A 57,671-nucleotide genomic window follows, 5' to 3' on the forward strand; every position below is an offset into this window, starting at 1 on the left:
CAGCTTGCGGGTTGTCAGCAATTGTATCGTAAATTTGGCTCATCGCTAAGGCAACAACTTCGACATCATACTTGAGTTCCTCGGGTCGGCCAACTAGCTTGGGAAACACAGTATTGTTCCACTCTTGCCAGTCGAACTTTTTACCATTGCCATTGCCGTTGCGCTTGTTCAACTGAGCTTGAATATCCAATCCCAGTTTTTCGCGAATTGCGTGGCCAACCTTTGTCGAAATACGGCTATCGCGACGCTGAATTGTCACACCGTACTTCTTATGAATTGTATTGCGAATCTGTTTGACTAGCTCGCCAGCAAGTTGCTCCGGGCTGAGGTTAGGTTGAGGTTTTGATTTGGCTCCATTGTTACTGCTAACTGTTTGACTGTTCTGTTTTTCAGGTGGCTTAGATTTAGCAGGCACTGGTGAATGAGAGCGAATGGGAGTGGCGGCGGTTTGCTTTTTACTTGTGACCATGATTGACAATTTAACTTGCATAACATCAATTTATTAGTGCCGTTAGGCACAATTACCCCCTCCAATTGAGGGGGAAAACTTCGCTCATTAGCAGGACGCTAATTTTTAATTATGTTAGTTAAAGTTTTATGTTAAACATCCTCTATTTAGATGTATAAATTCATGAAATATTTCACGATCTCGTCTAATTTAAGAGCGACTCAAACTCCAATATTTGCCCTCGAATATTACAGTGCAGATCGCCAAAAAATATTGTCATCATTTCATCAGTACGCCAGTGAGTGTGGTTTACCTGTTTATTATTGGAATCCTGGCTATGCAACTCTTCAACAGGTGCGGTGTTTGGATAAACATCTCCCGAATTTAGGTTGTCATTCAGATATGACAAGCGTTTCAGATATTTCCCAGATGTATAATAGTGAATGCGTCTTATGTAAAACTGAGCTATCTGTCGAGAGTGATGTGCTGCAATTTCTGCTGGAAAATGACTGTCCCGGTATCTTTTTGTTAGAGGATATTTTGGAATCAGCCAGTACCGACCAGCCTCTTATCCGCCGTTATTCTCAATTGGCTAACGCATTCTTTGAGCTGAAAGGGCGTTCAGCCGAGCAATATTGGGTACTGCTGGGCGAGTACATCCAACTGCCATCAAAGCTAAGGCCATTAATTCCTCTACTCAAATGCCCGTTACCAGATCGTTTTGAAGTCGAAGTTCTTGTAGATAATTTTTGCGATCGCAATTGTTCCCTTGATTTTGGTTCAGATGCGGTAGCTGCTAAAAAACGGCTGGCTGTTTCTAGTCTAGGGCTGCCAACTGCTGAAATTGAATTAGTGTTAGATCGATCGCTCTCTGTGACCGCTTCAGTTGTCCAAATCGCACAGTTGGTATTGGAGCATAAAATATCGCAACTTCGAGACCAGGGGTTGGAGTTCATTGCTTCTCCAGACGTGCCTCATGCTGGCGGTTTAGATTTATTAGACGCTTATTTGAGCGAAGTCGTAAAGCTGTCAGAAGCTGATGCCAAGAAATATCACCTCAGACCTCCCAAAGGAATGCTGCTGTGGGGGCCGCCGGGGACGGGCAAAAGTTTGAGTGCAAAGCTAGCTGCTAAGAAGCTAGGTTATGCGCTTTTAGCAGCAAGTTGGGGCAATATTATAGGTTCCTCTAATCCAGATCGCGCTCTCAACAAAATGCTGGATACAGCAGATAATTTGGGCGGCTGCGTGTTGTTCTTTGACGATTTTGACAAGGGTTTTTCTGGCTGGGAATCAAATGCTGATGGCGGTGTAGCTAGGCGGCTGTCGCAGAAATTGCTCACCTGGATGCAGGAACATGAGAGCCCCGTGTTAATGTTAGCTACTGTTAACCGCTTAGAAATGCTGCCGGCTGAACTTATCCGCAGATTTGACGACGGCGGAATCTGGTTTGTGGATTTGCCACACAGCGGCGCTCGCTATGAGATTTTCAATTTGCACTTAGCTAAGTATTTCCCAGAGCAGTTTGGGGAAGGAAAAGAGAATCTTTGGAGCGACAGGCAGTGGTATTCATTACTATCTGATTATGCCGGAGCAACGAGTGCTGAAATTGCGATCGCAGTAAAGCGCTGTGCTGAACGAGCCTATTGTGAAGGGCGACCGGGTAAAATTGAATTGGCCGATTTGCGTTATCAGAGAACTCAGTTTGTGCTGTCGTCTGAGCGTTCTTCTGAAGATATCCAGGGGATTCGCAACAAAGCGTCCTTTGCTCGGCCTGCTTCTGGGAGGGATGGGTCTAAATTTGCGGCGGGAGAGCAAGAGTTATTCGAGTATCGGCCATCTGCTTACGATAAAACTTGAGTGCATGATAAATCGCAATAGCATCGGTTCGTTTTTTCCCTACTCCCACTCCCCAATCTTTCCCCGTTAATCTCTTACCCTCCCCAACTTTCCATCACTTTAATTTCTACCTCGCAAGGAATCGGAGAGAGAAATTTATTCCCGGCTCTCACCATACCTTTTTTAAGCAAGGCTTTAACTGGCCTCACTTCTTCAAGAGGACACTCTATTAAAATTTCATCGTGAACCACACAAATCAGTTTAGCATCCGTGCAGCTTAGAGGTGAAAAAATGAGAGCAAGAGCGAGTTTAGTAATGTCAGCGCTCATCCCTTGAATTGGGTTATTTAGCATTTCGTTAAGCAGTGGTTTAGTATCTTTTGACCATAATCTCCTTCTGCCTAAGACTGTCCGACTCTCTCGAATATCTCGGCTCCAGGCGCTCCGAACTTTGCCGTGAAATTGTTTGATACCTGTATAGGATTCAAAGAACTTCTTACGAAAGTGTGAAGCTTGTTGCAGCGTTAAAGTGACTCCATGCTCTGCTTGAGCCATAGTCTTAAATTTCGTAACTCCCATGCCATAAATTAAACCGAAGTTAATAATTTTGCCGAGCTGTCTGTCTTCGACAGTAATTTTAGATAAAGGTTTTGCTAGCACCAAGGAAGCTGTGAGAGAGTGCAAATCTTCCCCTTTGGAGTAAGCTTTCACCATCGTGCGATCGCCCGAAACCTTCGCCATGATCCGCAGTTCAATCTGGCTGTAATCGGCTTTGAGCAGGACGTAACCGGGTGCAGCTTTAAAACACTGTCGGGTTTCCTTATCTCTGGGGATATTCGTTAAATTTGGCTCTCGACAACTAAACCGTCCTGATCTAGCACCAATCTGAAACCAATTGGGATGAATGCGCCCTGTAATCGGGTGAATGCGTTCAGGTAAACCCAGAGTAAAAGTATCGATACGAGCCGATAAACTGCGATATTCTAACAGTGCTTGAATAACGGGATACTCGCCTTGCAAAGGAATTAAATGTTGAGAGCTAGTGGAAGTAACAGGAATACCTTTCTCTTGCAAAGCCGCTAAGACTTGCTTGGGAGAGCGAGGATTAATTGTATCCGTAAATTCGGGCAGCAGAGAGATTTGTTGATTAGGGTTAGGTCGATGGAGTTGTGAATTAATTTGTTTTAAAAGAGAGTCGCGTTCATGACAGAGCTTCACTCCCAAAACTTTCCACTGTTCTCTATCTAAAAGCATTCCGTTGAGTTCCATAGAAGCCACCGCAGGCAGACAAGCAAACTCTAGTAAAGCAGTTTTCCAAAGCTTAGAAGCTTTCAGTTTTTGTTGCAGAGCAGCAGCCAGCGGGAATAAGATTGCAGCATCGGTAGCAGCATATTGGAGTTGAGCGAGTGTTAAGTTTGCCGACCAATCGCTAACTTGCTGCGTTTTGTCTAGCTTTACTTTCAACAAATTCTCAGTGACAGCATCTAGGGACAAATGGCGTTTTAGTCCAGCCGTCAGCACTCGGTAAGCCAAATAGGTATCGAAAAAGGGTTTGGATGGTTCCAGTCCGGCAAAAGCGAGCATTTGCCATTCAAATTTGAGGTTGTGACCTACCTTCAGTGCAGGACTCGCTAAGAGCAAGCGTAATGGTTCGAGGGAACTCGGTTCAATGGCCCATAAATCTACAATGATTACTGGATGGTCAGGAATGGCAAGTTGTAACAATCTAATTTTGGCTTTGTAGGGGTCAAGCCCTGTCGTTTCGCAGTCTATACCGATAATTTTTGCTTGTTGGAATGGTTGAAGAGCTGTTTCAAGATTGAAAGCAGTATCGATCAGTTGATAAGGAGTTTTAAGTGTAACTTGCAAATGAGCTATTTTAAGTTTGTCTGGACTCAAAACAGTTGGGATAGCGGTTGATTGTTTCTGCTCTTTTAGTGGATTAGGTTTCATAATTAGTTCCGTTTATAAAAAAGTGAAAGAATATCGTTGTGTCAATAATGCACAAAATTTAACTATTTTTAAGGAGTTTTCGACATTAGGTAGCTTGAGGATGATGGGTTTTATTTGGGAAGTATACGAGTTATAAGTCTGTTTTTTGTAAATCAATTTAAGTCCTGAACTTTAGGAATAAGGTAAGAGACATAAAGGATGGCGGTTGGTCTAAAAAAACCAGCCAACCCTGGTTTTGATTGAAAATAGTGGCCAACTTTAGAGCTGGCAACAGTTGTTTTGACTATCCCAAGTGCGGCCTAAAAGGTCGCAGCTAGGACTTACGCATTGACAAAACAACCAAACAGTGCATTGATAAATAATTGTCGTCTCCTTTCTAAGTATGGAACAATGAGAAAAATAACTAAACCCTCTACGGCACAATGCAACGCCGACCTTTACACCTTATTTTTGTTGTCAGAACCCAAACTGGGAGGATGTAGCAGATTATCAGAGATATTGGGAGATGTTTCTCACGATTCTATCAATCGGTTTTTGTTAAGAGAAAGGTATGAGCCGAAAGACTTATTCAGTCAGATAGAGAAAATAATCAACTTGACAGGAGGGATACTAAGTGTAGACGATACAGTCATAGAAAAGATTTACTGTTACCCTAAAAATGCCGACTTGATTAGTTATTTTTGGTCAGGCAAAGCTCATAAAACTATTATTGGTTTAAATTTAATCACCCTATATTACAGCGATATTAATGGTAAATCAGCGCCAATAAATTACAGAATATATGACAAAAAGGAGGGAAAAACCAAAAACGATTACTTTAGAGAAATGGTGAGCGAAATAATAAGCTGGGGAGTCAAGCCAAGAATAGTAACAGGAGATAGTTGGTATTCAGGAGTGGAAAACTTAAAATTTCTAAAAAACCAGAAATTGGGTTTTCTATTCGGAATTGAAAAAAATAGGACTGTCTCAAATGAGCCACATAATTATTGCCAGGTAAGCACTCTGGTCATTCCTGAATCAGGATTAAGAACTCATTTGAAAGAATTTGGATTTGTAAAAGTGTTTAGGAAAAGCTTTAAAGAAGAGGCCTCTAGACACTACATTTTGTATTTGCCAGACGAGTCAAAGATTCAGGAGATAACAAGAGATGAATTTCTCACAATTCATGATACTCATTGGGAAATTGAAACCTTTCATAGAGCCATCAAACAAGTATGTGGAATTTGTCGTTTCATGGTGAGAGACACCTCGGCAATCAAGACTCATATATTTTGTTCACTTCAAGCATTTGTAAAATTGGAGTTTATGCGGTCTGAAAAAATAATTAGTAACTGGTATGAAGTCCAAAGAAATCTATTCACTTCAGTTATACGTGAGCATATTTTGGCAAACCGATTCAGTGATGGCATTGTCTAGAATACATAGATGATGTTTTTTGTCAATGCGTAAGTCCTAGCAGCCTGGTTTGCCATCTGGAATCTTTTTACAAACGGCTGCGTTAGCGTCTGTACGATTAGCTTTTGAAAAAGATTTTTAGAGGGAGGTGAGTTGGAAAATATTGCTTGAATTGAAATTTTAAAATTATGACATATAATGTAGTTGTCACAATAATTAGGTTTGGCAATTGAATCGCCCTATCCAGCTTCTTCGAGTTCGAGATCGACAGGTAGTTAATGCTATCCTGACATCCGTTACTGAGAAGCATTTAGAAGATGCGACAACCCTGTGGCAACCAACGCTTCGAGGGAGTGGAGAAGAAGATGAATACTGGAATTGGGTTAGTAAAAGCTATAGAACTCAGTTTTTACCAGGAGATGAACTATATGCCATTGAGTGTGATGGCATAACTCAGGGTTTAATGACTATCGATATTTTAAAAAAACGCTGCTATATTGAGTCTCAATTGAGACGAAGATTGGTGTACGTCAAAGCCTTAGCAACGGCTCCCTGGAATCGACCAGCTATTAGCAATCCTCCCACTTATAAAGGAGTAGGTGGAACTCTAATAGATTTTGCGATTGCTCGTAGTGAGGAACTAGAATACCAAGGAAGGATAGGCTTCCACGCACTGCCTGGTGCGCTAGTATTTTATAGAAAGTTGAAAGTGGGGCTGCTAGACTGCGGTCCAGATCCTGAAGAACCCGACAATCTTAATTACTTTGAAACATTAAGGAAAGACAAATGAGTAACTCAATCCCCTCCCAGCCCCAATCCACAATAGATGATACAACCAGTTATCCGCGCTTGATGGAACTGATAGAAGCAGAAGATGCAGCTAATGGAGAAGTTGGCTGCGGTCGGAATTTGGGTAATAAACCTTCACTTTATCTAAAAACCTGCGGTATCAATATCTCTGATGAAAAGCTAAGAAATTTGTTAAGGGAGTATTTAGGTCATTTATTGATGGAGCTAGATTTTGACTCAATCATCAACCAGGTGAGTCATTTCGTAGAGTCATTAGTCGTGCAGGAACACACTCAATTAGAGCAGACAAGACCAGCATTAATGCTCTTAGAATCAGTTTTTGAGCAAATTCCTGCGAAAGAACTCAAACAATGTATTGAGTCAGAATTGGGGGAGTTTTGTTCGGAAACTGCGATCGAGCAAATTGTTCAGTACACTGGTCAAGTGATTTACTATTCACTTCTCCAACCTCGACATAAGTGGCCCAAACCTATTTGGGTACTAAGTGCTCTTGAGAAGGTGTATATTGCTCAGGCATCTAGTTTAGATGCAGCAATTGCCCAAGTTAAAGCACAATATTCCCACGAAACCGGAGAGCTGCAAGTAATAAAAGTCGGAGGTGTTCTCGCACCAAACCAAGTGATTTGCTTGGACTTAATGAACAAATTTTAAATAAAAAATGGGGAAGGAATTTGGTAGCTTTAAACGTACCCCAAGCTGCGTCATATCCCCTCTCTTAAGCATGGGTATTCTTTAGCTTTTAGTTCCTACTCTCTCTTAAAAGACATTTTTACAGGTTTCATAGCATTGCCCAGTGCTGAGAGCCGTTAGGTAACTTTGATAGAGCTGCCCCCTCCATGTGGAGGGGGTAATTTTTACTGAACAAAATCGCTCATAGGAATGAAGTTGCAGGAACTCGATGCGATTTAAATTGGAATTGTTCACCACATGAACTCATAAAAACCATGCATAATTCATCGATTGAACCTAATTCTGGCTATAACAACTCCGGTTACGAATCGGAACCCGATTTGACTGTTGGTTACTCGTCATCTAAAGAAGTTCGTCAAGGTAATTTTGACAACGCTTACCAAGAAAATGTGTATGACTTGTCCAACCTAGCAGATACTCCTTGGACAGATTCAGCAGTCCGCCCGAATCCACAGCTTGAGCTGGAGCTTGATTAAAGAAAAAAGCGAAGATGGAGAAATGCAGTCCAGGACGCACTATCAACCTAAAAAACCCAGTTTCTCGTTCTCATGTTCAACCTAGAATGACGGAATTACATAGAAAGAGCGGGTTTTTGGGTAATTCCTAAAAGGGAGAGGAAAAGAGGGAAAGAGAAAGAGAGGGAGAGAGGGAGAGAGGGGGAGAGGGAGATTTAGCTGATGGCTAATTTCTGCAATACTGCTCTATTTTTCGTAATGTTTTAAAAACCGTTTAAAGTTTTTCCAAATTAGAAAGAATAGAGCAGCTTTTTTTACCGGATTTGAGTTAACATCCATAGGATTCCCATGAACAGTCCAAAGCAGTTAAAAAAATTAAGCCAGGTAGGCTCGGCTTTAATAGCTGCCAGTACACTCTGCCTAATTTTTGCTTTCATCTGCATTACTTTCTTAAGCTTTCCATCACTTGCTAGCGCCAGTTCCTTACCTACTAAAATTTGGGAAAAAGAGCAATCTAGAGTTTTGCAGCCAGATTGGAGCCAGATTACCTTTAGTTCCCTGCCCGCAGTTGCTAGTTCTGGAAGTTCTGGCGATCGAAGCTGGCAAGCCGGCACTTCTGTTGACAACATCTTGAAGCTGGGGGACATCAACGATGTAAAACCTGAAATTCTGTCTTTGCAAGCAATTGAACAATTGGCACTAGGGGATATCAATTTAGAAAATATCAGCTTGTCAGCATTTCCCTTAGCTGGTAAGCAAACTGTCGGTCACTTGGCTGAAATTGTTCCGAATCTAGGCCAATTTCAATTGAGCGATGTTCCTCCAATTGCTTCTTTATCTTCTCAAATAGCCGCAGTGAACCCTAACATCAACCAATTACCAATTGGTCAAGCTGTAAAACAAGTACCGCAACTAGCGCAGGCAAAACTTAACCAAATTGACCTATCTGAGTTTGCGATCGCCCAAATCCCCAATCTTAATAGCGTAAATTTAGAACAGTTCTCTGGCTGGTCAGAGGAACTCATCAGCAATATTCCGCTGCTGAGTCAAGTCCCGCTTTCTACTTTTCCGGTTCCTATTGCGTCTATTGGCAGCACAATCATGCGAATTGACATGATTTACAGTCGGTACGAGAGCAAGCGCAATAACACAATTTCTGGTTCTGATGTAGAAGGATTTGCGGTAGCCTGCGAGAAAGATTGCGCTTATATCGAACTCGACGACATGGAAAACGTCGGTCGCCGCGCCACAGGGCCGCTAGAAGGCAAGCAGTGGATTAGCGGCAAATATCAGGAAGTGCGAGGTGGTTCTGGCTGTTTGACCGGTTGGGAACCGACGGGCCGGCATCTTTTTGGGGAAGTGTTTAAAGTAGTGGTAATGGAACCGTCAGAAACCAGCGATACTGTTGACACGGCTCTGTACTTCAGGTTTAGTTTGCCCTGCGGCAAATCGCCTTACATTATTGGTCCGGTTCCGTTTCTCAGTTACAGCGTTAATTCGCCTATGTTTGTCGGTCGATTAGAGGGCGGTTCTTCTAACAGTATTTCGCGTTCAAAAGGCGTCGCATCTGAAACAAAACCTTCAAAGCCGCTGAGTTCAAATCAAACTAAAGAAAACCCTTTACCAACTCAGCCTCTACCTGAATCCAAGCGAGAGTGCGCGCGCCCCGCAACTTACGTTAACGGTGTGGATGTAGCTTCATTAGGGGAGGCGTTAGCAAAGCTTTCCGAAGGAATCGCCAATTTGGAAAATGCAGCCAGTGGCGATTACGAAGCTATTGGCGAGATGGTTTGTACCGAAGGATCTCGCGACTGCGGGCGGGCGATCGGTCGCTATCAGTTGATGAGTTACCGGGAAGACGTGCAGCGTGCTGTCAGCTCAATTCCAGGGGGGGCTAACTTTATCCTGAACGTCAACAAAGGCCAAAAACCTACAAGAGAGGAACTCTTCCAATATTTTCCTCCTGCTGTTCAGGATAAAGTCTTGCAAAATTCTCTAGCTGAGAACTTAGTCAGCAGCCAACAGGAAATTGACCCTAAAACTGGGCAGGTGTTCAAGGGCGATCGCTTAATTGAGCGAGTAGCACAGAAACACTTTGGGGGTTCGGGCAGTAAAATTGATGCCAGCTATTCCAACATTTTAGGTGGCTACTCTCTCAAACAGTACGGGGAAAAAGTTCGAGAGCTTTATAACCACAATACCAGCGACAATTGCCAAGCTAATTCTGGTGACAGCAATGGCATCAGCAACTCGGTAGGCATCGGCCTTACTTTAAATGCTAGTTGGAGTATTAAGGTGGCGCTGTTCATTAGCTCTTTTTTGGGGGGAATGTGGTTTTTAATTCGACTTTTTCACAAGCGAAAGCAGCTAATTTTTTTGATACTAATCGGTTTGGGGATAGCAATTACTCTTGGCACGGCTGCGCTCTCCCATTGAACCAGGGGAAAGAGGAGGTGGAAAAGCAAGTTATTAACAAGTCTAACAACTTTCTCTACCACCAGGACGTTTTTAATTGTTGAAGCCATTGATTTTATGGCATTAATATCAATTTCGGTTGTATCGAAATGATTAAACCACAGAGGGTACAGAGGACACAAAGAAAGAGAAGAGAGAGATAATAATTCCGATGTCAACTGATTAGATATGACTTCTAAGCTGTTCAGGATAGAAATTGTAGAGTCGTTTTGTATTCCCCGAAGTCAGTCATAAAAATTGACTGTAAGATTTAGACATACAACAGCTTAGTTCAGCAAAACAAGCTCTATTTTAGAGTCTTTGTTTTCTGATTTGTTGTCCTTTTTTTCTTGTATTTTGTATAATTGGAGTAACAAATGGTTAAACAAAATAGAGTTAAGCAACAAACAGCAGGCACCCAAAAGATTGTCAACCCCCCGGTTTGGTTAAATCAACTTGGTTACTGGTTTCGCATTGGTTTGACAGTTTTTACCGCCCTGTCGCTATTATTGGGGACAGTTGCTTGCACGAATTCTAGTTCAGCAACAACCGCACCAGCTTCTTGGCAACAAGCTTTGCGAGTCACTCCAAAAGAAACTTTAACCCTAATCGTAAAGGAACACAGCAGCCTTCCAGAACTCAAAGTAGTGGCTGGGCAAAGTGCAGCGGCGGAAGCGATTAAGAGAATGCGAGTGTGGCAAGTTAATGGCTCGGTAGGACGGCTGAACCTTTATGATTTCAATAATTCCGCTCTGTGCGGCACAAAAGGCTGCCTTTATGTTGGCTACTTAATTCCTAATGATTCAAGTCAAATGCCAACAGAAGTATTTGCAGCTTATCTCGATCCCCATAAACCGCCGAAAACTCCTTTGTTTGAGGCTGACAGTTCCTCGCACGAGGGTTTGCCTTGTCTAGGAGTGAATCAGCTTTCCAAAGAAGGCCGCCGCCAGCTTCAATTTTGCTACGACGGCCTTACCTATCAACTTGCTGACAGCCAGCTTTTCAGTAGTTAGTGTTTAGTAGTCTGCGGGTTCATCGAAGTCAAAATCTTCTTCTGAATCAACCTCAACTTCAACCTCAGCAGCCTCGGAAAATTCATCTAATTCCTCTAATTCTGAGTCTGTTCCTCCTTCAACTTGTGCAATTTTGCGAGGGGGTGACAATTTACCTCGATTTTTGCGGTTAGTTACGCTTTCTGGCAATGCCTGGACTTCAGGTTCCGCACCAGCAGCTATAGCTGGCAACCCGGCATCGCTAGCCTCAATGAAACCAGCAATGTTATTGTGCAGTCCCCAAATCAATTTTTTTTGTGGTTTTTGACCGAGAAATAGCTTGTGAAAATTAGCATCAGTTGGCTGAGTAATGCTGTGAGTTTTGCAGCAAAACGATTTATTTTTGCCTTCCCCTTCTTTAAGAGCTCTAAACTCGACATTCAACACTCCCAAAGAGCGCCACTTGTCATTTTTACCGCTGTAATCTCTCCCAAAGCAATCAGCAAATGCCCGTTCCAAATTGCGGTAAAATTCTTCTCTAGCGCTCTTAAAGCTCCAGAGGGCTACATTCTTGAAGCGGACGACAATCGGTACCTGATGCAGGGGTTGGTTTTTGGCATTTAGAAAGATGAGAGCGTGTTCGGAACACACTTCCTGCGTCTTTTTATCGAGGGAATCGCGATATTCGTCGTAAAGCCCAATAAAAGTACCTGCTAATTCTCCATTTTCTTCAATATCTTTGTAGCGGATGTACTCAGGCACAAAAGCTAATACCAACATTCTCGCTTTTGGGAGCAGCAAGCCTGTCACTTCTTCGCTTAGTTCGACCGTTGTCAATTCCTCAACATTAGGTATTACGTGCCATTCCGCTTTGACAAGCTGGTCGTTCGGGAGCAAAATACCTGCTGGGTTATCGTTAATCACGATTCCATAGGGCAAAGAGGGCTTGCGAGTTTGGTTGTAATCACTGTTGAATAGCTCCGGATCTATCTCGTAATAATCAGCACTCTTGTTCTTTTGCGTGTGGGACTTTCCACTAGAATTCTGTACTGTCTTACTGGGAGATTTCGCGTTATTGCTTCTTACCATTGTTTACCTATTTTTGTCATGGTTTCCCCCTTGAGGCGATAGCCGCTAGCTGAAACATTTAGTTTTTTAAGAGCTCAAAAAAATGAACAATTTGCAATTCTTGCCTAAAATTAACAAAGCTACCTTGGTACCAATGGCAGTTCAAGCTCCTAAACGTTCGTTAACTAGCATAGATTTTGGCGGCTTGTTGGGTCAGTTTATGAAGCCAGAGGGACTGGCAATGTTAGGGCTAATGGCAGGCTTACTTATTGCTTCCAAATTAGTTGGAAATGGGAAGGGTAAAATTACCTCCGGGCGGCTGTGCGGGACGGCTGAAAAATTGGCAGCCACAGGCTCTGCCCTCAAGCAAATGAAAGAAAAAAAACGGCAGCCCGTTACTTTGTGGAGCGGTACGCCGACTTATTGGTTTAAAGGTTGTCAGGGATTGAGTGCTCGATTGCAAACGCTATTAGGTGCATCTCCTACAGTTTGGTTTCCCCACGCAGAACGCGGCACTTTAGTCATTGGCGCTCCGGGTTCTGGCAAAACATTCAGCGTCATTGACCGGATGGTTGAAAGTGCATTTCAGCAAGGCTTTCCTGCCATTATTTACGACAAAAAAGGAGACCAAATGAAACTGCTTGCACCCCTTGCAGTGCGCTACGGCTATGATGTGCAAGTGTTTGCGCCAGGGGAAGCTTACAGCGGCACTATCAATCCTCTGGATTTTATGAGAGATGCACAAGATGCAGTAATGGCAGCAGAAATTGGACAAGTTATTGCTCGAAATGCTAGTCTGGGGGAGAGTAAAGGCAATGAGTTTTTTGAGAAAGCAGGCGAGTTGATGGCGAAGGGTTTAGTGCAGTTGGCAAAAAGCAGTCCTTACCCGGATTTAGCTTTTGTGTACGCAATTATTCAACTGCCCGATTTGGTCAAGCGCATCGACCACGCCGTTCACCGACCTGACGGTCATCCCCTCAAAATGGACAGGTGGATTGCCTCTAGTTTTTCGCAGTTATTAAGTTCAAAAGATGCTGAAAAAACAGTGGCGGGCATCAAGGCCACCGCAGAGGCTACCTACTCCAGTTTCATTCAAAAAGATTTGTTGCGGGCATTTATTGGTCGCAGCACCATTCCGATTGCTTTAGAAGGCAAAAAGTGCATTATTTTTAAATTAGATGACCAAAGACGCACTGTAGTGGGGCCGCTGTTAGCTGCTGCTATTCACTTATGTGTGGTGTCTAATTTGAGTCGGGTACGTTCTGACCCATTTTTGTACTGCTTAGACGAGTTTCCGTCTCTCAAGTTCGACAGAATGGATCAGTGGGCTAACGAATATCGTTCTGCTGGCGGCGTACCGATTGTTGGCATTCAATCACTCAATCAACTCTATAATCTCTATGGGGATAAAAAAGGGGCTGCGATCGCCAGTGCTCTGTCAACTCATGTCCTCTTCAACCCCGGCGATTTTGAGACAGCCGAGAAATATTCTAAGCGGTACGGGGAAGTGGAAGTGCTGGTAAAAAATCGATCGACCGGCAGCTCGACGGGGCAGCAAACGAGCCGTTCTGTCAACTGGAGCGAACAGTTGCAAAAGAAACCGCTGATTAGTCCTGACGAAATTCTGAGGTTTCCTCAAGGCAAATGCGTCATCACTTCACCGGCCTACGCAACGGGGGCGGAAGCTTTATTTCCCTACCCTCTCAAGATTCCGGTGCGGCCCGGCGACATAAAGCGAGCTAAAGAGTCTGAACAACTGTGGGACAGCAGCATCAGACCGCAGCTTGAAAGGCGGGCGAAAGCTTTGTCAGTAGAGCAGCAGACGGGTAAACTGCTCAATATAGATGAAGAGCTGGATCAGCGGATTCGATTCGCTTACCAATTGCTGCCACATCCGAACGATCCAGAAGAACCCGTGACTGTGGCTGATGTTAAGTCGCCTGTTAATGCTGCTGGTGCGAACAGTGCGGCTGGGAAAATAGCGGTTGGCAATATTCGGAAAAAACTCAAAACTCTGTCCTTTGGTGGCGATAGATGATGGAGCAAACTAAACAATTTTTGGCTGACATTTTGATTGTTGACGATATTCCCGCTAACATTCAACTACTTTCTCAATTGCTAATTGAAAAGGGTTACAAAGTCAGGAAGTTGATTAGTGGACAGCGAGCTTTAAAAGCAGTAGAGTTGCAAGCGCCCGACTTGATTTTGCTAGACATAAAAATGCCCGGTATGGATGGTTATGAAGTCTGTCGTCAACTTAAAGCATCTGAAGCTACTTGTGATATCCCTATAATTTTCATCAGCGCTTTAGATGACGTATTTGACAAAGTAAAAGGGTTTGAGGCGGGCGGTGCTGACTACATTATAAAACCTTTTGAGCCTGTTGAAGTGTTAGCGCGGGTATCTGCCCAACTTAAAATTCAGCGGCTGCAGCAGCAACTTCGCTGCGCTAACGTGCAATTGGCTACACAAAATGTTCAGCTCAGCCAGGAAATTCAAGAAAGACAGCAAGCAGAAGCCAATTTAAGAATGCTGTTGCACGCTGTTTCGCACGATTTGCGATCGCCTCTATCGGGAATGTCGCTGCTGCTGCGAAGTCGCCTCAATGATGCTGGCAACAACATTGTTATTGATAGGCGGACTATGGAGGTTATGGTGCAAAGTTGTTCGCGCCAACTCCAGTTGATTGAGTCACTAACAGCAACACAACAGTTTGATGTGAAAAGTGCTTCTTTAGCCATGAAGCCGCTGTCGCTGCCCACTTTAGTCCAAAATATTCTTATTGAAAGATTACCAATTCTCAACCAGCATCGAGTCAAGGTTAAGCAGCTTTTTGCAGCCGATTTGCCTTTAGTCAATGCTGATGCCCAGCAGCTCTGGCGGGTGTTTGGCAATCTGATCGACAATGCTGTTAAATACAATCAGTCTGGGTTTATTTTGACGGTAGAAGCTAAAAAGGAAGGTGAGATGGTTCGCTGTACGGTTGCAGATAATGGGGCCGGAATTTCGCCCGAACAATGTGCAAGATTATTCGAGCCTTATACGAGGGGAGTTGGAGTTAGTTTAAGACAAGGATTGGGATTGGGACTTTTCATTTGCAGGCAAATTGTTGAGGCTCACGGCGGAGAGATTGGCGTTGATAGCGAATTGGGAAAAGGAGCGAGGTTTTGGTTGACATTGCCAAAGTTTGAAGATTGACAAGCTGTTATAATTTGCTACGCGATAGCTACGCCTCAAAAACCACTTTTTTTAGAACAATTAGAAGCTGCATTCCAACGGCTAAACCAGCCCCAAACGCAGTGCTTTAACGGCAGCCTGGGTGCGATCGCTCGCTTCAAATTTAGCTATAATCATCTCTACATGACCTTTGGCGGTGTGGACGCTCATTCCTAGTTGAGCAGCGATTTGTTTATTGCTTTTACCCTCAACTAGCTGCTGCAAAACCTGCATTTCCCGTTCTGTCAGCTTGATGTCGTCATTCGCATAGCTATCGGGCAGTGGCGTTTTGAGATTTTGCAGCACGCAGTCGGCAATCTTAGGGTCTAGGTAACTGCCACCTTCTTGCACAGTCGTAATCGCTGCTAGAAGTTGTTCTGCGTTAGTACCTTTAACGCAGTAGCCGTGAGCGCCGCTTGACAAAGCCGCCATTACCTGAGTTGGATTGCTGTGGTGGGTGAGCATCAGGATGCGAGTATGCGGCAGTGCGGCTCTGATTTGCTGCGCGGCTGCAATACCGTCGATTCCGGGTAAGTCAATGTCCATCAGCACGATGTCTGGTTGGTGTTGCAGTGCAGCACTGACGGCTTCGTTGCCGTTAACAGCTTGTGCGACAACTGTTAAATGGGGTTGGTTATTGAGGATATGCTGTAGACCGAGCTGCATCATCGGGTCATCTTCAACTATCAGGATGGTTTTTAGTTGGCTTGTTTTTGGTTGGGTGGCGGTAGTTGCAGTCACGATTAAGATTCCTACTACATTTTATCCATAGTCTATTGTTTTTCCTCATGTTAAAGAGTGTCATCCTCCTATGGAGAGAAGAAAAGTATTGATTTTTGGGCAATTTCTTCGGAAGGTGGATGTCTCTCGATAGGAGGATGGTAATAAAGTCGGTTCTCCCGAGTTTTAGGTGATCATAAAAATTCTAGTGATGCGGCCCGAAAAGCCCGGGCGAGAGGCTCACACTACCGTTCCCACCACAAATCCAGAAGAGCTATACACAGTCTGAACAGATTAGATCGACACTTCGTTGACTTCATCCAAATTGATTTCATCCAAATTGACTTCATCCAAATTAATAGCTGTTGCTACTTCCTTCGGTTGAGGTGTTAGATGACCATTGAGCTTGATAACTGTTTGTTCTCTCTCTCGTTCAATGGTAGTCAAAAGCCAATTTTGAGTTTGTCGGTGTTGCTTGCTGTCCCAGGCAAACAGAACTTTTTCTGCTTGTTGAGTCGGGTGCAGTGCCAAAATAATCAGTTGCAGCTTGTGAGGCTCGATCTCGAAAAATTCGGCAGCTACCCATAACTTAACTCGGTCTTGCCAAGTCAGTACAGGATGGCGAATCGCCCACTCAAATAGTTTGGGCGTTCCTTTGACTAGACCCACATTTGCACGGACTTGTATCACTTTAAATGGAGGAGAAGGGGAAGAATTTTCTTCTGTCACTCCCCTTTTTGCTCGGTCTAGTTTTGTTTGAATTGGAATGTCAACAAACAGTTTTCGCTGCGGTAAAAACAGTGATGGCGATAGTTCTTTGAGCTGGAAAACCCACTGCTGGAACTGGGGGTGACTGTTGAGAATTGGCTCGACAGGTAATCCCATTAAAATTTGCTTGACAAGCAGTTGCAAGCGTTCTTGAAGATAGGAAGGAACAAGAGGCGGCTCTTGTAGTGGGCTAGTATGAATAGTTTGATTGAGGTCTGATAGAGTAAGGAGGTACATTGCTCAGAGCATAAAAGACTGAGCAATAGCGGCGATCGCCACAGAAAAAGTCCGGGAGTGCGGAATAGGATTAAAAATTTATAGCCCACATCCTGCACCCTCAACTGTCACAGAGCATGAAGCATTGTTGAGAATATTCATACCTCGCGTTCGATTGGATAGTCTTTAAGCAAAAATACTCCTGTCAGGCGATCGCCTGACACTGCCTCGCCTTTTATTGTAGAATCATGGAAAAAAAATTACCAATTTCCTAGTTGAAAGCCACCTCAAATTTATGTTTTTTTACTTTAAAAAAACATTTTTGCCACTAACTGAAGTTTTATTCAAGCAAGGTCTTTCAACTAAATAAGTAGTACCCGCTTACAAGCAGGTGGAAAAAAACGCACAGTTTTAAGTACATGGACAGAAATATTTACACAGATATAATTTTGTAAGGCTCACAGGAAGAGAATTTCAGATTCTATTTTGTGTAATTAATTCTGTCCAACTACTTAATCCAATCTTGTGTGAGATTAGAGACGATTAGCTGTTTCCCAAGCACTCACCATCTGTAAAGGGAAGCCCGGGGAGGTAACAATTGCTGACTTGCGCTATCAAAGGACTCAGTTTGTGCTGTCTTTTGAACGGAGTTCTGAGGACATTCAAGCAATTGGCACTCAAGCATCGTTTGTTTTACCAACATCAGGAACAGACCGGTCTAGATTTGCTGTGACCCGGCAGGAATTGTTTGAGTACCGTCCCCCCGCTTACGATCCAATTTGACGGCCGGCTGCTCGGTTTTTTCCAAAAACTGTGCCACAGATTTGATGACATCTGTTGCGGTTTTGGGTACGAGAACCAAATCTCCAGATGCCAGCATATCTAGTAGGGCACCGGGTTTTCCCTTGCCTCCGTACAAGTGACCCATAGAAGCTGCAAGCTTTTCAAGTTGTTCTGGTGTCTGTCGCGCAACTCGCGCTCGAAAAACAATGCCTGAAGGCGATCTCTGTTTCCGTCCCATGCTCGACCTTATATCTGTGCTACAGTTTTAACAAGCAGTAAGCCAATACTAAAAATTGTACAAGACACGAGGTGTGAGTGGAAACTTCAGCCCGCTTGTGATCTATCAGTTTAGGGTTCATTGACTCAAGGTTTGCAGAGTATGCGATCGCTTTTGCCCCATAAATTTGACTGGTTATGCCCAAAAAGCGCAGTTGTTCCGTGAAAATTGCAACGCTGCACAGCGTGTTGCAGGATTGCTATCAACTTAAGCTGGAAGAGCTCAAGTACCTTCTCGATGCAATTGACGTGCTAATTGACGCTGAAGAGAAAAGGTTGTCGGAGTTGGAAGCCGACTCAGACTGGGAAGAAAAACGAGAAGAAAAAATGGCTGCTACTGGTGCGCGCGGTAGTACGGGATACATCGAATCCAAGACAATCAAAGGATGCGGCCCCTATGCCTACTTGAGATTTCGTAAGGGTGGCAAGCATCATTCGTTCTATCTGGGCAAGCTCAAGCCTTAAGTTTTTTAGGGTGCATAGACATTGATAGATTAGTGGTTCTGGCGTTTATGCACCCTAAAGCAAGCGAGTCGTTTAGGGTGCATAGACATTGATAGATTAGTGGTTCTGGCGTTTATGCACCCTAAAGCAAGCGAGTCGTTTAGGGTGCATAGGCATTGACTAACTAAGGCTTTTATCGAATCTGCACCCTAAAGCAAGCGAGTCGTTTACGGTGCATCTGCCTTGATAGATTAATGGTTTTGGCGTTGATGCACCCTAAAGCAAGCGAACGTTTAGGGTGTATCTGCCTTGACAAATGAGAGTTTTTGGCATCCATTTACTCTAAATTAGCAGGCGTTTAGGGCGCATCTGCCTTGACAGATAGAGGTTCTGGTGTCTATGCACCCTAAATTGGTTGTGTAGTCGCGATCGCAACTGAGTGTCTGACTGCGCTATATTCGGCTTGTTGCTTTCCAAATTCCGAACTCATGCGTGATAGTTTACCAACGATATCGGTAGCTTGGTTCTTAACAATGAGACTAACGTTAAAGGTGATTTGAACTCACCTCTTCACCTGCACCGTAACAATCGTTCGATAGGTAGGTATTGGGCTAAAAATCGTCCAAATTAAACAGCGTAAATTGGTGAGGAGATGTTGTCGTTTTTCTGGAGCGGCGTTTGCCATTAACAACTTCTTGAATGACTGGATTTGAGTGAATTGATGTCTTCTCATTCAAGTCAATAACTTCTGAGCTTTCTCCTGAACTTATTTCATGTTCGACAGGACAATCAGTATGATTTTCAGCCTGGGACTCGACTGGCTCAAACCACTCATTATACCAGTAAGCAGCGTTTATTGATTGAGGTCTATCGCTACTTAAAGTATTGCCAAGGAGCAAATCAGTTTGACCCAACCACCAAATCGGAACAGCCAGCCAAGGTGAAAACAGATAAAACTGAAACAAAGCGCATTTTAACAGAGTAGGGTCTATATCTTGACCGATACCGCTCAGACAATAATTCGACTGTGTTAACATTAAAGCACCCGTACCGCACGCAGGTTCATTGAAGCTGGAAATTCGCTCTGTTTTATCACCACTGACTAACTTAGATATGAACTGACACAAAGCTAAGGGTGTCGGATAAAAGCCTGAACTTTTTTGAGCAGTCTTTCCGCAAATTTGGGGTAGCAGCCGGCCCATGTAATCTTCAGGATACAGCATGAGAATTGACAGGTCAAACATCTGATAAAGACGCATTGATGCACCTTCACAGCCGGCAGGTTCTTTGGGTAAAATCTTGTAAGCTGGATGTCCGAATGCGAACAAAACCCAGTCCAAGAAAAACTCCAAATAGTCCCAAGCTGACCAAGTTTTCCATTCTCCATGTTGAGGAATGCAATTGAGAGTGTTATCTAACATGGCTTCTGCGGTAGGAGAATGCTGCCATTCGATTTGGGGAATCGGTTCTGCTGGCAAAGTTTCCTCAATTACAAATTTGGGTAAAATTTCTGGTTTTCTGTTCTCCAGAATGGCTAGCATTGGCTCCATCTTCCACCGCATCCAGGCATGAGCGGGGACAGCTTGACACAAAGCCCAATAATCCCACCTTCCCCATAAACATCGGTCTATTTGTGCGAGAATTGTTAAAAGCCAGCCCGGCTTTAAATCTCGTTTGAGGTTGGGAATTAAAGCTTGCTTTTTCTTTTGTTTATAGGGTTGATTTCTGAAATGTAACAGCGTTGACTCTCTAGTCTTGGAGTCAATGACTGGTAAGACAAGCTTGTTTTTCATAAGTACAAGTCTGAAAAATGCACCCCTAAAAACCGCAGTAGCGGTTCGCACAATTCTATGTTGATGCAAGCAGCGTCTTGTTTAATAAAAACAGTAAAAAAATTTGGGGAATAGAGTGTAGCTATTTTCACACAAAAAAGCTACACTCTATTCCCACTCCCATTTTCCCTATTTCTCTCTCCCTATTCCCCTTTCTCAGCCGTCTATTCCACCCATTTTTTGATATTTAAGGAGTAGAAAATGCTTCGCACAGCAGCAGCCCCACCTGCTTGAGTAAAGCTTTGTTACCATCAGGGCATCCCGACTGAATCAAACATTTAGGACAGCCAGAACTGCAAGAACAACTGCGGGCTAACTCAGCAGCCGCATGAGCTAATTGAGGGAGAGAACGAAAAATAGCTTCCGAGGTTCCCGAACCTCCTTCTGCTAAATCGTAAAAGAGTCCTGCATAGTCATTTGCACCTCTCTTCTCTACCAGAAAATTCACATCATTAGGTGAAGCCAAAATAGTCAGAGGTAAAGCTGCTAAAATTTGATGGCCGAAACTGTGAATAGCCAACAAATTCGCGGGGTACTCCCACAACTGCTGATATCCGGGAGGAATCGGCTGTTGAGACTGAAGCAATTCCTGGCGAGTAGCTGTTACTACCTGTTGCAGATAACATTCAACCGGGGAATTAAAACTAATTTGCAGTACAGGAGTCGCAAATTTTATTTCGTAAGGTTGCTCAAAGTTTACCTCATTAAGAACCGATGTTAGCTCAGCAGAGCGAGTTCTCTTGCCACAAACAGGACAGGCAGTACATTTTGGTAAATGCTCTTTGTAATTGACACACTTTCTATTGAGACAAGTTAACTCGTAATTGCGAGTTAATAATTGATAACCAGTGACGAGTTGGCTAATTTCTCCCCAAACCAGTTCCAGAATAGCTTGAGCTGGAATTGCCTTACTATCCGTTGAATTGGTTTGAACATTTCCTTCAACTTCTGGAATGACCAACGGGATTTGTTGAGGCAAACTCAAATTCTGCTTGAGGCTGGTATCAGTGTGGCTAATCGCTACAGTAAACAGTCGAGTTTCAGGGGTGTTTTGCAAAATAGCTTTGCCATTCAAGAGCGAGCGCGAAGTATAAGTCACCAAACAGCCGTCTGAGTTTTGCGTGCGGTAAATAGCACCAGGAAATACCTCTCGATAAGCAATCTCCGCACTGAGGAGTTCAATCTCTTCTTGAGTCTCCGCATCCACCAGTTGTATCGTACTAGAACCCGTTCCCCCTCGAAAGTTTACATCTTTATGGGGAAAGCCTTTAGCCCATAATTTATCCCGGCTTCTGTGAAGAACACCTTGCTCAATTAAAGCCGTTGCAATTATATGAGCGCTCTTGCCAAAGTAGTGCTTGAGCTTATGGGCAGGAATGCCTGTTTCGACAGCCGCGCACATCAAATGTTTGGCAATATCTATGGGATAATTGGCATTAAAGCTCACCAATTCAGATTCGGCGGACAGCAACAATTCAGGGCGATCGGCAAAATAGTTATCCAAAGGTGATTGTGCAATAGGAATGAAGACAATTAAACCGGAGTTTGTGCGACCAGCCCGGCCAGCCCTCTGCCTAAAAGCTTGCAAGCTTCCCGGCCATCCCCTAATAATAGCAAAGTCAAGTTGAGGCAAATCAATTCCTGCTTCGAGAGCGCTAGTGCTGAGGATACACTTAACTGTTCCTGACTGCAAAGAGTTAATAATTTCCATGCGGCGCTCGCTTGTTAAACTGCCGTAGAAAATTGCTACTTGCGACTCAATTCCCGAGTTAGTTTGAGTTACAGCTTCTTGCTTAAAAGTTGCCCACAAGTTCTTAATTGCTTGTCTGCCGTTACCGAAGCAAATTCCACTTTGCCCCTGCTGCAACAAAAACATAATGATGCGAGCAACATCGGAATTAGCATCATGAGTCGGTTTAGTAACAATTAATTGCCGTTCTGGGACAGCAGCTCCGCTAGAGTTAATCCAAACTAACCGCTCGGGTTTATTGATAGTTCGCTTTCGACTTCTACCAGATAGTAACTTCGCTAATTTAACGGGATTGCCAACGGTAGCACTCAACATCAGGAATTGTAGTTTTTGAGAAGAACCTCCGCGCTCGTCTACTGCCAATTTTAAGCGGCGAATTAAGCTAGCCATGTTAGCTCCGTAAACTCCGTTAAAAGTGTGAGCTTCATCTAGGACAATATAGCGGAGGCGACTTAAAAAATGCTGCCAAGGCTGACTCCAGTGAACGCCTTTCAGCGCATAGTGAATTAACTCTGGTGTGGCGCTGATTATGCTGGGATTTGCAGCTAATAATTGTTCTCGGGTTTTGGGAGGAGTATCTCCAGTTAGAAGGGCAAGGCGCGGGCGCGCAGGCTCAGGAATCAGTTGGAGCAAATCGGCAAGTTTTTGACTTTGGTCGGCTGTTAAAGCTTTCAAGCCATAAATAGAGAGTGCAGTAAATTGATGTTGGAGAATGCCCTCTAAAATAGGCAAGTACGCACTTAAAGATTTGCCAGAAGCTGTTGCTGTGCTGAGGATGACATCTTTGCCCTGGCGCACGGCTTTGAGTGTTTTAATTTGGTGCGAATAAAGCTGTTGAATGCCTTGGCGGTGCAAAGCAGAAATTATTGAAGGCGGCAAGTCTTGAGGAATTTTGTAGAGCTTAGGAGTTATAGCAGTCGCGATTGTCTGATAAATAACCTCTTCGCCTAAAAACTCACACAAATCGGCTGTTGCAGTTGGCTGCAAGTGGCTTGCTTCTGGGAAGTTATTTTGGTGAAAATCATGTCTGGCTATTAGTTGGGAAAGAAGGTTGATATAATTGGGAGGCATTGGTCACTCTAAGAATGAATCTTTTCTCTTTTACTACCGATAGGTAGGAAAAAGAACGAGAGAAGAAATTCCCAAAAAACCAACTGGGAGTCGGACTGAATTTGGTGGCAATTATGGGTTTGGGTTCAGGAACTAGGGAAACGGTAGGTCTCTGGCTCACTGCGCGATCGCCTCGTGAGGCACTATAGTGAGTCTTGCAGAAGTCGTGAAACTCTCTTCTCTTTCCGACCTTCGCGTGCTTCGCGTCTTCGCGGTTCGTTTAAAACTTGTTTTTTTCACAACTTATTTAGACTAGCTATATAATCAGTACAGTACACTTTACCAATTACCAGACTTACCTCATTCAACGCCGAAGTGTTATAGTATCCGATTAAAAATAATAAACCTATGCCTTACAGTAAATTTACTCTCAGCAAAGCTGTAGATGATTTCCATCTTACAATCATTGAAGGCTCGCGTTTCTTACCAGAAATTTCCCCGGTCACTCCTAGCCCTTTACTACAGGATATTCTTAAAGAAACGATTCCCTGGGCGATCGCGGTGAGTAGCGAAAAAGCTCGTTCTGAGGGGATTATCAATCCTGTGTTACTAGAAGTAAAACGCCAGCTTCAAGGACAGATTAGCGTTTTTTCAGGCGAGGAATTCAATGTAGAACCGGAGGCTGAACTCACAGGGTATGTTGACTTTCTTCTTAGTCGTTCCCCGGAGCAACTATTTATCAAAGCCCCTGCGGTTATATTGGTGTCAGCCAAGAAAGAAGACCTTAAACCGGCTTTAGGGCAATGCCTTGCAGAAATGGTTGCTGCTCAACGCTTTAACCAACAAAAGCAACAGCCGATATCGACGATTTACGGGACGGTGACTAGCGGTACTGTTTGGCGTTTTCTTAAATTAGAAGAGCAATGCGCGTCCATTGACCTTACAGATTATCCACTACCTCCTGTTGAGCAAATCTTGGGCTTTCTCGTTTGGATGATGCAGGAAAGATGAGCTGTTATTCAACAAAAATAGCGACCTAGTGCGATAAATAAACTCCAAAACTTCTTTGATAAATTAATGAGAAAAACAACTTCTTTGTCACTACAGTTAATTAAGACTTACGCATAAACTCTATCTGTAGGGTACGCCGCGCACCTTACTGCTACCAATAGTGTTGCAAAGCAGTTTTTGCCTCCAGGATTGTTAATGAAAGACTGCCGAATTAACTCGGCAGCGCTTTCCTGTTATTTAAGGTGAGTGAGTTGAGTGATGCTGAGCAAAGCAGGCAACATCGAGTCAGGCTTATCTCCTGTTTTGAGAGCGATTTCTAAATCAAACAAAATGGAGAGCGCTCGACTTAAGAAGTTCGCAGATACTTCCTTAACCTCCTGCTTAAGGAAATACAGCCGTTTGGGGTTACTAATTCCGCACATACTAGCAATTTCGCTATCAGAACGTTGTTGGTCGGAATTGATAGTAGCTTTTACCCACAACCAAGTTTTAAACTGAGTTTGGAGAGTGGCAATAATTGCTAAAGGAAACTCTGCCCGAGATAGCAATTCATCAAGCACCTTAATGGCCGCCACTGCTTGACCTTTTAAAAGAGCTTCGGCAAGTTGAAAACAGTTGGCTGTGGTAGCTGGAACGAGGATTTTAGCAGCTTCTTTCGTAATGCGAGCGCCTGCTGCATAAATGGCTAATTTCTCTAGTTCACTGACTCTTCTAGCAGAATCGTTGCCAATCGCTACCGCTAGATAGGTGACAGCATCTCTGGCAATTGAAAGATTCTTTTGTTTAGCAGTAGCAGCGATCGCACTTTCAATCAAATCGGTACGCCAAGGAGGAATGAGAGTAAACTCCTTGAGGTTACCAAACTGCAACAAATGCTTGACTACCTTGAGCCGTTTGTCGATAACAGCAGCAGTGAAGACTAAGTGCGTTGTAACAGGTAATTGGGGCAAAATTTGCAGCAATTCTAGCCCCATTTCTCCAAATTGCTTGAAATCGCAATTTTCAACGACAATAAGTTTGTTTCCACCGCCGAAAGGAACTGAAGCAGCAGCAGAGAGGGCTGCATCCAGGGAAGAAGTATCGAAGCGGTGGATGTTGAAATCTCGCCAGAGAGGATGAGTTTGAGTCTTAAACTTTTCAACTTCTCGTTCAATTGCGTAGGTATCATTCCCAATTAGGATGCTAATCATGCTGCTAACTCTTCCTGTTGTTTGACAGTTACAGTAACAGAGCGGCCTAAAGCTTTAGTAACGATCCGCTGCACGGATTCAAGGTGACTCTGAAACTTATTCGCGTATTTTCTTTCTACTGCTAACACACATGAATCAGCCGAAAGTTCGGCAATTTGAGCGCGGTTTAAGAGGCTACGATTGCCTGGTTTCGCTGCCGCTACTACTTGCGCCCAAGTTGTCTCAAAGTCAGGAGAATCTGCCTCTATTGTTTGAGGGGTTTTATCAAAATTGTCAGGCTGATTAGATGGGAAAGTTGCCGGCAATCGCGTTTCGGGGGCAGCGGGTTTGCTTGACAGCATCAAGTTCAGCAGACAGACTTCTAACCAAGTAACAGCATTGGTGCTAGTTCTCAATTGAAATTCTGATTTTTGCAATTGTGTACAAGCCGCATCAATTGTTTCAAAATCGAGATGAAGAGCGAGCGAGCGCAGTTGTGAGTAGCCTACTGGCCCTGCAATTAAATTCTGGCAGTGGCGCGTTGATTTGACAATGAGCAAATCTCTCATTGCTGCTAGCAAGCTGCTGAGAATAAGTTTAGGGGTTTTGCCGCTGTCAATGAGCGTTCTCGAAGATTGCAGTACGCTTAAGGTATCGCCAGAATGAATGGCTTTGAGAAGGGCGATCGACTCTTGCTCGCTGATACTGCCAGATACTTCTGCAACTTGAGTTAGGGTAATCTCTGAGTTTAGCAGTGAAAGCTGAGAGAGTAATTGCAAGGCATCTCTTAACCCTCCGTCGCAGGTGCGAGCGATCGCCCGCATGGCCTCACTTGCGATCTCAATAGATTCAGCGGAGCTAATTTTGTGCAATTGTCCGACAATAGCATCAACTGACAAGGCTCGGAAGTTAAAAGTTTGGCAGCGGGAAATAATTGTCGGCAGGACTTTATGTGCTTCAGTCGTACAGAGAATAAATACCACATGAGCCGGAGGTTCTTCAAGGCATTTGAGGAGAGCATTTTGAGCGCTGGTACTGAGTTGGTGACACTCGTCTAAAATCCAAATGCGGTAAGGGCTCATCGCTGGCGCAAAGTTGCTGTGTTGTATTAATTCTCTGGCATCATCCACGCCATTGTGAGAGGCAGCATCGATTTCAGTTACGTCTAAGCTTGAACAGGAGTCAATGGTTTTGCAGCTTGAACATTCTCCGCAAGGAGTGGCGGTTAGCTTTTTGCTATTCAAACAATTGAGGGATTTAGCAAGGATGCGAGCGGTTGAAGTTTTGCCTGTTCCTCTGGGGCCAGTAAATAGGTAAGCTTGAGCAATTTTGTCGGAGGTGATGGCATTGGTCAAGGTTGTTTTGATGGTGTCTTGACCCACTAATTCTTGCAGGTTTTTTGGTCGGTATTTGAGGTGCAGTGGTTGGTACATTTTGAGTCGTTAGAATACTTCTGGTAACTATTCCCCGATAGGGGAGCCGTGCCTGAAGTTATGCCATTTCTCAAAAATCTTGCTACAGAATTGTTAGCTTTGTTTGTGGGCTCTGTTTGTCAGGTGCGGATCTGTGAGATTGTTTGTCTAAATTAGGAATTTTTAATGGCGACACACCCTACGGCTACTATTGCATGAGTCTTGATAATTAGTATTAATATAAGTTGTTGGTGCGAGAGTATTGAACACACTTGTAGATAATTTTTATGTTAAAATAGGAATTTAAATTATCCTAATTTATACAGTAATAGGCTCCGAATTGGGGCAGGAGAGGGCATCAAATTTAGATGCCGCTCCCCACCTTTTATTCTTGCGGAGCGATAATGTATTCGCACTCTAAAGCCTCTGTACCCGACGCTGGTATTCCAAACGGTGCAATCAGTATGGGAGCCGTAGGAGTTGCCATTAACATCCGCAAATCCGAACTAGAAACAGCTTTAACTGTATCAATTAAATAGCGGATGTCGCACTTGATCCGAAAGTCACAACCGAATAGTTTGGCATCAACTATCTCAGTACCAGAACTGAGAGTATTATTTAGTGAAATTCGCACTTGTTGACTATCTAAATCGAATTCAAAAATTGCTGTAACATGGGACTTATCGCTGTGAGAAGCTAACCGCTCTAAGGCTTTTAAAAAGCTGAGCTTCTCTACCACAATTTGATGGCTAAGTTCATGCCGATAAGGAGCAATAATCTGGTCGCAATTCGGGTATTTTCCTTCTAATAACTGCGCTGTCAGCCGCCAATTGTTCCACTCAAAAGCAACAAAGTTATTGCTATTGTCAGGCTCAGTCTCATAGTAAATAGCTACTCTGTCAGTGGGATTCAAAGTCCGCTCTAATACCCGGAGTACCTTAGTGGGTACTGTAAATTGCACGTTTCGAGTGTTCAAAATATCGGAATCACTGCTTTCACTGAATCCTACAACCATTGCTATCCGATGTCCGTCTGTTGTCCAAACTCTCAATTGAGAAAGTCCCCTTTCTGCGTCGTGGCTTAGTTGAAAGTTAGCTCCAGTTAAGATACGTTTGGTTTCTTCAGAACTTACAGCAAATAAGCTGGCTTTGAGGACAGCAATTAACACGCTAGCAGGAATGGTCACAAGTTTTTGTTCAAGGCTCTTGATAGCAGGGAATTCGTCCGCAGTTAGCCCACGAATGACGTGCTTGCTCCTTGATGCAGTCAGAGTGGCACTGACTGATGGAACGTCACTTCCTTTGATAATTTCCCAAGAACTCTTTAAGGTAACGCGACTTTTCGGAAATTTTCCGAGAATGTCTGCGAGTATGGTTGCAGGGAGAGTGAGCTTTCCAGATTGATTGATATTAGCTTCAAAACTCGCTTGTATCCCAAATTCCAGGTTATAAGCAGTTAAATGCAATTGTCTAGTTGCGGCATCTGCTTCTATGAGAATATTGGATAAAATGACATGGTTGTTATTGCTATAAATGCTGCTTTTGAGAGTTTGGATGTAATCATTTAATTCTCTGGCATCACAGGCAAATTCAACGATTGAAGGGGAAGGGGAAGGAGAAGGCTCCGGCAATGTCTCATCGTTTGATTTAGCTCCTAAATCAGAAGCATCTGTGGCTGAAACTGGTGTATATTCTGTGGATTTTTCAGAGGGTTCTACTTGTTCTGAAAGTGCTGTTTCCGGTTCAGAAGTTGAAGAACCTTTTGTGATTTTTGTAACAGTTTTTTCAGCCTTAGCGGAATTAGTCGCTGTTTCAGGAGAGCGTTTTTTCTTGGTTGCTCTCTGTACTACTTTTTGCTGAGGGGGTGTTTCTGTAAGTCTAGATTTTGCCATAATTAGTTGTGTGTCAGAAGTTCGATTTGCCGCTGCGGTAGCAGCACTCGCGAGCGGTGGCTGAAAAAAGAGAGTCGAAGTGTGGAAAGAGTGGAACCAATATGGTTGAGAGCAGGTGGATTATTGTAATTATTTTTTAACAATTAAAGCTAATAATCAACCTTTATTTTAGGATGATAAATTTGAGCTTGTTGATTAATAAAATCGTAATCTAAGTAGCAGTTTTTGGGAGTGCATCTTGTCGAAAAAAAGAGAGCGAAGCATTCCGGCATATAAGTTATTGGTGAACGTCTTATATTTACGGAGGTCATGCTTCGCCCTACTGATATATTATTCTAAGTGAGATGTCGCCTTTTTCACAAACCGATTTATTGCTATTTTCTCCCTACTTTCTACTGCCTATCATCAAAAGTTACTTGAACCAGATTTAGTTAAGTATCCTAATGCAAGTTGAACTCTGGATGAAATTGGAGGAACAAATAGTATCCGTTGGCGGCAGCGACTCGTTCCGACATACAAGAGGCGGTGGTATTCTTTAAGTTTCTGTTTGCTGCTCATTTCTTTTCCCACCAATAGCCGAGTCAAAATGTCATTAATGTCCAAACCCACTTCATCAAAAGTGCTGCCTTGAGAATTGTGAATAGTCAGGGCAAAGCAATTGTCAATTTCGGCAAATATGTCGTCCTTAAACCAATAATACTTGCGCCATAAAAATCCGCTGCGCTTGGCACTCTTGAGTTTTTCCTTAAGTTCAGCCTGGTAGCGTTTATTTTCGGATTCATGCAGCACAAAGATTTGCCGAAATAAACCGTCATCGGTCACAATCTTTAAAAGCCATACTCGATAGCCGTAGTGTTGGCTCGTTTCAACTTCTTTAATGGTAAATTCAGTTGAAGTGGGCAAAATAACGGTCTTACCATCAGGGGCCATGACTGGTTTCTTAGTAATCAGCCTTTCTCCCGGTATGAATCTGGGGGCTGTTTGACCGTAAACTTGTTCTCGGAGGGCCTGATTGTAATAGTTGACTTGCTTGTTTGTCCAGCACAGAATCCGAAAGCAGTCAGGGTTGGAAGTGAATTCGCACTTGATGGTTTTGAGGGCGTATTGCAGGAGTGTTTCTGGCTTAACTTTGAATGCACCGTTAGATTTGTTCCCTTGAGTGTAGGTAGAATGTGGCAAGAACATATCGGTTTTATTCTTGACACAAGAACGGCATTCGGTGATGAAGTCGAGGACGGGACTTTCTCCAGCTTGCCTGACAACTTCGGTTAGCATAGTTTTATTGGTAATGCTGAAGACAGGCGAGCGTTTTTCTCCGACGGGGTTAAGCTGAGCTGGGTCGCCCATGAGAATTAATTTGCGGTGGTTGAACAGGGTACGTTCAAATCTACGCTCAATCCAAGACCATAATTGAGTTCCAACCATCGAACATTCGTCAAGAAAAATGATATCGTAGAGGTGGAGGTAACAACAGCTTGTCTGTTCTAAGACTTTCTCTTGTTCTTTGCGAACTATGCCTAAGCCTAAAAGTTGGTGTATTGTCAGAAAGTCTACTCCGAAAATACCTTGAGAGGCTGCCATTTTTCTGAGAATACCGACGGCTTTGTTAGTAGGTGCAGTGAGGACAATGCGCTTGCTTTGAGCCAAGAGTTCTTTGATTAGAAGAAAAATAAGTGTGCTTTTTCCTGTGCCTGCATAACCGCAGAGCAAAAAGAATGACTCAGTGCTGCTTGCAAATGTTCTCAATTTGTCGAGTGTTTGCTGCTGTTGTGGTTTGAGAGTGAAGGGAATTTGTTTAAATTCCTGCGGTCGTTCTAGTAAGGTTTGAATCATTATTAGTGCTAGATAATAACTCTATCGCCTCCCTAATAAGCGTTAGCTTGAGTGCAAGACTGTTTCACGAAGCAGGTTAAATCAACAAAAAAAAGGCGATAGCGCTCTGGTACACTAGAGGGCGATCGCTGATTTATTTGTTGATTAATAATATGAACAGTGGTTGTTGGTTTTTAAACAATAACAACTTTGGTCTTCTTAACTCGCTTGATATTAGCTGCTGTTCCTTTGCTTTGTCCGTCCCAGATGGCTAGTCCGTAATCACAATGCGAACACATTTGGATGTCGCGAGCGCTATAGTTTCCGGGAATGCCAATGGTGGGATAACCAAAAGTATTCCTAGGTTTGCCATTGCCGCTAAATAAGGCATAGTAAACCAAGACTTTCTGGTAATTCTTAGACTGCAAATACTGCTGAACTAAGCTATCAATACCAGAAGCATCACCGACTATAACTTCAAATCCTAGTTCAATGATGCGATTGAGAGATGCGATTGCTCCTAAAGGCAATTCATTAATGGAACGACTACCGGAAATCATTACTGTTTTGTTCATGCGATCCTGGAATTGTAGGGTCAAGGGTGAATTGAATAGCACTCAAACTCAAAGATTGTTCCTTGAGTTGATATTTACGACTAGAAAAAATCAACATTTTATGCCATTAGGCAATTTATATTTTGGATTAGTAACAGAGTTGTTTATCGCATTTACACTGTCATAAACTAGCCAATTATATTTGATTTCCCATTTATTCCATCATCTTGGCATCTTTTCTAAATCAAATTCAGCAACTTTTCGGAGAGTTTCTAAGCGCTTACTTAAAGTTTTATGCCGGGGACATTCTACAGCGTATTCGTATTTAGAGCCTGTATGTTGAATATCTGGAACTTGGCAATCAATTAAGTTGCTAAGGTAGCCGACTAGCTTTTTGACAGGTATTAGCCAAGCCTTAGCTAACGCTTTAGTACGGAACCCAATCCAAGCTCTAAAGTAGGAGCCGTCTTCGCTAATCTGATAAGCCACATTGGGGGATAATTTAACAATAGATTCGATACGAGCTATACCCAAACCTTTGAGTTCGGTCAAACTGTAATTTTGGATTTCTCCGCTGTTCCACTCGATTTGGAATGGACGTAGATTTTCAACGTTCAAGCGTTGGACTGTCCCCCTTTGTTGAACTCCTTCTCGGCATTTTAAAATGTAATCTCCCTCTTTAAATCCGTATAATCCTTGTTTCTTGGCTAGGTTTTCTAGGTGCTGCTTCCAGGTTTCTTCCCAAGCTATGTTAAATTCTAGAAGTTCGTAATTTTCTTCGCTCAATTGTCGAGCCAGTTTTTCTTTGAATTGCTGTTTTTGAATTGGCATAGCGAATTCTAAGAAGTTGTCGGGTATTTCGAGAGCTAAATACGTCTTAGCTCGGATTTTGAGGTCAGCAACAGACAAACTGCGAGCGACTTTTAACTGCTGAGGTGCAGGAATATCTATGGTACAACTTGTCGGGAAGCCTGGAAACAAGTTAATGGGAAAGAGATAAGATTGGTCGAGAGTCGAGATGAAAATGTGGTGTTCAGTCAGCGATTCTACTTGGAAAATAGTTGTGTTACTGAATTGTACCTGTTGCGAATTAGCAAGTACGATGGTTGTGCAAGCTGGAAGTTCTCCAGTAGTTTTTTGAGGAATAAACTGAGGCACAAGGGAGATTTTGAGGACACGAATTTCATCAAGTGTATAATTCCAAGAAAAGCTGTCTTCGCTGTTACTAGCATCCCAGGTAATTCTTACAGGTCGATCGGTTTGATTTAGAGAAGTGACAGTACCGTAATGCTTACCAGTTTTGATGATATCGCCTACTTTAAAGGGAAGTTGATCGGAAGGATGCGGAGTGAGAAAAGGGAAAATTACCGCTACCACTTCTTTAACTTCACTGGGGGGAGTGTTGTCAGATTTAGAGCAAATATTTGAGAGACCGATTAAAGCGGTGTTAGAGTCCATAACCTTTGAGAAGTTAATTTTTTTTCAACTTCTCCCGTTAGGGCGTATCTTCTCGAACAGAAGCCTAAAACTTTCTAGTTTTCGCTAGCATCTTTGGTGCATATAAAGCAAATTTAGGCTTTATTTAGGCTTTAAATTTGTTTAAGTCCCGCTAGATAGATCGCCATGCTGTCAAGATCACGATATGGAAAACTAAGCGAGCAAAGATGCCCACTTCTGAAAAAATTGCTGCCGCCATAGAGACGATAGACCACTTGGTAGCTTGGCTACAAGATACCGGACTGAGTGCGTCCGCGATCGCCCAGTTTAAATTCAACTCGCTGGCCTCTATGTACCCAGAACTCAAAGGGGTAGCAGAGACGGCAAAACAACTGATTGGTGCAGCTTCCCCTTTGACAGAAGTTGGGATGACAGTAACGGAACTAGCAGCAATACTCACAGATAACTTAGAGTGCAAAATCAAGCCAGATTTAGTCAACAAAGCTCTAGTTTCATTGGGGTATCAAGAGCGTAATGAAGCCAAGCGAATTTGGATACTGACACAAACCGGCTCAGCTCATGGTATTTTCTTGCTGGCTACTTCAACAACAAACAAATGGAGTGGTTCTCAAATAAAGTGGTATCGCTCTCTAATTCCCATCTTAGAAGAATACTTAACAAATACAGGAATTTTAGAGAATGGCAGCAGTAGCGATCTCACTGCAATACAAGATACAGAACACTCTGAAATTTCCGAAAAAAGCCTTGCATCAATTACTCAAAATGGTAACTCTCCTAGTATTGACTACTCTCAGGGCTGAAGCACCTGAGTTTCCCGCGTATCGTGAGGCTCTATGAAAAGAAAGCAACTTGGACAGTGCCTGAGCGAGTCAAGGTCTGGGAAATTACAGTCAATCCTAGTCAGATTGAGCTGATTCAATCCTTTGCCGACGATGCCTACACGAAACGCTACAACTCAACACAGTATTAAACCAAAAAAAATCTTAATAAAGTTAGCAAAATAAAGGGAAGGGGAAGGGGAGGGTAAAGGTGTATTGTTCAACCTTTACCCTCCCCTCTACTCTCTCAGATTTTTCAGATGGGTATGAGGGCTATGTCCTTGATTTTATCAAGCTTTTGACGGGGTTGTTATCCCGTTAGGTGTAGCTAACCAGGATTTGTATCAAGTACAACTAAACTTTATGAGAGATGAACAACTGATAAATTCTGAGCGCATAGAACCAGATTTAAGGTTAAGGAAAGTGGCAAAATTACGCAAGTCCTTTGTCAAACTGAGGCGGAATAGATAGTCAGTAACGATTGAGGCAATTGTTTGATTAATTGTGAGACTCTGAGCGTTAAGATTAGCCAACTCAGCACAAGATAAATGGGTATTTCCCAATTCTTCAGGTCGCAATTCTATCAAATTGGGGCATTGTAAAACAGGAGAGGGAAGCGCTCCCATAATGCCTGTTTTCTTGAACTTATCCAGGTGCGGAGTTAGCTCTTCAAGGCTATTATGGCTGCCCAGTAGAATTTGACCGCTATCAAAGTTATTGCCAGCATCAAGATACCAGATTCTAGGAATCTCAGCGTGGCGGTTATTCTCTAGCGTTTTGCCCAAGGAACGGCGAGCAGCACTATTGTCAACGCAGCCAATGATAATTACCAAATCATTCCAGTATGATTTTACCAATTTGGGGTCAAAATAGTCAGGAATTGCACTAATTTCTAGCCCCCAGGTAAGATTGTAACGCAAGGCAAGAGTAGTGGCTTTATTCAGTCCAAGTTCAGATTGACAAAATCTCTGCCTCCCCAAATTTTTCCCTTCCACAATATCGGGATCTACAAAGGTAATATTGACATTTTTCCCAACTTGTTTGAAAACGTAAGCTAATCGTGCTAAACTTTCAGCTACATAAGAGCCAGTGCCGCCACAGCCAACGAGCCATAAGTGAAGGTGAGAGTAATCTTTGAGAAGGAGAGGTGTGGAATTTGCGTACTCAAAGTCGAGGTTTAAGGGAGTTTTGGTAAGCATCAGTGATAAAATGTGGCTCTTCAAATACAGAATTAGCTTTAATTAAGCTATAGTGTCCGAAAATTCCGATTCTCACTAAAATCTCAGGAGTCAAGGTATTAACTTTACCCAAGACTGCATAGAGGCGAAAACCCCGCTCGTCAGCATCATCTGTGCTGCTAAAGAAAGCAGGCAATTCTGCGTGAGAGTGGCACTCAATTAAAGCAGTTGAGTAGGATGAATTGTCAAAAGGCTGGCAGCTCGTTCGTGTAGTCAATTGGACTGGAATTGTCAGTTGCCATTGATTACTACTGTCAAGGGATAGGTGAAATAAAATCTCTGTGAGATTGCCACTGCTATCTTTGGTGAATACAGCTTTTGTCAATATAGAAAGTAGCAGTTCTGATGGTACTAAACGAGTCTCAAGGTGCAAGTATGGTTCTATAGGTGGCAACCCTTTGATAGTATTGGGCGTTGAATTTGCAACAGGAATCATGGCCTCTAGTCCGGGGCGAACTGAACGCACAAACACGCCGTTAGAGGCTGTAACGTATTCGCAGAATACCCCAGTAGCAATGGGAGGCAAGGGAATAGAGGCATGAATGTGGTTAAAAAGTTTTAGCATTAACTTAAACTTTGTGTTGAACAATAAATATTGAGTGCAGTCCCTACATAGAAGTTTTGATTTAGGTAGGGTTAGCAATCAATAGGAGGTGTTGCACTAAAGAGTCAATTGAAGGACTGTACCTCACTTCAACTAAATCTTTAACAGGATAGGTACGCCTTTTTCTCAAGGCTAAACTTTTCAGATGTTCTCTGACATCTTGGGGAAAGTTTCGGCTTTTTTGGCTGGATAAGTCAGCATTGAAAGGAGTGGTTATGAAGCTCTGCCAAGCAATATCAATGGTTTGAGTTGAAGCAACAGGTGGAGTATTTTTCCCCCAGCAAATTAAACCGTTTGGATGGATGTTTGGTAAAGGAGTGTGGTAAGCTTTCGACTCTGGGTTGAAAGTAGCAAAATCAGTTGCAAATACCCAATATTGAGTGTTTTGTCCTACAAATACCAAGGCAGTTAGTGGAATAGTAATGGGTTTACTCTCATCAAATTGGAGGTTATATTGGGCAGGAGATATGAATTTTACTACCCAATTTCCTTGAGAGTTAGTTCCCCACCTTATGACTCCTGGGGGCATCCAATCCGTATCAATCGGCTCGTGAGAAAATGCAGTTCTCAAACTGACAGAGGAGAGTAGTTTGTAGTGTTCCTTTGTTCCTTCTCGATAATGGAACAGATATTGTTCTTTGATGAACAGTAATTCAGCATCAATTTCTGCTAGCTGTCGGGGAGCTGTTTGCAGAATTTCACGAAAGACTTCTCCTGACAAATGTTGCATAATAACTTGAAATCGATAGAGGTTATGGAGCTAACCCGATAGGTAAGGTTAGCTCATGCTTGAAAATTAATATTCGTTCGACTGCATTAGGGTAGCAACTCTCCAAGTTTTGTCGGGGTCTTCTGGACATTGTGAACTAACTTCCTGATTTTCCAGCCATGCTTTCCTGTCAAAATAATCAATTTTGAAAAAATAGCTTTTACTGTCAAGTTGAATGCTAAGAAAATCTCGTTCTCCGTAGGGGTTGTTGCCAGCTTCAAAGGTGTTAAAATCTCTTAGTAATTGCAGTAACTTTTGTTGCTGTTCGGGAAGAATAGCTTTTACAGCTTGAGTAATCCGAATTTCACCAATTTTGGTATCTCCTTGACGTAATTGGTCATTAAGACGTGCAATTCTTTTGGCTGTTGTTAGAGTTTCAGTCATAATTAAGGCCTCAATTTCCAACAACTACAACCGCACTAGCGGTTGCTGGTTCACTCGTAATTATTCGGATTCAGGGGTAATTCAAATTGACAAGGTGCTTTTGTTCCAGAGTTCAAGAATTTGCTGAAAATGTCGATGGCGGTCAGTAGCAAGCCAGTCAATGACCTGTTGAGCCTGGGTTATTAATTCTTTAGCACTTTGCCATTGTTCTGATAAAAATATCAAGTTTTCGACTGTCCATTCTCCAAATTGATACTCGTGTTGAGCGCAGCCGTCAAGCCAAATATTACCCGTTGAGTAATTGAGGAAACTCAGTACAATTGGCATCCCTTTTACGGGAAATTCAGCCAGAGAGCAAAACTGTTGGAATTGCTGATGATTGATCCTATCTGGTGGTAGAATCTGAGAAAATGAAACTTCAAATTCTTGTTCATACCAATCTTTCATCTCATTTTCAGTTAGCCAATTTAGTCCTTCAGAACTTAGAGAAAGCAGGATTTGCCATTCAGGAGCTAAGGAATCAATATCTTCATAGCTCAACCAATCCAACCCCCAAGACTCAATCAGGAGTTGGTCGAGGCGTTCTTCTTGTGCTATTTCTAATTGCCAGGGGCTGATCGGGATAAGTTCTGTTTCGTCAAGAAGACGGAATAATTCTAATTCGCGGGGGCTATGATTATCAGGAGTATCCGAGTAAATAGAACTGGTACTGGTAGCAAATTCAGTTGAAAAAAAGTGCTGGTAAAGATTGAGAAGTTGAGCGCTATTGAGCGTTTGTCTGAGAAATTCAATCGCTTCAAGTGGCTTAGTTACTGGGTAGGAGTGTCGCAAAGCGGCAATGGCTTGCGACACAGACAAAATAGTTGCAGGCATTAAAAATTAAGAGGAATTTGGAGACAAGCAATAGCTGGCGCAAGTTGGAGTTTTTTGAGAGTGTCTCTAAATCGCTGTAGTTCTTGCTCACCCAGAGCGATCGCGTCAGAGAGTTCTTGAGCCCGACTTGCCAAGGTTAGCGGAGTAACACAACCGCTGATAGAGTCGCATTGCAGAGCCCAAGTGAGTTGGACAGCTTGATTCGGTTCTTCCGGTGCTGCGACAAGTGAGGGGAGTGGGGAATGGGGAGTGAGCAGTACGCATAGTTCTTTTTTCCAATCTTCTTCTACACCCTTTGTCTTGGCTTGTTTGATGATTTTAATGGGTTGACCTGTTTTTCGTTCAATTGTAGCTTCGCTTAATTCAGGGAAGTAAGGAAGTAGGACTTCTAGCAATTTTTCATCATTTGCAGTAATTTCGTTGGGCAGTTCGATTTGCCTGCCTTCATATTCTATTAGACTCATTGTTACCTCTTTAAAACAGGGGGATTTGTACTCCAGCTTCACCTTTGTTGACGGGGTGGTTAGCAGGATTTTGAAGATTTGGTTTGGCTTTTTTCCGGGGTTGACCAACAGAAGAACGAATTTGAGCACTCACTTTTCGGTTAGGTAGGTTAGAGGCTAACCGCTGGAGCAATTCTTGTAAATGGTTTGGCCAAGCTCCAATCGAGTTTTCTCTAACTTGTACTAATAGTGGTAAGTCGTCATGGCTCGTTGCTGTAATTTCTACGATTCGCCCTTCTGGATGCCCATCGTCTGGTCGCATAACAATGTGGATTTTGATTGTACAAAAATTGAATTCATAAGGTTCTGATTCTCCTTCATCAAGTAAGTCAGGACTCTGTGAAGTGTTCTCAGTTTTGTTGATGGTTTCACCCACTTTTTGAGTAGCTGAAAGTGGAATATCCTCTCCAGTTAGTTCGGAATTTGGTTCTATTTGGGTCATGGCTGGATTCGCAGTACAAGCAAGTGCAGCTTATTCTCAAAAATTGCCGCGATCGCGGCCTTGCTTTTAACGATCTATTTTTTGTAAAGTTTTAACGGTAAGCGTGTTTCCCAAGAAATTTCTTAATTAATTCCCATTAATTATCTGTCCGACAAGATGCGGTCGCACTTGTCTCTATTGATTCTTTGATTGTAATTGCTCAACCCCCTTGACAAGAAGACGAGATAGACATTAGATAAAGGAATGGAAAAACTACCCGGCTTAAAGCAACTATTGAACGAGGCAAAAGAAGCCTTGATAGTAGAGCTATGGCAAGAAATCCAAAAACTCAGCGCAACATTAGCCACCTACGAACCTTGCGCCAGAGCCATCTCCCAAAAAAACTCTTCAAAATTCCGAAGTATTGATAGAGAAGGAATATCTATTGCGCTCGCAAGCTATATTACTATTAGCCACATCTACGATTGCACAGCTATCAATCCGAGTATATTTACTCATACAATTGTAACTATCCGTACAAATGCGATAGCTCTAGAGCGTCAATCTAGACTATGATAACAAGTTGTAGTTAGTACACTTTAAAAAGTCGGCTACTGACAATTTATTGAGTTAACACCATTCAATTGATAAAAACTTCTCCCAGCTATCAGTAGGTTCTGTCGCTGGGAGAAATCGCTGGAAAGTCGGTTTATTCAACTAACGCAGGTATCTTGATTAATTCGATTTCAAACCTTCGCTGCATTCGCCGTTATTCTTTAGGCACAGTAGGCTTTGGTTGGATGTCAAAAATAATCACAAATGTGCGGGTTTTCACTAACCGCTGCAAAACCCGTAGATGATCGTCTGCATCGTTTCTCTTACGAAATCGTGCCACAATAACACGCTGACAATTAGGAAGCAGGCTAATGATACACCACGGGTGCAATTTTTCAGAGTAGGTCATTTTAGTACCTCAGCAGTAAAAGTAACAGATTGTGCTCTTGTTTCATTGCTTGCCAAGACAGTAATTGAATAATCTTGTCAAAGACAGGTCACGGTGACATTGATATTTGACAAGGTTTGTGCTAAGACAAGCTCCAATTATTTTTTGATGCTGAAAAAGCTTGATGTATAGCAGCCAACAAAACTGTTAGAACAAGTCAGCAGTATATGATTGCGACAACGTATACAGTCGTTGCCCTAAACAGTCTTTCCGTTATACGCGCCACTATTAATCCAGGCTATTCTCTTCGCAAGGCGGACACAGGAAAGCCACCAATGTCTCTGGAATTTCCTCAAAATGCTCCAGCAAAAAATCCATTAAAGCCAAATGACGCAAATCGACAGCAGTAGGAAATCTGCGATTTTTACCCGTTTTAAACCAACGCCGCACTGTAGAATCTGAACGAGAACAAATAAAAGCGATTTCCTCATAACTCACTCCCCACTTTGCATAAAACTGCCTCGGTGTCATTCGCAATTGGCATTGACTGTAAACTGCAATCAAATTGCGTTCTCTATCGGTCAGATTCTGCTGCTTTTTTATCATTCTCAAACTTCTCCAAATCTTCCTCCCAGGCAGTATCAAACTGACACCACGTTGCACTTTTGGAATCAGGAGTAAGGCAAATGATGTAACACCACATCCAACAGCATTGACATTGTTCGTAGTTGTAAAATTTGCCGATAACCATTCCTCTGTCAGCTTCTTCGCTAACACCCGTCCAGCGCACCATTTCGCCACAGTTAAAGCGCGGGGGATGAATTTTGGCGAAGTTGGCAGGCAATTCAATTGCAGGCGGCATATCCTTCAAATGTTTTAGTGGCAAAATTGAAATCAAATCTCGCTTTCCTTTTGGGATTGACATGAGTTTTTAACTGTGCATCTATTGCACCTGATTTGTTTTGATAAATTTTCAGACCAATTTCTCGATAGAGAAATTGCAGAGCGACATTTCTTTAAATCAATCAATGAAAATCTCTAATATTAGAGCCTGCATTAATTGCAAGCGGATGCAAGCACAATCGTCTGATATTCACGCACTTCAAAGATATGATGGGAGGCTAGGTAGCATCGATTGCTGAGCGCGCGACAACTGACAGATATGCCAACAGAGATGAAGCGTTTGGAAAGACGATATCCTCTATCACACAAATCTCTAATTTAACTTGTGAGGGATTGGAATCTTTCAAGTTTTTACCGGATACCTGTCGGAGTTATTATTTATTGGCTTGAGATATGTTTATTGGCGATCGCTCGCAGCATTACTTGCTTTGAAGAGCGCCAACTGCGCCCCCCACAGAACTCCTGCGATAGGGGTATTGCGGTCTTTCGAGGCAATATAGTCTGAGACCGCACGCATAGGTGAGCGCGATCGTTCCATCCGCGAATTCCCCTCGATATCGCGTTTGAAAAGTATTTTTTCGGCGAGCCGGCGCCGCGAGCGTCTAATACTGTACTGAGACGCGGCCGGACTCAGATGAGTCTTTTACATGAGGGTAAAGGCTGTGAAGTCCTTAGCAGAGTAGGCTCTGCGGAACAGACGATCCTTTTCAGGTCGCGCTGGGACTAAACGAATCGCACTTTTTGGCAGCGTTCTCACCTTGCTCCTCAATCCGCCAGCTCCAAACGGCGATCGCAAGTGTGGAAGATCGCACCCGAAAGCAACGATTCCACCATCACTCGAGCGCCTGAGACAGCTTTAACCACATATTTTTGAACCTCACCAACAAACCGCACAAGCGCGCCCACCTTCAATGAGTGTCCTGCGTTCGCAGCTTCATCAATTGGTGGCACACTTCCCGATATCTTTATATCTTTATCCGACCCTGTGCCGCCAGGAACCCCTTCCAAACAGGGAGCCGCGGCTTCTGCCAAAGAGATGGCCTTCTCATCCCGCTGCTGCCAAGCTGCAAAAATCGCCGACCTGCCGTCGTTGGGGAACTGGAACTGGTAAACTCGAATGCGCTTGGGCCTGCCCAAAGCATCTCGTTCCTCCGACCTTTCTTGGCGAACCAGCCGCAGGGTAAAGCCCAGCTTCCCCTTCAAAACATACTGAACCACCTCCATTGGGTGGGCATTAGGGTGGACGTTGATACCCAGAAAATCTTTCACGTCCGCAGAATACTGCTTGACCCTTTGAGCAAAGGCTATCACCTCCGGGTCAGTCCCTCGATACTCCCTGTCTGAGTCAAAGAACTCCATCAGCCCCAACTTCTTGAGAGCTTCCACAGAAGCTTTCAGGAAGCGCAAATCTTGCGGGCAAACCTTCCCTTGACCCCTTTCTTGATGGCCTGCCAAGTGATTTTTATCTCGTTTCTTGACAAACTCTGGGTCATGGGTCAAATAGTAATGCAGGCGAATTTGAGGCAGCCAGCCGTCGTCGTCCTTCAATTTCAGCTCGGGCGTCACCGACACACCATAAGTCTCTTGCAGTTGGTACTTGCGTTCTTGATTGAGTTCGCCGGGAGTCTTGGAGCGCTTGTCCTTCAACTTCAGATACTCAGACAGAGTAATATCAGGAGCACCAGCAACAGCATCCGCTTCTACCCTGCGGTTCTCTTGCTGAATTGACTCAGCCTCTTCCTTAACCAGAGCAGCTCCGACATTTCGGAGAGTTAATTCATTTAACTGAGCATCAACCTCCCGGGCAAGCTGCTGCAATAGCTTCCAGTTTTTGACCGCGCTGGCTGCTATTTGCTGCGTTAATCCCTCTAAAAGGAGTTGTTCTAGCTGATTTTCTCGGCACAGTTTTACCTGAAACCCTTCAGCTTTTAAGCTGTACCTAATCGCCTCCCTGTAATGCCACATTCCGGCATTGATTCTAGCAGCCATTTTTGCCCAAGTCCGCAGGTGAACCGGGTCGTGGGCCGCGTCGATGTCGAAGTCAACGCTTTGCAGCAAGCGGATGTTGGTTTTGATAACCTTCTGCTGGGAAGCGAGGAGAGCTCGGTAAGAAGCGTTGCCGTTGCCAATTTTGCCAATGCCAAAGGGCGCTGTCCAGACAAAGATTGGAACATTTTCATCCCTGACGCGAGCGAGACCTTGCAAGGCATCGTTGACGGCAATTGCTCCTTTGAAAATGCCGAATACGGCTGTAAAATAACCGCGAATGTCGATGCTAACTCCTGTGCCAATGGTGGGGCTAGCGATGATGATGTCGTAGTTTTGAATGGTGGCATTAAGTTTCTCAACGCAGCCATAAGCGGGGTGGTTGGGGTCGGCTACTGACTCGCTATCAATCCTGAGAATGCGCTTGTCGGGAAATCGTTTTTGCAGTTGTGTTTCTAGATTGCGACACGACCATTTTCCTTTGACTTTTTGGGAGTCTTCAACAACCATAATGTGGGGCCTGTTTCGATCGATCGGGCAGCAGAGGGCGCGACTTTCAAGGTCGCAGCCGGTGACTTCTCGCGACAGAATTTGCTCCATTTGAGCGAATAGTGGTGCGGGACTTTGAGTGGCGTAGAAGATCGCGTCCCGCTCTTTTTTAGGTTTCCATTGGTTGACGGCAATCCAAGGTTCGAGAGGGATGCCAGCAAGCGCCTTCAAGTAGTCGATCGCGCAATCAGATAAATCAGCATCCTGGGCAACGATTAAGCCGCCGGTGGTTAAGACGGTGCGAATGAGTTCTTGCAGGGTTTGCAAGATGGCGACGCGGTTTTCGCGGCAGGTGCTGGAGTTCAAGGCGTGCCAGATGACTTGTTCGCACTCATCAATGAGGACGATCGCCCCAGACCAGTTTTCGGGGTTGAAACGGGCCATTGAGTGGGGGTGGAGGCTGTCTACACACAAGCCGTACCCGAATAATTTGCCTTCCGGCGAGTTCTTGGTTTCGTCGATGTAGTTGATTCCCAACCCAGCGCAGATGGCGCGGCCGAGCTGAATCCTGTGGGTGATGACTAGCACGCGGCGTTCGCCCGTGTTGAGGGCGTGGGAAACCAGGTGGGCGAGGGAGCGGGTTTTGCCGGTGCCTTTGGGGGATTTGATGCAGGCTAACCCGGACTCTGGATAGGGGAGTTCTCCCAGATAGCGAGAATTTAGCGTTAAAGACGCGGGATAGGTTAAAAGCCATGATTCCCTATCCTGCCAAAATTGGAAGCCTCGTGCTGCGTTTTTGAGGGCAATGAGCGCATCCTCGCCTCTGGCTACCACGAAATCGTCGATGCCTTTCTCCGGTCCTGGCAGAGTGATGACGCTGACAGAGCATTTGGCGGCGGTGAACAGGCGGCCGAGTTTGTCAATCTCGCGGTTGACGTTGAGGACGGTAGAGCGCTTGCTGTCGCGATCGAAGCCGATGTAGATTTCCCGCCCTGGGGTGGCGAAGTGTTGGAGTTCGGGGATGAGATAGGGGTTGCACTTCTCCCCTAGCGCGTTCTTGGTTCTGACGCCCATCGTGACGCCGGGGAGGGCAATGGCCGCGTAGCCCATTGTGAGCAGGCAGGCGGCTTTTTTTACGCCTTCGACGATGGTGACGGGGATGTTGTTGAGCCAAACCCATTCCCAGAATTGAGGCGGGTTTGTGGGGTTGCGGAGGGGCACAGGGGCAGAGGGGAGATTTTCGTCTCCCGTCTCCCCCGTTCCTGTGCTCCCCATCTCTAAGTCCTCTGGATTTTCAGGGTTGATGGGGACGCCGTGGCGTTCTGCAACTTTTGCCCAGATGTGGTCTGGGACTTGCAGGAAGAAGGCTCTGGTGGGGGTTTTGGGGGGGTGTTCGTATTTGACGGGCTTGGTTTTACCGTTTGGGTCGAAGCTGTTGCGGGGCTGATAGGGTTTGAAGCAGCCCCAATACATGGGCTGCCAGTTGTTGAGGGGGTCAAGGCCCGAACACCACCAACCACCGTGCTCGATGTGGCTGTAGTGTTTTCTGGCCCACCGCCATTGTGCGTCGGGGTGGACTCTGCCGGAGGCGGCGTTAATTTCGTAGAGGAGGTAGGCGTAGGGGGCGTCGCCACTAAGAGTTTGCACGTTGAGGGCGAAGATGGCGGAGTCTACGCCGCTTTCTTGCCATTCAGTGAGGGCGGACTTAGACAAGACCATAACGCACCCCCATGTTGGCTGTGTTGACCTTCTGGCCTAGTAGCAATGCGAAAGGCACTCCAAGTTGCACCCGAATCTGGCTACCGCCAGAGCGCCTCATGAACGGGTCAGATGGGGTTAAGTGGACTATGAGTCTCTGTGAGGACTGATTTTGAAGGTCAATGCCTGTGCTATCTCGATAAATCTTCACCGGGCTATTCCTTGAGTGGGGAACATCCCTTTGTCTCATGTTCTGAAAATCGCTGCTTGCACGCCGATCAAAGATAATTAATTAATTAAGATAATCCAGGCGTAGTAAAGTTCTGAAACGCTTGCTGTAAAACGGTTTCAAATTTGAAAGGTAGCTAGATCCGGGTGTTTTGGTAGCTAGATCCGGGTGTTTTGGTAGCTAGATCCGGGTGTGTCCGTAGTAAAGTCGTAAGCCTTGCCTGATAATAGTTTGAAGGTGATTTTGAGGTCATTTTTGCCTTACTACGCAAAACTCCAGCCTTACTACGCTTGGGGCTGGAGTTCGAGTTAAAGGGATGGGAAGCTAGATTGACAGTTCCGGTAGCACTTTAGGCAAGATTTTTCTGAGGTGGGCGGCGGTTTTGGGGCTAATTGGCTTGCCGCGCTGAAGCTGTGAGACTAGCTGCTGAGATATGCCCAGCTTTTCGGCGATGGCTCTTTGCTTCGTCCAACCCTTTGCTTCACAAGCCTTCTGTATCGGTTCCCACTCTAACGGGGCAGCAGATGCTGATTTCCGTTTCCGGGGCAAAGATGCTGATTTTTTAGCAGCTATCAAGGCAGGAATTTTACCGGGAGGCTTGATGGTGACGCCAGCTTCTAGCAGTAAATCAATAATTCTTTTTTTGCAATCTTTGGGTTTACCTGTTGTACTTCCAGGACGCAACCATTCTGGGTAGGTTTCAGAGTCATATATAATCTGCCAATCTAACTCAATCAATCGCATTAAAGCTTTACCCCACCGCTCCTTTATATCTTGAGCTTTGTATTTAACAGACCGCATTAATTCAATTTGATTTTTCGGCATCACCATCTCTAGGACGGTCTTAACCGTGTATTTTCCATTTGTATGAATGGCGCTTTCTGTTGTTATATTGATGGCAATTAAAAATGCTAGCTCATCATGATAGGGGTTCATTTTTAGCGTCGATTCTGAAATCCAACCAAACTCATATAAGGCCACTGGAGGCTTGGCATTCTTGCCAGGTTTATTAAAGAAAAACTCAGTCCATCTACCCGCCCGAATGAAGGCTACTATTTCTGTTGGTTCATCAATTTCATTTGTGAAAATGTTACGCTGCCCGTAGCGCTCCACAGCAACGTCCCAAATGAGGGAATTCATATCGCATCCTAGCTTCCCGATATTCCATTTAATGGTAGCGTCCAGCCTTCTCAGAAGCTTCAGGCATTGCTCTATCCTGAGTAACTTCTGGGAAGTGGTCATATCTTTACGCTCACCCCAACCCATTAAGTCTATGAGGTTAGTGCCACCATTTTTCCCAGTTCCAGCTAGCTTAATTTCAGTTCTCCAAGGCACAGCTTGTTGAAAAACATAGGCAGATAGTAAACAGTGGAGTTTGGCAGTATCTTTCCCCAAATTGCCAAATTCCTCAATAATTCCCCAGGCGGCCTTGCCTGTAAAGTAAAAATATTCTTTAGTAACTGGGTCTTTATCCTTTAAGGCTAACTTAACAAAACCCGTGTTGTAATTATCTCGAAAAAACACATTTTTATGGGCATCTTCTTGCCAATCCCAAATTCGTAATAAGGACTTGCAAGCCGTTCTAGGAGGGGCTGAGGTGAGTATTTGAGTGATTGTGGTGCTGATAAATACCTGGGGTTCGGTTGCGGGAACTGTTTTTGAAGCCAGCCCCAGCATAGCGGTTAACTCATCTAGTGTCCGATTGGATAAATCGAGTGGCTCTAGAAAAATTAAAGCTGAATCAAGTGCCACGTTTTTCCATAAATTTTCCTCGGTTCTACCTGCCTCAAGCCAGAGGGTCAGATGATTTAATATCTCCTCTGCTTTTGTCAAGTAGAAAGCATCATCAACTATCTGCTCTTTGAGAAATTTTTCGAGTTCATCAACACACTTAGGACTAAAGCCTTCTAATGTTTCATCCCTTTTAGTAATTTCGGTATGAATCCCCATTGCTACATTCAAGGCCAAAGTTTCTAAAAAATTCCCTTGGCGTAGCTTCTTGGCGTACTCTTGAATGCGCTCGCCATCTATCGTGGTGGTGGTGGTAGTATATAACTCCATAGCCTAGCCTCTTCATGCCAATAATAGTTACAGGTTTGATAGACAAATATCTCACTTGCTTTATCGAACCGTTTTGTAAGGAGTAACCCGAACTTTCCGTACTACCACGCCCTGTATCCCCAAAGCATTTGCGTTCCAGTGGTGGCGAGAAATAATATGTTTTTTCACTAACTTCACGATCGAAAGCTCTCCTATATACTGTCCCAATCCGCTCGTTACTACAGTTTACCATAACGCTATTATTTTAACATTTTACAGTAATACTTTCCTGCTCTATCGCTGTTAATTTCTGCCTAAAACTAAGAACTGTTGATACAAGCTATTGTCAAAGATCGCTCATCCCCTAACCCACAAACAGCCTTCGCACAGAGGGACGTTATGCTTCCGGTTTTTCCACTAATTTCTCCTGCAAAGCACATCTCTAAGCGCGTAGCATCGGCATAGTCATAGTTATTAGCATAGGGCGGCGAGGTAATGATTAAATCAGCAAAATCATCCGGTACGCCAAGACAATTCCGAGCATCAGAGCGAACGCTCTTAGCAGTATTAGCTGCTGTTTTTCCTGCAATTCTCATGTCTTGAACCTGGGTTTGAACCATTAGCTCAAAAGCTGACATCGGCTACAATACAGATTTTTTGGTTGGGTTAGGTAAGATGTACTGCCAAGGGGCAGTTCCAACGCAGAAAACATGGCAGAGAATGGCTATAATTGTCAGCCATACCAACTCGGATTGAGGAGAATCGTCAGCTAATTGTTTCCAAGCCTGCCACAATCGATTTAAGCCTTCAAGGGAGCGATCGCTTAAACAAGAACGAATCAAAGCCGGATAATTATCTACACAGCCCGACAAATTTTCGGCACGTATTTTGACATTTCTTATATGCTCTAAATAAAGAGCGGGGTCAGTTCGATATAACAACTTGGCTGAAGCAATCCTAGCAACGAAGGGATGAGCTTCTACTCCCAAGCATTCAACCCCCATTTTCTCAGCAGCAAGCAGCGTCGTCCCCGCACCGGCAAATGGATCGAAGACAGTCGCACTCCCCCGTTCCAAGGCTCTAGCAATAACGGTTTCGACCCAAGAGGCCGAGAAACCCGCACGCTCATCTCGCACCAGCGGTGAACGGGCAACTTGATGTTGTCTGTAAAGGTTGAAAAGGTGCTGTTGCCCTCTTGAGAGAGAGGGGGCGGCGCTAGCGGCAGAACTTCCCCAAGAGGCAGCTTTAATTGTTTGACCATCAAAATTTATGCTCGTTCACTCAATTGCAGCGATCGCCGCTGCGCCTGCAAGGTTTTGGAGCCCACCGCTCATCATTAGTACGCTCGCCGAACGGACTGGTAAATTATCCATCTTTTTGCACCCCTAATGAGGGTAATCTGGTCTGGAAACAGAAATTATCAGGCCGGCTATGGACTTAGAACACGCTACTAATTCCTTTGGAGAAATAGCTTCGACGCGCGACCTAGTGGCAGAGCTGTTAGCTGCCAAGCGCTCTGTCAACACTAGGCGTGCTTATGAGAAAGACTTGTACGATTTCTTTGCGACAATGACGGGGCAGGAACCTCACCCGGCATTGGTGCGCGAGTTCCTACGGCTGAACCGCTTCGCCGCTGTCGCGGTGGTTCTCAAATATAAAGCCAAACTAATCGACAAGGGACTTAAGGAAGCGACGATTAATCGGCGGCTGGCGGCTATCAAAAGTTTGGTGAATTTTGCTCGGAAGGTGGGCGAGTGCGAGTGGAGTTTGGTAGATGTTGAAGGAGAGAAGGTGGTTCCTTACCGGGATACTACAGGGTTTGGCCGAGTTGCTTCTGAGAATGTGGCGGCGATGCAGTCGGTGTTGTCCATTCCTGACAGGAGTACACCCCAGGGAAAGCGCGACTATGCAGTTCTCCGGCTGCTGTGGGACAATGCGTTGCGCCGGGGGGAGCTCGGCGGAGCCAATATAGGCGACTTTGACCCGCTAGCCCGAACTCTGAACATTTACGGCAAAGGTAGGGGAACTCAAGCGCAGCTAATTGACTTGCATAGCGCGACGGCAGATGCGATTTCTGATTGGCTGAGCGTGCGGGGAGCTGCAATGCCCCTCGATCCTTTATTTATTGCTTTGACAAAGCGGGAATATGGGTTGAGGTTGAGCGGGTACGCTATTTACAAGCTTGTTTTCTCAACTTGCTCCGCTGCGGGAATTCCTAAAAGAATCAGCCCGCACAGAATACGCCACGCTGCAATTACGACGCTGTTAGATGCAAGCAACGGCAATACGCGAATGGCGCAGAAGTTGAGCCGCCATACCAGCTCGAACGTCCTTAATTGCTACGATGATAATCGGCAGAGCTTGCAGCGGGAAGCGTCGGGGCTGCTGGCTGGTTTGGTACGCTAAGTTGAGATTTATATGTTCGGATAATAATCGAATACAAGACTATGGGGAAACTTACCGAAACTGTTAACTTTCGTCTGACACTCTAAGATTAGTTGGGTGCGACTGGCTGAACCTTTACCAGTTACAGCAGTGCATAACTGCGTTATTAGCAGGCAAGCTGATAGAAGGGATGCGGGGCAAGTCAACGAGCGACGGTTGCAGGTAATGCAGCAAAGCAGTTAGACTAAAATTCAGGAGGCGCTTGTCACCCCCTGAACAAAATAAGATTGAGGAGATTCAGGGAGCGAGAGTTAAGAAAGTAATTTGCTCTGAACAAACCCCGACGAATCTGCGCCAAGTCGTAACTTTTAAAAATCACCCAAGGAAAATCAACGAAGCCATTGCCGATGGGGAGAAAATCAGTAGCGGGGTACAAAGCCTTGACATAACGCTCCAGTAACATACGAAACCTGTGACTCACAGGCGAGTTTTCACTCTCTTCTGTAAATGAGCGCCGGAGAGTTTCATCTGCAACCAAGAAATGTAGGGGAACAGCGAAATACTGGTCGCTGAAATTGCTAGAGTCGCTAAGTTGCTGCGTAATCTCCTCATTTTGCTTGAGCTTTTGGATGAAATCAAGAGCGAAGTAAATTTCATTTTTTATATCTTGTGGGTAATTTTTGCGCCAGATATTTTCCAAAGCATTTATGAATTCTGGCGTCGCGTATTTACTGACTTGGGAATAAGGATCGAACCTGTAAAGGGAGGTCACTGTGTTATTATTCATTGGGACGAGCAACAGCGAACCATCCACATAAAAAACCTGCGGGCTGAGTTCGATATCCAACAAGTCAGCCATGCAAGAGCATTGGTCAAATAAGAAATCAACGCCTAACTCCAATAGAGACGGTAAGCTAATTTTTTTCCTTGTCTGTTCGTAGGAAACAGAAGAATTGGGTGAGCAAGTAGACTTCTGTAGGAAGAATTTCGCAGACTCAAAAAAACAAGGCAAATGTTCGAGAGCAAGTTTAACATCTCGATCTTCTGGATGTAGACGCTGATGGCTCCGCAGCCGCTGCATGAGAGACTTGATACGGGTACTAAACGTCTCGCCACCCGAATACATCCCTTTTCCGCCAATGGGAATCATTGCTGTGCTGCGTCCGCAGAGATATCCTGCACCCGTAATTCTCGTCATTATCGCTGTTCGCAAGACGAGCAAGGAACCTATCAGATTTGCGACGCGAGTGATCTGACTTTGTTGCTTGCTGGGTACATTGGTGAATACTTTTTCAACAATGTACACCGTCACTTTCTTAGGTTCGCGATCGTTATTTTTTCCCTCGGCAAAATCGCCCCGACCTCGATAGATGGTCTGAATAATTTCCATCAGGTTGTTTTCTATCTGAAACCTAGGTAGCTCGACGATTATGTGTTTTGCATGAGGAAAGGAAATGCCGCGAGAAGCTGATGATGTCATAAATACTACTCTAACCTGGTCTTTACATTCAAGGCGGCTTTCCTTGTCTGGATCTGAAAGGGAATGTATTTCCAGATAAGCCTTATTTTTATCGAATCGAGGCTGCCTCTTTTTGACCAAATCTATTAATTGTATCAGACGTTGCTTGTCCTGAATGTAAACCAGTAATTGGTCTGAATTTTGCTCAGAGACGTGGTGGATTATTTCGGTTACTAGGGAATCGTCCCGCGCTGACTGACCCAGTTTATTTTTAAGGGAGCCATCCTCATTAATTTTACAAGTCTCGAAGAAAACTTTGTAAGTGAGTTCAATAAGTCTTGCTGGATATGAGTTGGCGTTAATTATGGTGGAATCAATAATTCCTCGCCGTGCTGACTCATCAGTAAACGACTGAAAACTAAGCTCCAGTGGCTCTCGCTCATTCTCAACAGGAGAACAGTAAATCTTAGCCGGCTCCGCTTCCCTTGTACCGAGGTGCGGCTTAACAACTTCAACACCTATTAGGGAAGCGTCAGCAACAATCAGTTTAGTATTAAAACCATGCGATTTATCGAAGAGTTCAAGCTTTTTATCCAGCCATTTCTGCATGGCGTGAAACCACTCAACCCCAGCGCTATCGCCCGTCACTTCGTCAACCATAACAATGATGTTTCTCAGGCGTGAAGATAATTTAATCATTTCCTCTGAAATCACTTCACCCTGATTTGTAACCGAACGGAATAGTCTATGAAAGTTATCTAAGGAGTCTCCGTATTTATTCACTTTACGGAGGGACTGAGTAGAGCAGGTAATCACAATTTTACTCACGCCCTTATTGATGAGAGCGTGACCAGCATCGCACAGGCTCCTAATCACTCCCGTTCCTGATTTTTTATCGTAGCCAAGCGAATTTCCTGAAAGACGACTTATTTCCTGTCTCGCTCTTGTGAGATGCTTTCCCTCATCTCCAACGCCAATAAAAGTTACCCCTGACCAATTAGAAGTATTAGTATCGCCATTAGAATAATATTTGACTGTTGGCAAGCCGTTGTTGGTGGCAATAATAGCGTGGCTGGTATAAATGCAGTACAGGTCATCAGCAAACAAGCGCCGCGATTCAGTTCTAAATTTATTGATTGTGTCTTCGTTAACCGATAGCCGCGGACTGACGTAGAACAGCAGGAAGCCCTCGTTAACGCGATCGCGAAGAAAATCTACCACTGTCGTTGTTTTCCCAATACCCGGATTTCCGGTCAGGAACAGATAGCGACAGGCGGATGACAGTTGTTCGTTTATTATTTGGGCATGAGCATTCCTTAGCGTAATTTTCTGAGGAAGGTTGTATTTTGAAGTAATCGAATCATCTAGAAAATCCGATGGATTGTGAAAATTACTAATTGTTTCAGTGAAAGACACGGTTCTGTCCGCAGTGGTATTCATATCGCACAGCGAGTCAACAAATTCTTTTACGTCCTGCTGTTGGCGATCGCTCTCTTGTTCGCATTCTCCTGCTGTACTGTTTCCAACGCTGACTCCCATTCCACCGGGTGCGTACAATAAACTATCCGCGACACTTCGCTTGATTAAATTGAGCATCTTAACAAGCGTCCGCTTATAACTATCGATTGAATTCTCTGTGTCAGACTTTTCCTGTCTCTTCATGGACTTATATGCGTCGGCGCAACGATCAAGGATATCGAAATCTTCCCGCCCGACATTCAGAGTGCTAATTCCCTGCGTCGTGTAACCGATCGCCGTGACTTGGACAGTTGCATCCTTTGGTATCCTGTTCTCTGATTCGAGAAACTTGACAAAACTAGCGGAGTACGATGCCGCCTGCACCAACTTAACAAAGTCCTTGTCGTAATAAGAAAAAGCTGTCAGGTAATCCTTTATGTCACGCCCAATTATTAATTCTCGATTGCTTCCTTCCTTTGTGTCAATTTTTAAGTGATGATAAACACTTTTGGACATTAAGCGGTGCAGTTCCACTCCGAGAGACTCAAGGATTGATAAAGCACTCGATAAATTCCACAAATCGCAATGTTCTCGTTCATCAGTTGCACCCTGATTTTCCCCTTCGTTCAACTCGCTGCTGTCATTGCTATCAACGGTGAATGCAGACAAATCAACGCAGACGATGCGATATTCCTTTTTTCCGCCTCCCTCCCCCTCTTTCGACATCAGCATTAATGTGTCCGCCTTTAAAAATTCCCCCGTTGTAGCGTATTTATTTATGTATGGGAAAACCTTATCTGGGGTAATGCCCAACTGGGAAAGGATTTGAGAATAGCGGTCATGTTCGTTTTTTTCCAGTGTTCTCATGCTGGTTGCATCCGAAAGACAGCACTGCACGTACAGCAATTCCCAATATCTGCTTGTATTAGAGGAGTACCCGAACGCATCCATCAGTTCGTGCCATAAACCCAAACCGCCAAGATGACCCCGCAGGAGTAACAACTTGCCCCAGGTTGCCCATATTCGCTGACTCTCCGCGTCAATAAATCCCTCTTTCAATTTCATTTGAACGAGGCTATTGACGACTCCTCGATGATTGAGTTTTTTTAAATCATCAATGAATAAACCCATGTGGGCGTATTTCATCCCTGTTTGATGAATCGCCGTCAATATTCCCGCGTTAAATGCTAGCTCGAAAAGATGTCCTTGTGCCTCTCTTATTTCCATTTACAGATCCTCTAAAACTTACAGAGCCTTTAAAACGGGACAATATCGCCGTTGCTAATAACCCACCACTGGGAAGCGATTATCGATTCAACTCGCTCCTTAAGCATCGGATTGGAATAGGACTCAACCAAGCAGTCAACATAATGTTGAGGCAGCTCATCGGGAGCGCTTACTTCACGATCTACTAAGTAATTCTTAATTTCATCGAGAAGCAAGAGAGAGGAGTGAGATAGATTAATGTTGCTATGTATCGCATTCTCTTCAGAAATTGGAACGATCAATGCGTTGTACACTTCTGTGAGATATGCGATAGAATTCATTTGCACCGAAGAGATGCAGTGCCGACTTTTGGCTGCTGACCTGCCAATTGCATTGTCGCCGATAATATCATTTAGGGGGTCGAGTTTGAGGAACGATTTCTCTGCCTTAGTTTGGCTTTTTTCGTATTTTGAATAATGCAAGAGCGTTAACCCAAGCATGAGGTCATTTTTGAGCGGCCCCTCTTTGATGAGACCGTCCATCACCTTATTCACGTCAATTACGTCGCCAGGGTGGGCGTTGAGCAAGGTAGAATAAGTTGTCACAGTGTTGTAGAAAATACGATCTCGCTCTACAGCCTTTCCGGTGAACAAATTGAAAAATACTACCTGGGAGCGATTGGGGTCATTAAATACGTTACTCAACTGGCGCACGTCCTGAACGTACAAAGTCTCTTCTTTCAGTTCCCCATCAATCCGCAAGGCGCTGTAACTGTCGTACAGAACCGGATATATTACCAGATCATCAGCAATCTTGAGGTATTTGATGAGTTCCGGCGACATGAAGAACAATTCATTTTGTTGGTCAGTCACGCGCAGGTGTTCAGAAAAGGGACTGCTAGCTATGTATATAACGTGGCGAAACCCCTTGAGATACATATCGCTAATTGTGTCGCGCAGCACTGCAGGACAGCGATGCAGTTCATCCCCTCTGTAATTTCCCGCCAGAGTTTTCACCATCCTCACTTTTAGACCTGTTTCTGTAGGCTCCACTGCCACAACTTCACCCGTCAAATTGGCAATGTAGTTTTCTCCCCAACGTGAGGAACGGGCGTCGCATTTGTTGCTTGAAACCATCATTATTAACAAGGGCTCTATGGTTCTATTGTTATTGTTCTTAATTTTGTATTCCTGTGGCAATATTGAGTAGAGCGAACACTTGGCATTTGGAATTTTATAACGGTTAATATTCGGCATCACTATTCCTTGAGAATTCATCAACAAGGAGTCGCTCAATACATAACTCCATTCCTCCACTATTTGATGAAGCAATGTTTCCTGCTGCGTTGTTTGGGCTTCTGCTGTTTGGTGCAGCAGCCACTGACCTACAAATAAATTTTTATTTTTTCGCGCTTGAGATGTCAGAATATCTAATATTATGAAGCCCAGCGTCCGCCAAGTAAGCTCGTATATAAAACGCCCCCGTTCTGTGGCTTTTTCTAAAGGTACTTCAGTCACTTTAAACTCTATTAGTGAGCCAGGAAATACAAGGCGACTCATGTATTCCGATGCTTCATCAGCATTTTGGGGCAGGTTACGTTTCTCCCCTAATAAGGGTGCGAGCATTTCGATGTTCTTTTTATCGCGAGCAAATTGCTTGCTTGTATCTTGACTTGCAAAACTATAGAACACGGGAAGCATTTGAATGTCGCCAATTTGATAGCTCATGTCGAACTCGCGCTTCTTACTCGTGCGGTAGAAGTTATCCGTCTCAAATGTCAGCGTTACAGGAAACTGGATGATTGCGTCTTTATTTGCCACCTGTGCCGAGATGAAAACATACTTGAGGCATTCCTTCAGATTCTCCGACAGTTCATTCCCGAAGAATCTACCCGTATTGCTGATTTCGCTCAAGTCTGACAGAAGCAATGTCCGTGACAGCCCTATATTTACCTTTTTTTCGGCAGAAAACCCAAGTTTTTCTTTTTTTAAGTATTCTTTAAGAGCCTTTACCACAGCTTCCAGTTTGTCAGTAACTAAGTATTCACTCATTTCACCAACAAACTTTATCATTAAATTTTTCTTAGCCTCATCACTGTCAAGAGCTTCTTCTTTCAACTGAGGCAATACTTCTTCCGTAAATCTCCTGATTACATCAAAATTTAGAACATCCTCGTAACAATAATTTGGCGCTAGAGGGTTTGGACAGGCAAATGCAAAGTAATAAAGAACGAAAAACTTAACTATTTTCTCAATGTGTTTCTTGCGCCTCTCCTGCGTTAGATCGTCCAAATTTATGTTATGCAACTTTGAATCCGGCTTAATCATCTCAAGCCCATACACAAATGAAGAATCGTAAAGAACCGGATTACTGACGCGCCCGTTTAACTTGAATTTGAGTCCAAAAGTTATTGAGGTAATGCTCTGATGTGGATCGTCTGTTTCTCCAATACAGCCATCGATTTTGCCTAAAAGAGGTAACTCGGAGAAGGCATCCCGCCCAGAGAATAATTCTTGGATGTCTACAAGTACGCCCTGGTATGTTACTTCGTAATAAGCCTCTGGTTTCTTTTTGTCGTTGATGAATTTTTCCAGTGATCTAAGACGCCGGCTGTAGTCCCTCAAATAAAACGAGGCTTCGTCGAGTGATATTCCGCGTGGCTGTTGTTTCCCTTTAAGGGCAAACTGATGTATTAACTTACTTTTTTGCTTCGAGTCTCTAACGCGAGCGCAATCTTCATCAATTATATTTGCCAAGGATTCCAAGTAAGTTACTTCCGCCTCTCTTTTCAGGCGACCGATTGTTTCCTGATTAAGTAATTTTTCAAGTTGGCATAATTCATTAGAACCATTAGTTTTGAGCAAATCGAGGCTCGTTCTCACGTTTTTAATTACAAAATCAGGATAATTTGAGTCCTGTTGTATTTTCAAGAATTGAACATAATTTTCCAGCCCAGTCACCACAAATTCGCGGAAGCGAGTTGTACTATTTATCTCTATTGTTACTTTGTGACTCCTGATTGTAGGAGTCTCCACTTCATAATCCAAGGTCAAATCCTGCGAACTCAACCCAGTCATCGAAGGGAATTGCCAAGCAAACAAGGAGGGCTGCTTTGGCATTGATGCCAGGGGTACAAGCATTGACTCGATTAATTCATCAATTGTCACTTCTGAGCTTTCTCCATCAGGCTTTGAGCTTTCTCCATCAGGCTTTGAGCTTTCTTCATCAGGCTCTGAGCTTTCTTCATCAGGCTCTGAGCTTTCTTCATCAGGCTCTGAGCTTTCTTCATCAGGCTCTGAGCCGTGGACTTTCCTAATAGCCTCGATTAATCTATTTGATAAAGCCGTTTTGATTTCTTGAATTTTTTCTCCGAAGGTTTCACGGCATTTTTCAACCATGTTTATTGTCGCTTTATAGGCTTTTTCTCCTGGCTCTAATGGAGGTCTTAATTCTTGATTTTTTGCGAGTTGAAAAGCCAAACAATGAATGTCTATAATTAACCTAAATCTTCCTGAAGGGATATCTTGTTTTAAGCAAAATATTGCTGCTCCGGTTTCTTGATTCAGTTCGTCAAGAGTTTTTGCTAGCCAGTCGCTATAATCCAGCCTCGCCAGTTCATTCCTGTCTTCTTTTAACTCATTTTTCACGGGAACTAGCTCCTTCTTTTATGAAAACTGGTTGCGGATTGTTCACTGGTTAAGGGGATAAATTATTCTCATACAAGTAGAATGATTCAAAATATCATTTCATGTTCGCCAAAATAAACCATCTCAGGAGGTCGGTGTCGAGCTTACAGTTACAACAGATTGCAGGTGAATAGAGTACACTTTAATCCCAAGCACCCACGAAACTGGTTTACAAACTCGCTATCCGACTCTCCTTTTACCCTCATCTCAAGCAACAGCAGGGTCAGTAACCAACGCCCTCATATAATAGCAAAGAGGTCGGACATTGTGGGGCAAAGAACTGCAACTGAGTAAATCCCAATCTTTGCAGGGGCTTTTCAGCACCCAAGAGCTATCCTCTTTGAGGGGCAAGCCTGCTACGAATGGATCGTGGGAGCGGGAGTCAACATCAGTAGCACTCCGGTGAGACCGGATTGGGGAAGAAAGCGCCGATCGAGCAGGCCGGATTGCGAAAAGGCTCCTGAGCGACTTGCGGTGATGAATGTTTGGCTCAATTTGGTCAAGAGGAGTCTAACTCGGAGTTGCGGGGGTTTTCCAGTACCTAAGAGCTGCTGAGGGGCTGATATTCATGACTTGAAAATGGGCGGAAGTCATCATAGCATTGAGCCGTTATGTTGCACAGCAGGCGAAACTGGAGTGGTGTCGGCGGTAGATTGACTTGCTCTACGTGCACCTCTACCAAACTGGGATTCCTCAATAGAACTTCAAAAATCTCACTATTCAAATATCGCGGACAATACCCGACAATATGGTGGTCTTCTGTATTTAAAGTCAATGCTTTAGAATCATAATGATTTTGAAATTCGTGAGCTAACCACAAATTTTCTCCTGTCTCTAAGCGGTTAATTCGCTCAATTGCACAGGGTGGCAAATACCGCAGTCCGTGCAAGAAAAAGTGAAGGCGATACCGCCCTTCTGAATCTGGTTCAGGAATGAGAAAAACAGTTAGAGTATCTGTTTCTCGCCGCCCACCGCTGCGAGCTAACATGGCAATTGGCTCGCTTTCATTTTGAGAAAGATTTAGCCACCGAATAAAACTTGAGTAATCGGGGCGATTTGTCGGCATCAACCGATTAGCAAATACGGAAAATAAGTAGGTTGATGTATATACTTCACC

Annotated in this window: 45 protein-coding genes (2 of these 45 cut by a window edge); 14 read left to right on the forward strand and 31 right to left on the reverse strand. The window is 44.0% G+C overall.

Annotation, left to right across the window (positions count from 1 at the left end; genetic code table 11):
* Positions 1–469 carry the 5' portion of a hypothetical protein gene (locus tag QUB26_RS00575; RefSeq protein ID WP_333316060.1) on the reverse strand. It extends 257 nt beyond the left edge of the window, so the window shows 469 of its 726 coding nt (coding positions 1–469); it begins with the start codon at positions 467–469; its stop codon lies beyond the left edge, outside the window.
* 162 nt (positions 470–631) lie between these two features.
* Here QUB26_RS00575 and QUB26_RS00580 point away from each other — a divergent pair, with 162 nt between their 5' ends.
* Positions 632–2,305 carry an AAA family ATPase gene (locus tag QUB26_RS00580; protein WP_333316062.1) on the forward strand — a complete coding sequence of 558 codons (1,674 nt, stop codon included), beginning with the start codon at positions 632–634 and terminating at the stop codon, positions 2,303–2,305.
* Between the two features lie 74 nt (positions 2,306–2,379).
* Here QUB26_RS00580 and QUB26_RS00585 read toward each other — a convergent pair whose 3' ends face one another.
* Complete coding sequence (locus QUB26_RS00585; protein WP_333316064.1) at positions 2,380–4,236, reverse strand: bifunctional 3'-5' exonuclease/DNA polymerase; 1,857 nt, start codon at positions 4,234–4,236, stop codon at positions 2,380–2,382.
* A gap of 390 nt (positions 4,237–4,626) precedes the next feature.
* Here QUB26_RS00585 and QUB26_RS00590 point away from each other — a divergent pair, with 390 nt between their 5' ends.
* The 6 genes from QUB26_RS00590 to QUB26_RS00615 all read left to right on the forward strand — a co-directional run bounded on the left by QUB26_RS00590 (position 4,627) and on the right by QUB26_RS00615 (position 11,053).
* Positions 4,627–5,652: an IS701 family transposase gene (locus QUB26_RS00590; protein WP_333316175.1), complete on the forward strand. Its 1,026-nt coding sequence runs from the start codon at positions 4,627–4,629 to the stop codon at positions 5,650–5,652.
* Between the two features lie 208 nt (positions 5,653–5,860).
* Positions 5,861–6,421, forward strand: coding sequence for a hypothetical protein (locus QUB26_RS00595; protein WP_333151679.1), 561 nt, complete (start codon positions 5,861–5,863; stop codon positions 6,419–6,421).
* On the forward strand, positions 6,418–7,092 hold the full coding sequence (locus QUB26_RS00600) for a hypothetical protein (RefSeq protein WP_333316067.1): 675 nt from the start codon (positions 6,418–6,420) through the stop codon (positions 7,090–7,092). The genes QUB26_RS00595 and QUB26_RS00600 overlap by 4 nt, the downstream gene beginning before the upstream one ends.
* Positions 7,093–7,385: 293 nt before the next feature.
* Positions 7,386–7,607: a hypothetical protein gene (locus QUB26_RS00605; RefSeq protein WP_333316069.1), complete on the forward strand. Its 222-nt coding sequence runs from the start codon at positions 7,386–7,388 to the stop codon at positions 7,605–7,607.
* 327 nt (positions 7,608–7,934) lie between these two features.
* A complete protein-coding gene (locus QUB26_RS00610) occupies positions 7,935–10,022 on the forward strand; it encodes a hypothetical protein (RefSeq protein ID WP_333316071.1) in 2,088 nt (695 codons plus the stop codon).
* Positions 10,023–10,417: 395 nt separating this feature from the next.
* A complete protein-coding gene (locus QUB26_RS00615; RefSeq protein WP_333151673.1) occupies positions 10,418–11,053 on the forward strand; it encodes a hypothetical protein in 636 nt (211 codons plus the stop codon).
* A 3-nt stretch (positions 11,054–11,056) separates the two neighbouring features.
* Here the strand turns inward: QUB26_RS00615 and QUB26_RS00620 are convergent, their stop codons facing one another.
* The gene (locus tag QUB26_RS00620) at positions 11,057–12,121 is read right to left on the reverse strand and encodes a DUF5895 domain-containing protein (RefSeq protein ID WP_333151671.1); all 1,065 of its coding nucleotides are present in this window, start codon (positions 12,119–12,121) and stop codon (positions 11,057–11,059) included.
* Between the two features lie 82 nt (positions 12,122–12,203).
* Between QUB26_RS00620 and QUB26_RS00625 the strand changes: the two genes are divergently transcribed.
* Entirely contained in the window at positions 12,204–14,138 is a 1,935-nt protein-coding gene (locus QUB26_RS00625; protein WP_333316073.1) for a type IV secretion system DNA-binding domain-containing protein, read from the forward strand.
* Positions 14,135–15,298: a hybrid sensor histidine kinase/response regulator gene (locus QUB26_RS00630; RefSeq protein ID WP_333316075.1), complete on the forward strand. Its 1,164-nt coding sequence runs from the start codon at positions 14,135–14,137 to the stop codon at positions 15,296–15,298. The genes QUB26_RS00625 and QUB26_RS00630 overlap by 4 nt, the downstream gene beginning before the upstream one ends.
* Positions 15,299–15,379: 81 nt before the next feature.
* Here the strand turns inward: QUB26_RS00630 and QUB26_RS00635 are convergent, their stop codons facing one another.
* From QUB26_RS00635 to QUB26_RS00645, 3 genes are all read right to left on the reverse strand, one after another.
* Positions 15,380–16,057 (reverse strand): response regulator transcription factor, encoded by a 678-nt coding sequence (locus tag QUB26_RS00635; RefSeq protein WP_333316077.1) that lies wholly within the window; start codon positions 16,055–16,057, stop codon positions 15,380–15,382.
* Positions 16,058–16,330: 273 nt separating this feature from the next.
* A complete protein-coding gene (locus tag QUB26_RS00640) occupies positions 16,331–17,041 on the reverse strand; it encodes a hypothetical protein (RefSeq protein ID WP_333316080.1) in 711 nt (236 codons plus the stop codon).
* A gap of 697 nt (positions 17,042–17,738) precedes the next feature.
* On the reverse strand, positions 17,739–18,041 hold the full coding sequence (locus QUB26_RS00645; protein WP_333316082.1) for a hypothetical protein: 303 nt from the start codon (positions 18,039–18,041) through the stop codon (positions 17,739–17,741).
* A 176-nt stretch (positions 18,042–18,217) separates the two neighbouring features.
* Here QUB26_RS00645 and QUB26_RS00650 point away from each other — a divergent pair, with 176 nt between their 5' ends.
* Positions 18,218–18,544: a hypothetical protein gene (locus QUB26_RS00650; RefSeq protein WP_333058618.1), complete on the forward strand. Its 327-nt coding sequence runs from the start codon at positions 18,218–18,220 to the stop codon at positions 18,542–18,544.
* Positions 18,545–19,134: 590 nt separating this feature from the next.
* Here the strand turns inward: QUB26_RS00650 and QUB26_RS00655 are convergent.
* A complete protein-coding gene (locus QUB26_RS00655) occupies positions 19,135–20,316 on the reverse strand; it encodes a hypothetical protein (protein ID WP_333316084.1) in 1,182 nt (393 codons plus the stop codon).
* Positions 20,317–20,542: 226 nt separating this feature from the next.
* Positions 20,543–23,176, reverse strand: a complete 2,634-nt coding sequence (locus QUB26_RS00660; protein ID WP_333316086.1) for a DEAD/DEAH box helicase — start codon at positions 23,174–23,176, stop codon at positions 20,543–20,545.
* 387 nt (positions 23,177–23,563) lie between these two features.
* Between QUB26_RS00660 and QUB26_RS00665 the strand changes: the two genes are divergently transcribed.
* Complete coding sequence (locus tag QUB26_RS00665; protein WP_333316088.1) at positions 23,564–24,166, forward strand: hypothetical protein; 603 nt, start codon at positions 23,564–23,566, stop codon at positions 24,164–24,166.
* Positions 24,167–24,399: 233 nt separating this feature from the next.
* On the opposite strand, the gene holA is transcribed toward QUB26_RS00665, so the two are convergent.
* The 6 genes from holA to QUB26_RS00695 all read right to left on the reverse strand — a co-directional run bounded on the left by holA (position 24,400) and on the right by QUB26_RS00695 (position 32,462).
* Positions 24,400–25,356, reverse strand: a complete 957-nt coding sequence (holA, locus tag QUB26_RS00670) for a DNA polymerase III subunit delta (protein ID WP_333316090.1) — start codon at positions 25,354–25,356, stop codon at positions 24,400–24,402.
* Positions 25,353–26,768, reverse strand: a complete 1,416-nt coding sequence (gene dnaX, locus QUB26_RS00675) for a DNA polymerase III subunit gamma/tau (RefSeq protein ID WP_333316092.1) — start codon at positions 26,766–26,768, stop codon at positions 25,353–25,355. Before dnaX ends, holA begins: the two co-directional genes overlap by 4 nt.
* A 364-nt stretch (positions 26,769–27,132) precedes the next feature.
* Positions 27,133–28,638 carry a DNA polymerase III subunit beta gene (dnaN, locus tag QUB26_RS00680; RefSeq protein ID WP_333316094.1) on the reverse strand — a complete coding sequence of 502 codons (1,506 nt, stop codon included), beginning with the start codon at positions 28,636–28,638 and terminating at the stop codon, positions 27,133–27,135.
* A gap of 405 nt (positions 28,639–29,043) precedes the next feature.
* On the reverse strand, positions 29,044–30,471 hold the full coding sequence (locus QUB26_RS00685; protein WP_333316096.1) for an AAA family ATPase: 1,428 nt from the start codon (positions 30,469–30,471) through the stop codon (positions 29,044–29,046).
* Between the two features lie 173 nt (positions 30,472–30,644).
* Entirely contained in the window at positions 30,645–31,025 is a 381-nt protein-coding gene (locus QUB26_RS00690) for a hypothetical protein (RefSeq protein ID WP_333121254.1), read from the reverse strand.
* A 201-nt stretch (positions 31,026–31,226) separates the two neighbouring features.
* Positions 31,227–32,462 carry a hypothetical protein gene (locus tag QUB26_RS00695; RefSeq protein WP_333316098.1) on the reverse strand — a complete coding sequence of 412 codons (1,236 nt, stop codon included), beginning with the start codon at positions 32,460–32,462 and terminating at the stop codon, positions 31,227–31,229.
* A gap of 206 nt (positions 32,463–32,668) precedes the next feature.
* On the opposite strand from QUB26_RS00695, the gene QUB26_RS00700 reads away from it, so the two are divergent.
* A complete protein-coding gene (locus tag QUB26_RS00700; protein WP_333316100.1) occupies positions 32,669–33,262 on the forward strand; it encodes a hypothetical protein in 594 nt (197 codons plus the stop codon).
* A gap of 362 nt (positions 33,263–33,624) precedes the next feature.
* Here the strand turns inward: QUB26_RS00700 and QUB26_RS00705 are convergent, their stop codons facing one another.
* The 7 genes from QUB26_RS00705 to QUB26_RS00735 all read right to left on the reverse strand — a co-directional run bounded on the left by QUB26_RS00705 (position 33,625) and on the right by QUB26_RS00735 (position 38,093).
* Positions 33,625–34,479, reverse strand: a complete 855-nt coding sequence (locus QUB26_RS00705) for a PRTRC system ThiF family protein (RefSeq protein ID WP_333151816.1) — start codon at positions 34,477–34,479, stop codon at positions 33,625–33,627.
* Positions 34,445–35,083: a hypothetical protein gene (locus QUB26_RS00710; RefSeq protein ID WP_172186655.1), complete on the reverse strand. Its 639-nt coding sequence runs from the start codon at positions 35,081–35,083 to the stop codon at positions 34,445–34,447. Before QUB26_RS00710 ends, QUB26_RS00705 begins: the two co-directional genes overlap by 35 nt.
* A gap of 61 nt (positions 35,084–35,144) precedes the next feature.
* Positions 35,145–35,852: a hypothetical protein gene (locus QUB26_RS00715; RefSeq protein WP_333316102.1), complete on the reverse strand. Its 708-nt coding sequence runs from the start codon at positions 35,850–35,852 to the stop codon at positions 35,145–35,147.
* A 66-nt stretch (positions 35,853–35,918) separates the two neighbouring features.
* Positions 35,919–36,275 (reverse strand): DUF3768 domain-containing protein, encoded by a 357-nt coding sequence (locus QUB26_RS00720; RefSeq protein ID WP_333316104.1) that lies wholly within the window; start codon positions 36,273–36,275, stop codon positions 35,919–35,921.
* 81 nt (positions 36,276–36,356) lie between these two features.
* Entirely contained in the window at positions 36,357–37,148 is a 792-nt protein-coding gene (locus QUB26_RS00725) for a hypothetical protein (RefSeq protein WP_333316106.1), read from the reverse strand.
* Positions 37,148–37,612 carry a hypothetical protein gene (locus QUB26_RS00730; RefSeq protein WP_332946640.1) on the reverse strand — a complete coding sequence of 155 codons (465 nt, stop codon included), beginning with the start codon at positions 37,610–37,612 and terminating at the stop codon, positions 37,148–37,150. Before QUB26_RS00730 ends, QUB26_RS00725 begins: the two co-directional genes overlap by 1 nt.
* 10 nt (positions 37,613–37,622) lie before the next feature.
* Positions 37,623–38,093 carry a hypothetical protein gene (locus tag QUB26_RS00735; RefSeq protein WP_333316109.1) on the reverse strand — a complete coding sequence of 157 codons (471 nt, stop codon included), beginning with the start codon at positions 38,091–38,093 and terminating at the stop codon, positions 37,623–37,625.
* Positions 38,094–38,336: 243 nt separating this feature from the next.
* On the opposite strand from QUB26_RS00735, the gene QUB26_RS00740 reads away from it, so the two are divergent.
* Entirely contained in the window at positions 38,337–38,648 is a 312-nt protein-coding gene (locus QUB26_RS00740) for a hypothetical protein (RefSeq protein ID WP_333316111.1), read from the forward strand.
* A gap of 193 nt (positions 38,649–38,841) precedes the next feature.
* Here QUB26_RS00740 and QUB26_RS00745 read toward each other — a convergent pair whose 3' ends face one another.
* The 7 genes from QUB26_RS00745 to QUB26_RS00775 all read right to left on the reverse strand — a co-directional run bounded on the left by QUB26_RS00745 (position 38,842) and on the right by QUB26_RS00775 (position 47,496).
* Entirely contained in the window at positions 38,842–39,036 is a 195-nt protein-coding gene (locus QUB26_RS00745) for a hypothetical protein (RefSeq protein WP_246276690.1), read from the reverse strand.
* Positions 39,037–39,303: 267 nt separating this feature from the next.
* A complete protein-coding gene (locus QUB26_RS00750; RefSeq protein WP_333316113.1) occupies positions 39,304–39,621 on the reverse strand; it encodes a helix-turn-helix domain-containing protein in 318 nt (105 codons plus the stop codon).
* Positions 39,590–39,940 (reverse strand): hypothetical protein, encoded by a 351-nt coding sequence (locus QUB26_RS00755; RefSeq protein ID WP_333316115.1) that lies wholly within the window; start codon positions 39,938–39,940, stop codon positions 39,590–39,592. Before QUB26_RS00755 ends, QUB26_RS00750 begins: the two co-directional genes overlap by 32 nt.
* A gap of 743 nt (positions 39,941–40,683) precedes the next feature.
* Complete coding sequence (locus QUB26_RS00760; protein ID WP_333316117.1) at positions 40,684–44,112, reverse strand: plasmid replication protein, CyRepA1 family; 3,429 nt, start codon at positions 44,110–44,112, stop codon at positions 40,684–40,686.
* Positions 44,113–44,644: 532 nt separating this feature from the next.
* Positions 44,645–46,381, reverse strand: coding sequence for a helix-turn-helix transcriptional regulator (locus tag QUB26_RS00765; RefSeq protein WP_333316119.1), 1,737 nt, complete (start codon positions 46,379–46,381; stop codon positions 44,645–44,647).
* A 299-nt stretch (positions 46,382–46,680) separates the two neighbouring features.
* Positions 46,681–46,980: a hypothetical protein gene (locus QUB26_RS00770; protein ID WP_333316121.1), complete on the reverse strand. Its 300-nt coding sequence runs from the start codon at positions 46,978–46,980 to the stop codon at positions 46,681–46,683.
* 21 nt (positions 46,981–47,001) lie between these two features.
* Positions 47,002–47,496, reverse strand: coding sequence for a DNA methyltransferase (locus tag QUB26_RS00775; RefSeq protein WP_333316123.1), 495 nt, complete (start codon positions 47,494–47,496; stop codon positions 47,002–47,004).
* A 295-nt stretch (positions 47,497–47,791) separates the two neighbouring features.
* On the opposite strand from QUB26_RS00775, the gene QUB26_RS00780 reads away from it, so the two are divergent.
* Positions 47,792–48,766 carry a tyrosine-type recombinase/integrase gene (locus QUB26_RS00780; protein WP_333316125.1) on the forward strand — a complete coding sequence of 325 codons (975 nt, stop codon included), beginning with the start codon at positions 47,792–47,794 and terminating at the stop codon, positions 48,764–48,766.
* Positions 48,767–49,010: 244 nt separating this feature from the next.
* Here the strand turns inward: QUB26_RS00780 and QUB26_RS00785 are convergent, their stop codons facing one another.
* From QUB26_RS00785 to QUB26_RS00795, 3 genes are all read right to left on the reverse strand, one after another.
* Positions 49,011–52,889, reverse strand: coding sequence for a hypothetical protein (locus QUB26_RS00785; RefSeq protein ID WP_333316127.1), 3,879 nt, complete (start codon positions 52,887–52,889; stop codon positions 49,011–49,013).
* 29 nt (positions 52,890–52,918) lie between these two features.
* Entirely contained in the window at positions 52,919–56,515 is a 3,597-nt protein-coding gene (locus QUB26_RS00790; RefSeq protein WP_333316129.1) for a hypothetical protein, read from the reverse strand.
* Between the two features lie 580 nt (positions 56,516–57,095).
* Positions 57,096–57,671: the 3' portion of an HIRAN domain-containing protein gene (locus tag QUB26_RS00795; RefSeq protein ID WP_333316130.1), read on the reverse strand. It continues 174 nt past the right edge of the window; only the last 576 of its 750 coding nucleotides appear in the window; its start codon lies off the right edge, out of view — the gene reads right to left on this strand; it ends in the stop codon at positions 57,096–57,098.

Source organism: Microcoleus sp. B4-C1 (genome assembly GCF_036705285.1).
Lineage (GTDB): Bacteria > Cyanobacteriota > Cyanobacteriia > Cyanobacteriales > Microcoleaceae > Microcoleus.

Bases quoted from the DNA above. Each gene is read 5' to 3' on its own strand.
- QUB26_RS00740 (WP_333316111.1), top strand. From the start codon at position 38,337: ATGGAAAAACTACCCGGCTTAAAGCAACTATTGAACGAGGCAAAAGAA.
- dnaN (WP_333316094.1), bottom strand. From the start codon at position 28,638: ATGGCAAAATCTAGACTTACAGAAACACCCCCTCAGCAAAAAGTAGTA.
- QUB26_RS00690 (WP_333121254.1), bottom strand. From the start codon at position 31,025: ATGAACAAAACAGTAATGATTTCCGGTAGTCGTTCCATTAATGAATTG.
- QUB26_RS00700 (WP_333316100.1), top strand. From the start codon at position 32,669: ATGCCCACTTCTGAAAAAATTGCTGCCGCCATAGAGACGATAGACCAC.
- QUB26_RS00710 (WP_172186655.1), bottom strand. From the start codon at position 35,083: ATGCTAAAACTTTTTAACCACATTCATGCCTCTATTCCCTTGCCTCCC.
- QUB26_RS00655 (WP_333316084.1), bottom strand. From the start codon at position 20,316: ATGAAAAACAAGCTTGTCTTACCAGTCATTGACTCCAAGACTAGAGAG.
- QUB26_RS00750 (WP_333316113.1), bottom strand. From the start codon at position 39,621: ATGATAAAAAAGCAGCAGAATCTGACCGATAGAGAACGCAATTTGATT.
- QUB26_RS00640 (WP_333316080.1), bottom strand. From the start codon at position 17,041: ATGTACCTCCTTACTCTATCAGACCTCAATCAAACTATTCATACTAGC.
- QUB26_RS00720 (WP_333316104.1), bottom strand. From the start codon at position 36,275: ATGACTGAAACTCTAACAACAGCCAAAAGAATTGCACGTCTTAATGAC.
- QUB26_RS00685 (WP_333316096.1), bottom strand. From the start codon at position 30,471: ATGATTCAAACCTTACTAGAACGACCGCAGGAATTTAAACAAATTCCC.
- QUB26_RS00620 (WP_333151671.1), bottom strand. From the start codon at position 12,121: ATGGTAAGAAGCAATAACGCGAAATCTCCCAGTAAGACAGTACAGAAT.
- QUB26_RS00610 (WP_333316071.1), top strand. From the start codon at position 7,935: ATGAACAGTCCAAAGCAGTTAAAAAAATTAAGCCAGGTAGGCTCGGCT.
- QUB26_RS00665 (WP_333316088.1), top strand. From the start codon at position 23,564: ATGCCTTACAGTAAATTTACTCTCAGCAAAGCTGTAGATGATTTCCAT.
- QUB26_RS00645 (WP_333316082.1), bottom strand. From the start codon at position 18,041: ATGGGACGGAAACAGAGATCGCCTTCAGGCATTGTTTTTCGAGCGCGA.
- QUB26_RS00715 (WP_333316102.1), bottom strand. From the start codon at position 35,852: ATGCAACATTTGTCAGGAGAAGTCTTTCGTGAAATTCTGCAAACAGCT.
- QUB26_RS00780 (WP_333316125.1), top strand. From the start codon at position 47,792: ATGGACTTAGAACACGCTACTAATTCCTTTGGAGAAATAGCTTCGACG.
- QUB26_RS00605 (WP_333316069.1), top strand. From the start codon at position 7,386: ATGCATAATTCATCGATTGAACCTAATTCTGGCTATAACAACTCCGGT.
- QUB26_RS00580 (WP_333316062.1), top strand. From the start codon at position 632: ATGAAATATTTCACGATCTCGTCTAATTTAAGAGCGACTCAAACTCCA.
- QUB26_RS00615 (WP_333151673.1), top strand. From the start codon at position 10,418: ATGGTTAAACAAAATAGAGTTAAGCAACAAACAGCAGGCACCCAAAAG.
- QUB26_RS00585 (WP_333316064.1), bottom strand. From the start codon at position 4,236: ATGAAACCTAATCCACTAAAAGAGCAGAAACAATCAACCGCTATCCCA.
- QUB26_RS00695 (WP_333316098.1), bottom strand. From the start codon at position 32,462: ATGGACTCTAACACCGCTTTAATCGGTCTCTCAAATATTTGCTCTAAA.
- QUB26_RS00725 (WP_333316106.1), bottom strand. From the start codon at position 37,148: ATGCCTGCAACTATTTTGTCTGTGTCGCAAGCCATTGCCGCTTTGCGA.
- QUB26_RS00785 (WP_333316127.1), bottom strand. From the start codon at position 52,889: ATGGAAATAAGAGAGGCACAAGGACATCTTTTCGAGCTAGCATTTAAC.
- QUB26_RS00630 (WP_333316075.1), top strand. From the start codon at position 14,135: ATGATGGAGCAAACTAAACAATTTTTGGCTGACATTTTGATTGTTGAC.
- QUB26_RS00590 (WP_333316175.1), top strand. From the start codon at position 4,627: ATGAGAAAAATAACTAAACCCTCTACGGCACAATGCAACGCCGACCTT.
- QUB26_RS00735 (WP_333316109.1), bottom strand. From the start codon at position 38,093: ATGACCCAAATAGAACCAAATTCCGAACTAACTGGAGAGGATATTCCA.
- QUB26_RS00745 (WP_246276690.1), bottom strand. From the start codon at position 39,036: ATGACCTACTCTGAAAAATTGCACCCGTGGTGTATCATTAGCCTGCTT.
- QUB26_RS00770 (WP_333316121.1), bottom strand. From the start codon at position 46,980: ATGGTTCAAACCCAGGTTCAAGACATGAGAATTGCAGGAAAAACAGCA.
- holA (WP_333316090.1), bottom strand. From the start codon at position 25,356: ATGATTAGCATCCTAATTGGGAATGATACCTACGCAATTGAACGAGAA.
- QUB26_RS00625 (WP_333316073.1), top strand. From the start codon at position 12,204: ATGAACAATTTGCAATTCTTGCCTAAAATTAACAAAGCTACCTTGGTA.
- QUB26_RS00660 (WP_333316086.1), bottom strand. From the start codon at position 23,176: ATGCCTCCCAATTATATCAACCTTCTTTCCCAACTAATAGCCAGACAT.
- QUB26_RS00765 (WP_333316119.1), bottom strand. From the start codon at position 46,381: ATGGAGTTATATACTACCACCACCACCACGATAGATGGCGAGCGCATT.
- QUB26_RS00755 (WP_333316115.1), bottom strand. From the start codon at position 39,940: ATGTCAATCCCAAAAGGAAAGCGAGATTTGATTTCAATTTTGCCACTA.
- QUB26_RS00650 (WP_333058618.1), top strand. From the start codon at position 18,218: ATGCCCAAAAAGCGCAGTTGTTCCGTGAAAATTGCAACGCTGCACAGC.
- QUB26_RS00730 (WP_332946640.1), bottom strand. From the start codon at position 37,612: ATGAGTCTAATAGAATATGAAGGCAGGCAAATCGAACTGCCCAACGAA.
- QUB26_RS00705 (WP_333151816.1), bottom strand. From the start codon at position 34,479: ATGCTTACCAAAACTCCCTTAAACCTCGACTTTGAGTACGCAAATTCC.
- QUB26_RS00760 (WP_333316117.1), bottom strand. From the start codon at position 44,112: ATGGTCTTGTCTAAGTCCGCCCTCACTGAATGGCAAGAAAGCGGCGTA.
- QUB26_RS00600 (WP_333316067.1), top strand. From the start codon at position 6,418: ATGAGTAACTCAATCCCCTCCCAGCCCCAATCCACAATAGATGATACA.
- dnaX (WP_333316092.1), bottom strand. From the start codon at position 26,768: ATGTACCAACCACTGCACCTCAAATACCGACCAAAAAACCTGCAAGAA.